Source organism: Catenulispora pinisilvae (assembly GCF_015356865.1).
Lineage (GTDB): Bacteria > Actinomycetota > Actinomycetes > Streptomycetales > Catenulisporaceae > Catenulispora > Catenulispora pinisilvae.
The window spans coordinates 1-40,608 of the sequence record NZ_JAAFZA010000079.1 but is presented as its reverse complement, the minus strand read 5'-3'; the positions used below and the strand labels follow the sequence as shown (position 1 = coordinate 40,608).

Below are 40,608 nucleotides of genomic sequence, written 5' to 3'. Positions count from 1 at the left end.
GGCATGCGCTGGTGGAGGGTGACTACCTGGACCAGATTTTTCCGGCGCCGGTTGGGGATCCGGATCGGAGTGGGATTACGGAGGCGAACCTGGCTGCGGTGTGGGGGAACTATGCCGTGTTGGGGTGTCGGCGGCTGATCTACACCAATACTGTGGCGATCCTTGATGCCGACCTCGTGGTGCGGGCGATGGGTGGTGCGCGCGTCATCTCGGTGCTGCTGACCGCCGATGACGACACCGCGAGGAAGCGCTTGGGTGGGCGTGAGGTGGGCAGCCAGTTGGAGGCGCACGTGGTGCGGGGCAAGAAGATGGCGCTGCACCTGGACGCGACGGCGCCCGCCGGGGTGCATCGCATACACACCGACGGGCGCGCGGCTGTCGACATTGCCCGAGACATCATCGACGTGACCGGGTGGGCGGAAAAGCAAGCAGTTGAAGAGCAAGCGCCTGAAATGCAATCGCCTTAGGACAGCGGCGTGCTAAGACCGGCGGCGTCCGAGGCAGGTGGCCGCCTCATCGGCAGGAAGCGCCTCCTGGGCAAGGAAACGTCTCCTAGACGGTAGGTGTCTTCTAGGTCGGCAGGCCCCAGGACGGGGCTGGGGCCGAGGGGGCGACAGGGGCGATGACCAGGGCATCCGTGCTCCCGGCGGGGCGGATGAGCACTTCGTCGCCGGCGCGTGCGTGGATGCGGATGGTCTCGTCGTCGACCTGGTCCCAGGCGATCGGGCGTCCGGTGTGCAGGGCGGTGACGTCGAGGGGCCCGGCGATTCCGGCGCGTAGGAGTAGGGGCTCGCCGGCGAGGCTGAGGAGGCGGATCCAGCGGGTGGTGCCGTCGGTGCGGACGGCGGAGAGGTGGAAGGCGCCTTCGGTCAGGAAGTCGTGGAGCGTTACATCAGGCCATGTGGTCGGTACTGCGGGGAAGACCCTGATGACGCCGCCCCAGCTCTGGCAGAGCATGTCCTGCAACCCACGCGCGGCGCCCAGCGGGCTCTCGATGACCGGGGCGAGGCTTTCGGCGTACATCGTGTTGGCGGTGACCGGCACCTTCGACGACCACTGCTCGTGCAGGAACTCCAGTGCCTGGTCGCCCATGCCCATCAGCGCGGCCTGGGAAGCGGCGCCGGCGTACGTGAAGCCGAGCCAGTTGGAGCGATCCTTCCAGAAGTACTCCAGTGAGGTGCGTATCAGCTCTCGATGTTCCGGCTGGTCCCAGGTGAGCGTGTACAGGGGCCAGATCGCCAGCAGGTAGTTGTAGCCGGCCTGGGAGCCGGGCAGCGGGAAGTCCGGGGCGATGTTCAGGCCGGTGGTCGAATCAGAGGTCTGTGGTGCTAGACGCGCCAGTGCCTCGCGGTACTCCCCCACCCGCGCGTCCGAGACGCCAAGGCGCGAGATCGCGTCCAGCAAGGCGCCGAGGCCCCAGCGCAGCAGCTCCAGGTCGTAGCTGCAATCCGCGATGAACATGTGCTCCGGGTAGTACGTGGCGGGCAGGTGGTAGTCGCCGTCGGAGCCGGGTGTCAGGAAGTGGAGATAGTAATTCACTGCTCTGCGAAGCACCGGGTAGACAGTGTCGGCCAGGCGGTGACGGTCCATGCTGTGCCGCCAAGACAGCCAGACGCAGAAGGTCGCCCACAGCAGGTCGCCGATCTCCTGCTCGGAGCCGGCCGGGGCGCTGGTGTCGCCGGGGATCGGAACCGGGGTGAGGCCGCCGTCCAGGAACCGGTCCGTGGTGCGGACCAGGCCGGCGCTGTCGGCCCGGTACGCCGAACCCACCTGGGCGATCAGGTTCGCCTGGTTGTCGCGGAACGTGCCGGTGAGCGCGTCCAGTTCCAGGTGGTTGGAACCGTGGATGAGCAGGTACTCGACCTGGGCGTTCATGTCCCACCACACGCACGGCCAGCGGGTCGCGATGTACCAGGGGCCGGTGGTGGCCATGATCGGGGCGTCGTACCGGGTCCCCGCGTTGATTTTGTAGAGCTGGATCCAGTAGAAGCTCTCCAGCCGGGCGTCCGGGATGGACAGGAAACTCTTGCGGTAGAAGGCATGCCAGGCTTGTTCGTGCTCGGCAGCGAGAGCCGATCGTGAGGCCGAAGCCGCCTGGCGAACCTGGCGCGTCGCAGTGTCCTGCGCCGTTGACTCAGGGTACGAATGCGCAGTCGCGCAGTACAACGTGCTGGTACCGGCACGAGACGTCTGACGCCAAGCGGTGACCGTCTGTCCGCCGGCCAGCATCTCCTGAACGCAGAGTTCGATGTCACCGTCGCTGGTGAGCACGGCCTCGGGGTTGGGGTGGTCGAGGTAGCCCGGGGGAAGCGGCTTCTTCCACGCGGGATTGGCACGGTCCGCCACAGCGCGAAGCGCATGGAACTCCCATGTCGCGGCCCGTTCGCCGGCACTGGGTGAGAGCTCTGCGATCATCACGCCCCGCTGGTCGTGGATCAGCAGCCGCAACCCGATGGTGCCCGCGGTGGTCGTGATCGTCCCGCTCAGCGTCGAGTCCCACAGCGAAAGCCGCCAGTCGACGTCGGTCACCGTGCCCGCGGTGATCAGATCGAAGTAGCCGACCGGGAGTCGCGCCAGACCGAACGTGGGCCAGTACTCGGGGCGGTGGTCCTGAACCTCGCTGTGGCAGACCTCCAGCCGCAACCGTCCAGGCGAGCCCGCAGTCGAACCCGCCGAATCATCGCGATAGAGAAGCGTTGCCTGACGCCCGTTGCCGAGGAACGGGCCCTCGTCCCAGGAGGTGGGAATGTTCTGCCACACCAGATCCTGTCGGCCGAGGAACGCGGCCCAGGCGCGGTCGTCGTCCATGGTGTTGGTGATGCAACGCGGCGCACCGGAGCCGGGGCGCGCGAACAGCGTGCGCGGTACGGAGGTCGTCGGATCAGCGGAAGTCGTCGGATCAGTCGAAGTCGTCGAGGCCATCGCGCTCTGTAGAGCCAAGACGGGAATGGCAGCGGTCATCAGGCCGACCGCGGCACCGCGCAGCAGATTGCGGCGGGCGAAGCCGGGCGGTTCTTGGTCGTTGGTCACGAGGTGGAGGGTAGTCATCGGATGACTTGCCGACAAGGGTTCGGTCAACATGGCCAAGCATGGCCACCTGGAACCCCACAAGGCCTATAGATCGGATGTATAGCTGGAAGCTGGCGCGGAAGCGGTCGGCAGGCACAGGAGAGCGGCGAGCAGGGCTGCTACCCTGGGAGGCACGCGAAGGGGAGTAGCTCCAACGCCGGGACGTCGACATACTGGCCCGCCTCGGGCCCGGCCCCCGGGATGCCCGCAAGGGTGTTGAGCAAGACCTTCGGCCCAGCAGCGAACGCTGCCGCGCCGAAGTCTCCCCGGAATCGGGACCTCGGACGCGGCCCGATCCGAAGGACCCGCCCATCGTGGATCTGCTCGTCATCCTGACTGTCTTCGGCGTCGTCTTCCTGGCCGAGTTGCCGGACAAGACGGCCCTGGCCTCCCTGGTCCTCGGCAGCCGCTACCGACCCCTGCACGTCTTCGTCGGCACGGCCGCGGCCTTCCTCGTGCACGTAGTGATCGCCATCGCCGCCGGAAGTCTGCTCACCCTGTTGCCCGGCCGCGTGCTGCACGCGGTGGTCGGCGCGCTGTTCCTGATGGGCGCGATCCTGCTCTTGCGCGGGCGCCACGGAGAAGAGGAAGAAGAGGACGAGCAGTTGGAGCTCAAGGGCGACAAGCCCGCGACGTTCCGGCGGGTCGCCGGGATGAGCTTCGGCGTGATCCTGGTCGCCGAGTTCGGGGACCTCACGCAGATCGTCACCGCCAACCTCGCGGCGAAGTACCACGACCCGATCTCGGTCGGCATCGGCGCCACGCTCGGCCTGTGGGCGGTGGCCGGGCTGGCGATCGTCGGCGGGCGCGGGCTGCTGAAGGTGGTGCCGCTGACGGTGGTCACCCGGGTCGCGGCGGCGATCATGGGAGTGCTGGCGGTGTTCAGCATCGTCGAGGCGATTCGGGGCTGACGCGGCACGTCACGGCTGACGGTGACGGCAGCCGCAGGTGGCTTATTCGCGACTCAAGTCGCTGATCGGCTGACGGGTGCTACGACAGAGGCAGCGGCGAGAGCAGCCGCGCCCGGAGGATCGTGAACGTGCGGGTGATGTCGAAGCCGGTTTTAAGGTACAGCCGCCCCGCGGCGGTTTCCTTGCCGGTCCACAGGAACCAGGCGCTGTGCGCGCCGGCGGCGACCATACGTTCCAGCGTCAGGTGGAGGAGGACTTCGCCGAGGCCGGTGCCGCGGGCCGCGGGCAGGACTCCGAAGGGGCCGAAGCGATCCAGCGCGCCTTCGTAGGTCGCGTGCATCGCCCAGCCGAGGCGCCGGCCGGCGGGATCGCGGGCGATGATGATGCGGTCCAGGGGTAGCCCGGCGACGACGGCTTCGCGGATCGCGCGGGCCCAGTCTGGGTTGAATTCGAGGCCTGCGATGGCGATCAGGGCGGTCAGTTCGTCGTCGGTCGGGGTGCCCAGGTGGTAGCCATCTGCGCTGAGGGTGTTGATCTGCTTACGGATTTCGGCCGGGATCAGGTAACCGACCAGGCTGCGGTCCATGGCGACGGCGTCGTAGTGGCGTTCGAAACCGAGGGCGGTCAACAGGTGGAGCGCATCGGGGTAACGGGCGGCGTCGAGGCCGGGGAGGAAGTAGTTCGGGGTGTAGGAGGAGAAGAAGACCTCTGATCGACCGTGGGAGCGGAGCCAGGTCAGGGCGGCGGTCATCAGATCGCGGCCGATGCCGCGGCCGCGGTGGTCTGGATGCACGAAGAAGAAGGGGATCCAGCCGGTCTCGGGCTCCAGGTTGTCGGCGTCTGCGGCTATGAGGCGGCGGACGGCGTAGGCCGCGCCGACGATCTGGTCGTCGAGGACGGCTACGTGCAGGCCCGCCGGGTCGAAGTTGCGGTCGAGGAGGAACAGATCGCGGAAGCGGTGGTAGGTGATCGGGTCGGCGGGGGCGGACGCGGTCCAGGCCGCGGCGAGCGCCGGGCCGTCGCCGACGTGGAATGTGCGGATCATCAGAGTGCTCCTCAGGACACCGGGGGCTTGGATTTCAGGCCACTGCCACAGAGCGGGGCGACTGCGGAGGGTGAATCGGGCAGGTCGCGGCTGGAAGCAGGTTCGGGCACGTCGATGAGGCCGGCGGACAGCGCGGCCCAACACGCCGCGCCCGTGGGCTCCACGTACAGACCGGCGCGGGCCAGGGCGGCGTGTGCGGCGTTGACCTGGTCGTCGGTGACGGTCGTGATGGCGCCGCCGGTGGTGAAGATCGCTTCGAGGATCTGCGCGCCGCGTGCCGGGCGGGCGATGGCGATGCCCTCCGCGACGGTGGGCTCGGGGACGATCGGCGCGGGCACCGGCTGTCCGGCCCGGAAGGCTTGGGCGAGCGGTGCGCAGGGGGCGGCCTGGACGGCGGCGATGCGGGGCAGGCGGTCGATCAGGCCGGCGGCGAGGAGTTCGCGCGCACCGATATAGGCGCCGAGGACGAGGGTGCCGTTGCCGACCGGGAGGACGAGGGTGTGGGGAAGGCGGCCGCCGAGTTGTTCCCAGAGTTCGAAGACGTAGGTCTTGGTGCCGTGGAAGAAGTAGGGGTTGTAGACGTGGCTGGCGTAGAGAGTGCCGGGGCGGTCGGCGGCTTCGGCCGCGGCGTCGGCGGTGTCCTCGCGGGAGCCGGGGATCTGGTGGACGGTGGCGCCGTACGCGCGGAGCTGCGCGACCTTGCCGGGCGAGGTGGCGGCCGGAACGTAGACGTCGCAGGCGATGGCGGCGCGGGCGGCGTAGGCGGCGATGGCCGTGCCGGCGTTGCCGCTGCTGTCGGCGACCAGGCGCGCGACGCCCAGCTTCTGCGCGAGGGCGACCAGCATGACGGCGCCGCGGTCTTTGAACGAGCCGGTCGGCATGAGGTAGTCGACTTTGAGGCGGACGTCCGGTCGGCCGGGCGCGGTGACCAGCGGGGTCATGCCCTCGCCGAGGGTGATGGCGGCGGGTTCGGCCAGGGGCAGGGCTTCGGCGTAGCGCCAGAGCGTGGGGGCGCGGCCGGACAGGGCGGTCGGGTCCGGGAAGGTCGGGGTGAAGCCGGCGAGGTCGAGGACGCCTTGACAGGTGGCGCAGCGCCAGGCCAGGTCGGGGAGGGGGTAGTCGCGGTCGCAGGCGGGGCAGTGGAGCACCACGACAGAGTTCTGATGGCCATGCGCTGTTCTGGTGGTCATGCGTTCACGATTTCACGCCAGTTCACGCCAGCTCACGCCAGCAATCGGGCCCGGGCGAGCTCGGTGGCGGCGTCGGTGGTGGTGACGCCGGAGTGGCGGGCGTAGGCGATCACTTCGGCGACGCGGGTGCCGACGGCTCGGACGCGGGTTCGTGCTTGGGCCTCGTCGTGGCCGAGGAGTTGTTCCTCAAGGTAGATCAGGCCGCCGGCGTTGATGCAGAAGTCGGGGGCGTAGAGGATTCCGCGGGCTTCGAGGGCGGCGGCGTGGTGGTGCGCGGCTAAGACGTTGTTCGCGCCGCCTGCTATTGCGCGGCAGCGGAGGGCGGGGAGGGTCGTGTCGGTCACGACCGGGCCGAGGGCACAGGGGGCGAGGATGTCGCAGTCGGCGGTGACGAGGTCGGCGGGTGGGACGACGCGGGCTCCGACGCGGGTGGCCACTGCTGTGGCGCGGGTCGGGTCGGTGTCGGATATCAGGAGGTCGGCGGATTCGGCGGCGAGGAGGTCGGCGAGGGCTGAGCCGACGTTGCCGGCGCCTTGGACGGCCACGCGGACGCCGGCCAGATTGCCGTCGCCGTCGCCGCCGGGGCCGGTGCTGGTGCTGGTGCTGGTGCCAGCAGCGGAGCCAGTGCCGGGGCCGATGCCAGTAGCGCCGCCGATGCCGTTGCCACCATCACCGCCCACCGCACGCAAACAGGCGCGGATGCCTTCCAGCACCCCGAGCGCCGTCATCGGCGAAGGGTCCCCCGAGTCGCACACCGGCGCGGTCTCTCCGCCGATCAGCTTCATGTCGGCCTGCGTGGTGCCGACGTCGTTGACCGGGATGAAGCGGCCGGGGCCGAGGGTGGCGATGAGGCGGCCGTGGGCGCGCATCAGGTCGTCGGTCTTGTCGCGGGCCGGGTCGCCGATCACCGCGCTCCAGCCGCCGCCGAGTTTCAGGCCGGCTGCCGCGGACTTCAGGGTCATGGCCTTGGCCAGGTGCAGGGCGTCGTCGAGGGCCGCGGCCTCGTCGGGGTAGGGGTGCATGCGCACGCCGCCGAGGGCCGGGCCGAGGGTCGTGTCGTGGATGACGATGACCGCGTGCAGGCCGGTTCTCTCGTCTTGTTGGACCAGCACCTGCTCGAAGCGGTCAAAGCTCATCCGGCGATCGTCGCATAGGTCACTGACTGTACGGCGACTCAGGACGGCTCAGGACACCTCAGGAAAACTCAGGATGAGTCAAGAAAGCTCAGAACAGCTCAGCAGCCGCGCAGCAGCGAGGACTCGTGCCGCCGCAGCAGGCGCAGTACCAGCACCAGGCAGGTCGCGCCGAGGACGACGAGCATCCCGATGTCCGCGCTCCACTGCATGATCGAGTGCTGCCAGAGCGGGTCGGTGGTGGTACGGCCCTGGGGCGGGCCCATGATGCCCGGCAGGTTGATGGTCGCGGCCTCGGCGGCGACCGCCCAGCGGGAGGGGGACAGCCAGGCCAGCTGTTCCAGGCCGACGCTGTGGAAGAGCGGGAAGAGCGAGCCGCAGAACACGACCTCGACGATGGTGATCAGCACCAGCAGCGGCATGGTCTTCTCGGTGGTGCGCACGATCGCCGAGACCACCAGGCCGAGCAGCATCGAGGTGACGCCGAGCAGGACGGCCGCGAGCATCAGCTCGGGGACCGCGGTGCCGGAGATGAGCAGACCGTGCGCCGGGAGCTTGCGGGGCAGCAGGCACACCGCCGACAGCACGATCGTCTGCGTCGCGGTGATCACGCCCAGGACGATCGCCTTGGACATCACGTACGCCGAGCGGGACAGGCCCGCGGCGCGTTCTCGGTCGTAGATGCCGCGTTCCTTGATCAGTTCACGGACCGCGTTGGCGGCGCCGGTCAGGCAGGCGCCTACGGCCAGGACCAGAAGGACGGTCGGGGCGTCGGTGTTCGTGTCGCCGTTGGAAGCCGCGGCCAGTCCGGAGGACGCCGGGATGGCCAGGCTCAGGACGCCCATGATCATCGGGAGCGTGGCCAGCAGCATCAGGTGGCCGCGGTCGGCGGCGATGACGGCGAGGTAGCGGCGGATGAGGGTGCGGAGCTGGGAGCCCCAGCTCTGCTCGGCGCGCGGCTGGCGCTGAGTCTGGGATTGGGCCCGGGGCTGAGACTGAGCCCGGGGCTGAGTCTGGGACCGAGGCTGAGCCTGGGGCTGGGACCGAGGCTGAGGCTGGGACTGAGCCTGGGTCTGCTTCGGGGCGATGGCTGGGGCCGCGGCGGCTGAGGCAGCCGTGGCGCCGTCAGCCGAGGTCGTCCCGGCTTCGCCGGGACCGGCCCCGGGACCAAGGTCCTCGGTCGAAGACCGCGGTTTGGGGATCGTCGCCTCGCCGAACGCCTCCGAGCAGTACTTCAGGTAGTACGCCGACGACCGATACGCCGCGGCCCAGTCGTAGTTGTCCCGCCGGCACGAGAACGCGTGGAACACGTCGGCCCAGGTCTCGCACTCGAAGAAGGCCAGCGCCTCCCGCGGCGGTCCGTAGTACGCCACTCCCCCGCCGGGCGCCATCACCAGCAGCAGGTCGCACGCCTGGAGCTCGGCGACCGAGTGCGTGACCACCAGCACGGTGCGGCCCTCGTCGGTCAGGCAGCGCAGCATGCGCATGACGTCGCGGTCCATGCCCGGGTCCAGGCCGGAGGTCGGCTCGTCCAGGAACAGCACCGAAGGCTTGGTCAGCAGCTCCAGGGCCACCGACACCCGCTTGCGCTGGCCGCCGGACAAGGTGGCGACCTTGTTGCCCTCGAACTCGGTCAGGCGCAGGTCGGTCAGGACCTCGTCGATGCGGCGCTCGCGCTGCTCCACGGTGGTGCCGGCCGGGAAGCGCAGGGCAGCGGAGTAGCGCAGGGCGGCCTTGACGGTGAGCTGGGCGTGCAGGACGTCGTCCTGCGGGACCAGGCCTATTCGGTGCCGGAGCTCGGAGTACTCGGCGCACAGTTCGCGGCCGGCGTAGCGGACCTCGCCGGAGTCGGCGGGACGCGAGCCGACCAGGGCCCGCAGCAGGGTCGACTTGCCGGAGCCGGAGGGGCCGACGACGGCGACCAGCGCCTGCGCGGGGACGTCGAAGCCGACGTCGTCCAGGAGGGTCTTGACCACGCCGCGGTGCTTGACGGTCACGGTCAGGCCGCGGGTCGACAGGGCGGCCGGGGACTCGGGGGTCACCGGGGCGATCGGGCGGAGATCCGGGCACGCGGCCGCGGCCTGAGCCGGAGCCGGAGCTGGAGCCTGAGCCGGAACCTGAGCCGGAGCCGGAGCCGTTTCGGCTGGCACCGAGGTCACGGTCGGATTCGAGGTCGAAGCACCAGTCGGGACCGAGACCCGAACAGGGATCACGGCAGTGCCGGTGATGTAGTCCGCCTCGCCGGTCAGACCGAGGCTGTCGCCACGGTCTTTGAGCTCAACTTGCATCTTCCCTGCCTTGCCGGAGCGGCTGCGGTCGCTGTCCGACATAGGTGGACTGCGCGTGGATCCCCAGTGTGTACCACGTGAAGGCTGATTACGGCATCGATCTTGCGATTCTTACGATTTAGTCATCTGACTCCTAAAATCATCCGCTCTGGGTAACGGCGCCCGCACCTTCCGCAGTCGGCGGCACGGGTTTAGTTCCCCGCGGTTCGCCCGAACAGACGAACCCCGCCAGAACCCGCGTAGCGCCGACGACAGAGCTCTGACCAGGGACGACACCGGCACCGGCGGGGGTCGCACCGGCCCGCCGGGCACGCGCGGAGCGCCGTTCGCGACCACCCTGGTGCGGTGGGAGTCACACAAGTTGCTTCCCGCGCCGCGATGGTAGGCGAGTGTTAGGAGTCCCTATGCGGACGACCGCCAAGTCTTCGTCTTCGTCTTCGTCTCCGGCACCGCGGCGGCCCAGCGCCGCCCCCGTGCTGGACCGGGTCAGAAGCCCGGAGGACTTGGCGGGGCTCGGCACCGCCGAGCTGGCCGAGCTGGCCGCGCAGATCCGCGGCTTCCTGATCGAGAAGGTCTGCGCGACCGGCGGTCACCTGGGGGTGAACCTCGGGGTGGTGGAGCTGACCATCGCGCTGCACCGGGCGTTCCGCTCCCCGCGGGACGCCCTGCTGTTCGACACCGGGCACCAGTCGTACGTCCACAAGATCCTCACCGGCCGCGCCCCCGGCTTCGACACCCTGCGCACCAGCGGCGGCCTGTCCGGCTACCCCTGTCGCGCCGAGTCCGAGCACGACTGGATCGAGAACTCGCACGCCTCGACCGCCCTGAGCTACGCCGACGGCCTGGCCAAGGCCTTCCAGCTGCGCGGCGAGCTGGCCGACGGCTCCGCGGACCCGGCCGGCCGGCACGTCGTGCCGGTGATCGGCGACGGCGCGATGACCGGCGGGCTGGCCTGGGAGGGCCTGAACAACCTGGCCGGGGCGACGGACCGGCCGGTGGTGATCGTGCTGAACGACAACGGCCGCGCCTACGCCCCGACGATCGGCGGCATCGCGACCCACCTCGGCGGCCTGCGCTCCGAGCCCCGGGCCCAGCACCTGTTCGGCGAGCTCGGCCTGGCCTACCTCGGCCCGGTCGACGGCCACGACATCGCCGCCACCGAGCAGGCGCTGCGCGCCGCCGCCGCGCTCGGCCGGCCGGCGCTGGTGCACGTCATCACCACCAAGGGCCGCGGCTTCTCCCCCGCGGAGTGCGACGAGGCCGACCGGATGCACGCCGTCGGCGTCGTGGACCCGCACACCGGCATCCCGGCCAAGCCGCCGAAGAAGAGCTGGACCGAGGTGTTCGGCGAGCAGATGGCGGCGATCGGCGAGCAGCGGCCGGACGTGGTCGGGGTCAGCGCGGCGATGGTGCTGCCGGTCGGGCTGGGCGAGTTCGCCCGCCGGTTCCCGGAGCGGGTGTTCGACGTCGGGATCGCCGAGCAGCACGCGGTGTGCTCCTCGGCCGGGCTGGCGGCCGGCGGACTGCATCCGGTGGTGTGCGTGTACTCGACGTTCCTGAACCGGGCGTTCGACCAGGTCGTCATGGACGTGGCGCTGCACAAGGCGGGCGTCACCTTCGTCCTGGACCGCGCCGGGGTCACCGGCCCGGACGGCGCCTCGCACCACGGGATGTGGGACAGCGCGATCCTCAGCGTGGTCCCGGGCCTGCGGCTGGCCGCGCCCCGGGACCCGGCGCGGCTGGCGGAGCTGCTGCGGGAGGCGGTGGCGGTGGACGACGCGCCGACCGTGATCCGCTTCCCGAAGGCCGACGCCGGGCCGGACATCGAGGCGCACGCGCGGATGAACGGCGTCGACATCCTGTACCGGGCGGCGGGACGGCCGCTGGACGTGCTGATCGTCGCCGCCGGCGTGACCGCGAAGGCGTGCCTGGCCGCCGCCGAGGAGCTGGACCGGCTGGGGATCGGGGCGACCGTGGTCGACCCGCGCTGGATCCTGCCGGTCAACCCGCACCTGACTCACCTGGCCGACCGGCACCGGCTGGTGGTGACCGTCGAGGACGGGGTGCGCAGCGCCGGGATGGGCGCGGCGCTGGCGCAGGCGTGCGCCGACGCGATGTCGACGACGCCGGTGCGGGTGATGGGGCTCCCGCGGGAGTTCCTGGCGGCGGGTACTCGGCAGGAGATTCTGGAGAGCTCGGGGCTGGGCGTTCGGGACATCGTCACGACGGCCGTCGACGGTTTGCGGGCCGGGCCCCACATCCCCATCCCGGACCTACCTGGCCTACCTGGTCTCTCCGAGATCTCCGAGATCCCTGAGTTCCCCGAAATCCCTGAGATCCCTGAGATCACTGCGATCCCCGAAATCCCGCAGGTCGTCAGTAAGGCGAACGGCTCGGCGAAGCGAGCGGACCGGAGGGCACTGTGAACGCCGTCGACCTCGGACTGCCGGCCTTCCCGACCGCCGAAGCCCGCGAGCGACGAAGGATCAGCCGACAGCTCGACGTCGGCGGCGTGCCGGTGGGCGGCGGGGCGCCGGTGTCCGTGCAGTCGATGACCACGACGTTGACCGCGGACGTGAACGCCACGTTGCAGCAGATCGCGCAGTTGACCGCGGCCGGCTGTCAGATCGTCCGGGTGGCGGTGCCCTCGCAGGACGACGCCGACGCGCTGCCGGCGATCGCGAAGAAGTCGCAGATCCCGGTCATCGCCGACATCCACTTCCAGCCCAAGTACGTCTTCGCCGCCATCGACGCCGGCTGTGCGGCGGTGCGGGTCAACCCCGGCAACATCAAGGCCTTCGACGACAAGGTCGGCGAGATCGCGCGGGCCGCGGAGGACGCGGGGGTGCCGATCCGGATCGGGGTCAACGCCGGGTCGCTGGACAAGCGGCTGTACGAGAAGTACGGCAAGGCCACCGCCGAGGCGCTGGTCGAGTCGGCGCTGTGGGAGTGCTCGCTGTTCGAGGAGCACGGGTTCCGGGACATCAAGATCTCGGTGAAGCACCACGATCCGCTGGTGATGGTGGCCGCGTACCGGTTGCTGTCCGAGCAGTGCGACTACCCGCTGCACCTCGGCGTCACCGAGGCCGGGCCGCTGATGCAGGGCACGGTGAAGTCGGCGGTGGCGTTCGGGATCCTGCTGTCGGAGGGCATCGGGGACACGATCCGGGTCTCGCTGTCGGCGCCGCCGGTGGAGGAGGTCAAGGTCGGGATCAGCATCCTGGAATCGCTGGGGTTGCGGCGGCGGCACCTGGAGATCGTGTCGTGCCCGTCGTGCGGGCGGGCACAGGTGGACGTGTACAAGCTGGCCGAGCGGGTGCAGGCGGCGTTCGACGGCTTTCCGAACCCGCTGCGCGTGGCGGTGATGGGCTGCGTGGTGAACGGGCCCGGTGAGGCGCGCGAGGCGGACATCGGGGTGTCGTCGGGGAACGGAAAGGGACAGATCTTCGTGCACGGCGAGGTGGTCCGCACGGTGCCGGAGGCGCAGATCGTCGAGGCGCTGGTGGAGGAGGCGCTGGCGCTGACCGAGGGGTCATGACCGCGGCCGAGGCAAGCGCGGCGACCATGACCTCGGCGCACACGGCCGCGCCACCCCGGGGCGTCGCGCTGGTGACCGGCGCGTCGTCGGGCATCGGGGCGGCGACCGCGACCGCGCTGGCCCGGCGCGGGTACCGGGTGATCGTGCACGGCCGGGACGAAAAGGCGACGGCCGCGGTGGCCGTGGCCGTGGACGGCGTGCCGGTGTGCGCGGACCTGGCCCTCGAAGGCGAGACCGAACGGCTGGCCGACCGGGCGTTGGAGGTCGGCCGCGGGCGGGTCGAGGTGCTGGTGAACAACGCGGGGTTCGGGTGGTACGGGGACTTCGACAGGATCCCGGCCGGGACCGCGGAACGGCTGTTGGCGGTGAACCTGGCGGCGCCGATCGCCTTGACGCGCGCCCTGCTGCCGGGCATGCGCGAGCGCGGCGCCGGGCGATTGGTGTTCCTCAGCTCGATCGCGGGGCAGGTCGGGGTCGCCGGCGAGGCCGCGTACGCCGCGACGAAGGCCGGGCTGCACTGCTTCGCGGACAGCTTGCGCAGCGAGCTGCGCGGGACGGGAGTCGGGGTCGGCGTCGTGGTGGCCGGGGTGATCGCGACGCCGTTCTTCGAGCGGCGTGGGACGCCTTACGCGCGCCGCTGGCCGAAGCCGATCCCGACGGAGGTGGCGGCCGACGCGGTGGTGCGGTGCGTGGAGCGGGGTGCGGCGGAGGTGTATGTGCCGCGGTGGTTGCGGGTGCCGGTGGCGGTGCAGGGGGTGGCGCCGGGGGTTTATCGGTGGTTGGACGGGCGGTTCGGGCGGGAGTGAGGGGTCTCGGCCTGCCGACCCATAAATGCAAACCGTGCCCTGGCCCGCCCAAGTTCCGTCAAGCGTGCCAGGGCATCCGTACGAGTAGAGCAGGCTCTAGGTCTCCCGCAGCGCCCGCACCGACTCCCGCAACGAACCCAGCGTCGCGAACACCGCCGTCGGCTCGTACCCGCAGTGCGCCATGCAGTTCGCACAGCGCGGATCGTTCCCGCGACCGTAGCTGTCCCAGTCCGTCTCCTCAAGGAGTTCCTTGTACGTCGAGGCGTATCCGTCCGACATCAGGTAGCAGGGCTTCTGCCACCCGTACAGCGAGTAGCTGGGGATGGCCCACGCCGTGCACGGGAAGTCGGTCTTGCCCTCCAGGAAGTCCAGGAACAGCGGGCTGTGGTTCAGGCGCCAGCGCTGGCGGTTGCCGTCCGCGAACGCCTTGCGGAACAGCTCGCGGGTCTGCTTCACCGGCAGGAAGTGCTCCTGGTCCGGGGCCTTCTCGTAGGCGTAGCCGGGGCTGATCATCATCTGGTCGACGCGGAGGTCGTCGTTCAGGTAGTCCAGGATGTCGATGACGTCCTGCGGGGAGTCCGTGTCGAAGATGGTCGTGTTCGTCGTCACCCGGAACCCGCGGCGGCGCAGCTCGCGCACGGCCGCCACAGCCTCGTCGAAGACGCCTTCCTTGCAGACCGACTCGTCGTGGCGCTCGCGCAGGCCGTCCAGGTGGACCACCCACGTGAAGTAGCGCGAGGGCTTGAAGCGGTCCAGCTTCTTGGGAATGAGCAGCGCGTTCGTGCACAGGAACACGTAGCGCTTCATCTTCACCAGCTCGTCGACGAGTTCGCCGATCTGCGGGTGCATCAGCGGCTCGCCGCCGGCGATCGAGACCATCGGCGCCCCGCACTCGCGCATGGCGGCGAGCGCCTGCTCGACCGGCATGCGCTTCTTCAGCTCGGCGGCGGGGTGCTGGATCTTGCCGCAGCCGGCGCAGGCCAGGTTGCAGGCGAACAGCGGCTCCAGCTCCACGATCAGCGGGAACTTCTCACGGCGGCGCAGTTTGTTGCCCAGGACGTAGCTTCCGATGCGGATGCTCTGGCGGACCGGCATTCCCATGGTTCCGCGCCTCCTTGCTGGTTGTGCGTGGGTCCTCGTGGCCGAGGGTCGGTTCAGACGTGTTCGAGTGCTGTGGCCCAGTGCCGCAGCACGGTGCCGATGGCTTGGAGCCGTTTTCGGGCGGTCAGTCCCGCGCGCAGGGTCGAGGGGCGGACCAGGGGGTGGTCCGGGGTGTCCACGACCACCCGCACCACCGTGAACGGCCGGCCGCGGGCGGTCGCGACCAGGGGGAACGACTCCATGTCCACCGTGGTCACGCCCTGGCCCGCCAGCCGGGTCAGGGTCTCGGCGGAGGCGATGCGGTCGACGGTCGCGATCGGGCCGGTGACCACCTTGGGCGTGCCCCGGCCGGCCGTGTTCAGGCCGTGCGCGGTGTGCGGTTCGGGCGCCTCGTCCACCTCGGGCTCCAGGATCAGGTGCCGTTCCAGGGCGAAGGCGATCGAGTCGGCCCAGGGGCACTCGATCACCGCCTCGCCCTGCCGCACCTCGTCCGCGACCACCACGTCCCCGGGCTGGAGACAGCTGTCGGTGGCGCCGCCGAAGCCCGCGACCGCCAGCACGTCGAAGGCCGGGTCCCGCTGCGCGAACTCCTCGGCGCGCCGGATGCCCATGCCGACACGCTCGACCCGCAGGCCGTCGGTCCTCAGGGCCCGGGCCTCGATGCCGAGTGCGGCGCAGACGAGGAGGTCCGTCGTGCCGGTCATGACAGGGCCCTCACATATCGGCCCAGGGCGCTGATCGGGAACACCAGCCGGTAGAGGTGGTAGTTGAGGTAGAAGTCGCCGGGGAATCCGGTGCCGGTGTAGTGGTCTTCGTCCCAGGTCCCGTCCGAGCGCTGGGTGCGGACCAGGAACCGGACGCCGTGCTCCGCCGCCGCGCTGCGTTGTTCCCCGGCCGCCAGCAGCGCCAGCAGCGCCCAGGCGGTCTGCGACGCGGTCGACTCCCCGCGCCCGATCCACCGCCGGTCCTTGTAGGAGCGCATGTCCTCGCCCCAGCCGCCGTCGTCGTTCTGGTGCTCCTCCAGCCAGCGGACGGCGCGCCGGATCGTCTCGTCTTCCGGATCCATGCCGGCGGCCACGAGCGCCGGGACCGCGGCGCCGGTGCCGTAGACGTAGTTCGCGCCCCAGCGGCCGAACCACGAGCCGTCGCTCTCCTGTGCCTTGACCAGCCACTCCAGCGCGCGCCGCGACGGCTGCGACTGGCCGCGGCCCAGCGCCGCGTAGGCCTCCAGCGTGTGCGCGGTGACGTCGGCGGTCGGCGGGTCGATGACCGCGCCGAAGTCGCAGAACGGCAGCTTGAGCGCCAGGGTGCGGGTGTTGTCGGCGTCGAAGGCCCCGTAGCCGCCGTCCTTGCTGGCCATGCCCTCCAGCCAGTCGGCGCCGCGCCGGATCGCGGCCGCCGCGCCCGGGTGTGCGACCCGGTTCAGGGCGAGCAGCACCTCGGCGGTGTCGTCGGTGTCGGGGTAGCCGTCGTTGTCGAACTCGAAGGCCCAGCCGCCGGGCGCCACCTTCGGCCGGCGCACCGACCAGTCGCCGGGGTTGGTGATCTCCTCGCCGAGTACCCAGTCAGCGGCCTTCACCAGCGCCGGGTGGTCTTCGGGCAGGTCGGCGTCGCGCAGTGCGGTCATCGCCAGGACGGTGTCCCAGACCGGCGACTGGCAGGCCTCCAACCGGCGTCCGCGCTCGTCGCGGATGATGAACCCTTCGAGCCCTTCGATGCCCTTGCGCATCACCGGGTGGTCCGCGCCGTAGCCGAGCAAGTTCAAGGCAATGAGCGAGTACACCCAGGGCGGCTGGATCCCGCCCCAGGACCCGTCGGCCTCCTGCCGGGCGATGATCCACTCGGCCGAGCGGCGCAGGGCGGCGTCGCGGACGGAGCGCAGCGGACGCCGTTCGTAGACGTGCAGGGCGCGGTCCAGCGTGGAGAAGAACCCGCGCCGCGCCTTGGTCTTCCGGCCGGTCTTGAGCTCCCGCAAGTCGAACCCGAGCGGCCGCACCGGACGCAGGGCGTTGACGATCGTCAGCGGCACCACGGTCTGCCGGGCCCAGCAGGCCCAGTCGTAGACGTTGAGCGGGAACCACTTCGGCAGGTAGATCAGCTCCGGCGGCATCACCGGCAGATCAGACCACTGCCATTCGCCGAACAGGGCGAGCCAGACGCGGGTGAACACCCGGCTCTCCTCGATGCCGCCGGACTCCATGATGAACGCGCGGGCGGCGACCATGTGCGAGGCGTCCTTGGCGTCGCCGGCCATGCGCAGCGCGGCGTAGGCCTCGATGGTCGTCGACAGGTCCGCGGGACCGTCGTGGAAGTTCGCCCACGTGCCGTCGGCCCGCTGTTGGGAGCGGATCCAGTCACCGGCCGCGGCGGTCTCCTCGGCGGTGCGGATGCCGAGGAACTGGCGCAGCAGCAGGTCCTCGGCGTCCATCGTGACATTGGTTTCGAGCTCGCCCTTCCACCAGCCCGCGCCGTCCTGCAGACCGAGCAGGTGGTCGGCGGCGGCCTTGAGCGTCGCGGCGGCCGCCGAGGGGTCGGCGGCTCCGGTCGCGGTGGCGCTGGTAGCGCTGGTGGCGATGACGTCGGTCACGGTTTCCCCTAGTTATCCCGATGGGTGACGAAGCGGGCGACGGCCAGGAACTCGGCCCGCACGTCGCCCGGGATGTCGGCCTCGGCCAGCCGGGCCTCGGCGGCGGCGATGCGGGCGTCGGCGGCGGACTCGGCCCAGCTGCGGCCGCCGGCCTCCTCGATCAGCGCCGCGGCCTGGACCAGCTGCTGTTCGTCCAGCGGCGCGGTCTGTGTGTAGAGCGTCAAGAGCTTCGCCGCGGCCGGGGTGCCGGAGCTCAGGGCCGCGGTCACCGGGAGCGACTTCTTGCGCGAGCGCAGGTCGTTGAGCACCGGCTTGCCGGTGACCTCCGGGCGGCCCCAGATGCCGAGCAGGTCGTCGATGAGCTGGAAGGCCATGCCCAGTTCCTCACCGAACCCGGACAGCGCCAGCGCCAGCCGGTTCGGGGCCTCGGCCAGGACCGCGCCGATCGAGCAGGAGCAGGCGAACAGCGCCGCGGTCTTGTCCATCGACATCACCGTGCACTCGTCCAGGCTGACGTCGGTGCGGGACTCGAAGCCCAGGTCCAGGGCCTGCCCGGCGATGAGTTTGCGGGTGGTCGCGGCTATGTGCCGGGCCGCGCGGTGCGCCCCGGCCGTGGCCCGGTCCAGCAGCACCTCCTCGGCCAGCGCCAGGAGCGCGTCGCCGGCCAGGATCGCGGCCGGGACGCCGAAGACGGTCCAGGCGGCCGGGCGGTGCCGGCGCATCCGGTCGTTGTCCATGACGTCGTCGTGCAGCAGCGAGAAGGCGTGCACGAACTCGACCGCCACCGCGGCCGGCACCACGCGCGCCATGTCGGCACCGGCGGCCCGGCCGGACAGCAGCGCCATCGCGGGCCGCAGGGCCTTGCCGCCGGCCGGGCCGCGCGGGACCGAGCCGTCGGCCTCGACCCAGCCGAAGTGGTACGCGGCGACCCGGCGCATGCGCGGGTCCAGCCGCTCGACCGCGGCGCGCATGGCGGCCTCGACCTGTTCACGGCCGGCGGTGACGGCGTGCGGGACGACTGTCATCGGTCGTTGCCTTTCTGCCAGGGCGCCTGGTTCCGATTGCCGGTGTCCGGAGCCGCGGGATGGGGACGGGAATCGCGAAACAGCTCGGGGGCGGGCCCGGCGAGACGGGAAGGGTGGGTCATACCGATCGGCCGTCCCTGCTGCTCCGGCCCGGCCAGGCGCCAGCCGTCGAGCGTTCCCGGCCGGGAATCGGAACCGGACGCCTTCTCCAGGTTCTCCAGGTTCTCCCGGTTCTCCCGGTTCTCCCGGTCCTCCAGGTGGCGACGGCACAACGCGGCGGCCGTCAGTCCGCTGCGGACCGCGCCCTCCATCGTGTCCGGCCAGCCCGTGGCGGTCCACGCGCCGGCCAGGAAGAGCCCTGGTACGCCGGTCCCAGCCGACGGACGCAGGGCCGCCGAGCCGGGAGCCTGGCGGAACGTGGCGTGCCGTTCCCGGGTGACGAAGAACTCGGCGACCTCCGCGCGCCGGGTGCGCGGCATGACCTCGGCCAGCGCCGGGAGGAAGACCTCGCGGATGTCGGCGACCGGCGCGTCGATCCACTGCCCGGCCGCCGACACGACGCTGCTGATGTACTGGCCGTGGGTCTGGCCCAGGCCCGCGGCCCTGGTGCGGTCGAAGACCCACTGCACCGGCGAGTCGACGACCGCCGCGAACGGCCGGTCGAAAACGGGGCGGTCGTAGAGCACGTGCACGTCGACGATCGGCGAGGACGCCAGTCCGGCCCAGCGTTCCCGGTCCGGGCAGGCCTGCGGCGGCACCAGCGCGGCGGCGGCCGGGTGCGGCACCGCGACGATCACCGCCTCGGCGTCCACCGGGAAGCCGTCGACGACCAGCCGGGTCCCGGAGACGACCTGCTCGACCTTGGTCTTCAGGTGCACGCCGCGCAGCGCCTTCTCGGCCGCGCGGCCGTGCAGCTCGCCGAGCGGGATGGCCGGGACGCCGATGTCGGCGGCGTCGGCCCGGCCGAGCAGCGCCTTCTGGATCACCATCGCCGACAGCCCGAGCGAGGCCTCGTCCACCCCGCAGTTCAGCGCGGCGGTGACGAACAGCTCCCACAGGTAGCGGCGGGCCCGGTCGTTCTGGCCGTGCCGGTCGAGCCACTCGCCGAGGCTGACCGCGTCCAGCTCCGGGTCGGCCGGGTCCAGCTTGCCCAGCGCGAGCGAGGCCGAGGCAGCGCGCAGCCGCTCGGCCGGGTCCAGCAGGGAGTAGGTGGCCAGGGCCGGGAGCAGATGCAGCGGTCCGGGCAGCCGGGTTCGGCGCAGCTTGGAGTCGGGGCGGGCGTCGGGGGTCAGGATGCGCAGGTCGAAGCGGTCCTGGATGGTGATGCCGTCCCCGGTGCCGAGCCGGTCCAGCAGGCCGCGGTAGGCGGTGAACGCGCGCAGCATCACGTGCTGGCCGTTGTCCACGGTCAGGTCCGGGCAGCCGCCGGAGGACGCGCGCTGGAAGGAGTGCGTGGCGCCGCCCAGGCGCGGGCGCGCCTCGTACAACTCCACGTCGATGCCCGACTCCTGGAGCGCGACCGCCGCCGCGATTCCGGCCAGGCCACCGCCGACGACCGCGACGCTCACGGCGTCACCCCCGCCAGCGCGCGGGCCGCGACCACTCCCTTTTCCCAGGCCGGCAGCGACATCCGGGCGTTCAGGGCGCTGATCGGCTGCTCGGCGATGCGCAGCAGCAGCCGCCGGTAGATGCCGGCCATCGCCGCCGTGCAGGCCGCGCTGCGCCGGTCCAGCAGCGGCAGCAGCTTCAGGCCGGTGTCGTACCAGCCCCGGGCGCGCGCCGCCTGGTCCCGGACCAGGGCCGCGAGGTCGGCCTCGGAGTCGACGAAGCGGCCGTGTTCGTCGATCTTCAGGGTGCAGCCGTGCCGGACCAATTCGTCGGCCGGCAGGTAGACCCGGCCCATCAGGCCGTCCTCGCGCACGTCGCGCAGGATGTTGGTGAGCTGGAGCGCGACGCCGAGGGAGTCGGCGTACTCGGAGGCTTCCTGCTGGCGCGCCGGGTCGACGCCGTAGACGCCCAGGGAGAGCCGGCCGATGGAGCCGGCGACGCAGCGGCAGTAGAAGGTCAGCTCGTCGGCGGTGGCGTAGTCGGTGCCGCGGACGTCGGCCTCGCAGCCGTCGATGAGCTCGTCGAAGGCGGCCAGCGGGATCGGGTGCCGGCGGGCGGCGTCGGCCAGCGCGACCAGGACCGGGTCCTCGGGGTGGTCGTCGATGTGGTGCAGTTCCTCGCGGGCGGTGGTCAGCTGGGCCAGGCGCTCGCCGCGGGTCTGCGAGCCGTCGCCGATGTCGTCGACGCGCCGGGCGAAGGCGTAGACCGCCGACAGGGCCTGGCGCTTGGTGGTGGGCAGCAGCCGGATCCCGTAGGCGAAGTTGCGGGCCCGGGCGCGGACCACCCGTTCGCAGTACTCGTAGGCGGCTTCCGGATCCATGCTCTGACTGCTCACTTGGCAACGTCCCTTCCGAGGATCAGCAGTGCTTCGCCGAGCGTCCGGGCGCGGCTCGGGCGCAGGCGGGCGGCGTGCACGTCGTAGGCGCCGCCGCGCAGCGCCGCCAGGGTGGCGCGGCCGCCGGCCAGGTAGCCGGCCACCGCGATCCGGGCCCAGCCGTCGAGCTTGCCGATCAGCGGGGCGCCGGCGTCCAGCAGCTCGGCGGCGCGGTCGGCGTTGCGCGCCACGACGCCGCGCAGCCGGGTCGGGGTGGTGGCGGCGCCCAGGTCGGCGTCGGTGCAGCCGAACAGCCGCAGGTCGTCGGCGGGCAGGTAGACCCGGCCGTCGTCGAAGTCCTCGGCGACGTCCTGGCAGTGCTCGATGACCTGGAGCGCGGTGCAGATGTGGTCGGACAGCGCCAGCCGCTCGGGGCTCGCGGCGTCGAAGACGTGCAGCACCAGGTGGCCCACCGGGTCGGCGGACAGGGCGCAGTACTCGACGAGCTGGTCCCAGCTGGCGTAGCGGTGGATCTCCTGGTCCTGCCGGTTGGCCTGGACCAGCTTGCGCAGCGGTGCCTGCGGGATGCCGTGTTCGCGGGCCACGGCGCCGATGGCGCGCAGCGCGGGCAGCTCCGGCGCGGTGCCGGCGTAGATCCGGTCGATGTCCCGGTCGACCTGGTCGAACAGCCGGCCGCGGTCGTCCGGCGGCGCCTCGTCCCCGATGTCGTCGATCAGGCGGGCGAACCGGTAGACGGCGCCGAGCGCCGCCCGGTGCCGGGCCGGGAGGATGCGCAGCGCGACCGGGAAGTTCTCCCGGATCGTCCGCTCGGGCGGCATGGCCGGGTCGCCCGAGCCCGCGCCCGCGCCGAGAGCGCCCGCCGCCCGCGGGCCGGGCCCGCTAGGGGTGTCGAGCCGGCTGGCCTTCAGCATCAGTGGAATCCCTTCGCCTCTCCAGCAACGCAATCAGCACTCGGCCCTTCCGTCCCCTTTTCCTGATCCATTCGAGGGTCCCCAGCGGCTCGGCACGCGGAAAGTTGTTGATTCGGCCGTTTCCGCCGGGGTGTGAGCGGCGCCGCGGCGGGAAGGTGCCGGGCATGCGTTCGGTGACTGTCGCGACGGGCGCGGCGGTCGGCCTGGCCACCCTCGGCCTGGCCCATATCGGCCCCGCCGCGAGCTGGCTGCCGCCCCTGCGCGACCGGCTGATGCCGGGCCTGGCGGCGCGCGGCCGGGCTGGCCACGTGGCACTGACCTTCGACGACGGCCCCGACCCGGTCAGCACTCCGTACTTCCTGGACCTGCTGGACGAGCTCGGAGTGCGCGCGACCTTCTTCGTGCTGGGCGCGCGGGTGGCCCGGCATCCGGAGGTGGTGGCCGAGACGGCGGCGCGCGGGCACGAGATCGCGGTGCACGGCTGGACGCACGAGCCGCAGTGGCTGCCGCATCCGCAGCGGGACGTGACCGAGCTGCGGTTGGCGCGCGATGTGGTGGAGCAGGCCTCGGGGGCCCAGCCGACGTGGTTCCGGCCCCCGTTCGGGGTGCTGACCACAGGGTTGTGGCGGGCTGCGCGACGGGCTGAGCTGCGGCCGGTGCTGTGGGGCGCGTGGGGGAAGGACTGGGAGGAGCAGCGCTCGGTCGCGGAGGTTCGGGAGACGGTGCTCGGGTCGGTGCGCGGCGGGACGACAGTGTTGTTGCACGACACGGCGCCGGACGGCCGGGGCGATGCTTGGCGGACGACGTTGGCGGCGGTGCCGGGGATCGTGGAGAGCTGCCGGGGCGCCGGGTGGGATGTGGGATCGCTGGCGGAACACTTCTGAGGCGGCTCTTGAGGTGACTCCCGCAGTTCTTGAGGTGACTCCCGGAGCTCTTGAGGCGGGTCCGGGAGCTCTTGAGGTGACTCCGTTGGAGTAGGCACCAGCGGAGCAAGCATCAGCTCAGCTGGAGCAAGCGTCAGTGGAGTAAGCATCAGCTCAGCCCCAACCCGCTCAGCGCCGCCCCGAAAGCCGCCTCCCACGGCGCCCGCACCGATCCGACCGAGGGCGGCGGCGTCGGCCGCTCCAGCGCCGCCAACGCGGCCCGCACCACGTCCCGGGGCGCGGCGCCGGTCACGTCCGCGTGCCCTAGCTCCAGCTCGTGTTGCAGGTTGTCGCGGCCGTGCCCCGGCACCACGTCCAGCAGCAACAGCCGCCGGCCGATCGCGCGCGCCTCGCTGCACGTGTCCCCCGAGCTGGTGACGATGAGGTCCGCCGCCGCCATCAGGGCCGGGATCCGGTCGGAGTAGCCCAGCGCGTGGACCCTCGGCTCCCGGCGCTCGGCGGCGCGGAGCCGCGCCTCCAACTCGCGGTTGCGTCCGGCGACCGCCAGCACGTGCACCCCGGCTCGCCCCAACGCTTCCGCCGCCGCGGCAACCGGCCCGAGCCCCCAGGCGCCGCTCATCAACAGCACGCAGCCGGCGTCCTGCGGGATCCCGAACTCCTCGCGCGCCGCCTCCTTGCTCGGCGGGCTGTAGAACGCGGGCCGCAGCGGCGCCGGGACCACAGCGACCCCCGCGTCCGGCCGATACCGGCGCACCCCGGCCGCCGCGGTGTCGGACGTGACCAGGAACAGGTCCGTGCTCGGATGCACCCACAGCCGGTGCGGCGTGACATCCGTGCAGAACACCATGTGCGGCGGGACATGCACGCCCTCGCGGTGCACCGCGTCGACCGCGCCGGCGGCCGTGGCGAACACCGACACCACCAGGTCCGCCGATTCCCGGTCCAGCAGCTCGCGCACCCGCGGTGCCAGTCGCGAGACCGCCGCCTTCTCGGTGTAGCGGGCCAGGCGGTTCCCCGGGCGCAGCGCCGAGAAGTGGAAGGCGTCGTACACGCCGGGGACGGCCAGCAGGCGCCGGAACACGGCCTCGCCCGCGGCGCCGGAACGCCGTCCGAGCAAGGCCATCGCGTCCACCGTCGAGGTGGTCCACCCCCGGTCGTGTAGCGAGTCCGCGCAGGCTGCCGCCATCACGTCGTGCCCCTGCCCCAGGGACCCGGACAGCAGCAGCGCGTGCGGCATCGGCCCGGCCCCGCCTCAGCCGGCCTCGGCGCGATACCACTCGACGTAGCGCCGCACGCCCTCGGTGAACCCGGTCGTCGGCGACCAGCCCAGCAGCCGCTTGGCCTTGGCGTTGGAGATGCGGGTGCCGGCGTAGTCGCCGGCGCGCGCCGGGACCTGCTCCAGGGTGATCGGGCCGAGCAGGCCGTCCACGGTGTCGGCGATCTGCCGGACCGAGATCGGCGTGGTGCCCTCCAGCGCGATCGTCTCGTCCTCGGCGGTCGGCGACAGCGCGAGCACGTGCGCGGCGGCCAGGTCCTGGACGTAGACGTAGTTGCGGGTCTGTTCGCCCTTGCCGGCGATGGTGATCGGCTGCCCGTTCAGCGCCGCCTGCACGAACTTCGCCACGACCAGCGCGTCCCGCATGCGCGGGCCGTAGGGGATGCCGTAGCGCAGGATCGTGAAGTGCTGCCCGTACAGCTCGCGGTAACTCTGGACCGCCATCTCGGCGGCGAGCTTGGTCGCGACGTAGAGGTGGCCGCTGCGGCGCAGGTCGAAGGAGACGTCCTCGGTCAGTTCGGCGTCCGCGCCCTCGCCCTCGGAGGCCGCGGCCCCGTACACCCATACCGTGCTGGCCAGCACGAAGCGGTTCATCCCGGTACGCCGCGCGGCCTCCAGCGCGTTGCCGGTGCCCTCCACGTTCAGCCGCAGCGCCCGCACCGGATCGGCGGTGACCTCGTTGACGTCGGCCGCGGCGGCCAGGTGGAACACCGCCTCGCCGCCGTCCAGCGCCTTGGTGAGCTGCGCCAGGTCCAGGATGTCGGCCTGCCGGTACTCGGCGGCCGGGTTGAGCTTGCGGATCGTACTGTCCACGACCACGACCTCGTGGCCGGCGTCGACGAGCTTGTCCACGACGTGCGAGCCGATGAACCCGCAGCCTCCGGTGACGACGGTGCGCATGGGCGTGTCTCCTTCCCGGCCCGGTCAGCCGAACATCTCGCGGGACACCGTGGTGACCGCGGTGAGCACCTGGTCGACTTCTTCGTCGCGCATGTCGGAGTGCACCGGCAGGCAGACGTGCCGCGCGCAGACGTCCTCGGCGACCGGCAGCGAGCCGTTGGCGTACTTCGTCAGCACCGGCTGCTTGTGCAGCGGCAGGTCGTAGACCTCGCCGGAGAGCCGCACGGCGAAGCGGTCGGCGACCTCGGCCTTGAAGCGCGCGCGGTCGGCGCCTTCGGGCAGCAGCACGATGTACTTGTAGTAGTTGCTGACGGCGCCGGGCGGCTCGGCCAGCGTGCTGAGCGCGTCGAGGCCGGCCAGCGCCCGGGTGTAGCGCGCGGCGACGGTGCGGCGGTGCTTCACGAACTCGGCGAGGCGCTGGACGTGCACCGCGCCGGCCGCGGCGTTCAGTTCCGACAGCCGCCACGACGCGCCGTCGCGGACGTGGTGGTTGGCGGTGAACGCGCCCTTGCCCTGGTCCCGGTAGATGCGGGCCTCGTCGCGCACCTGGGTGTCGGCGGTGAGGATCATGCCGCCCTCGGCGCTGGTGGTGACCTTGGTCGGGTAGAAGGAGAAGGCCCCGGCCAGCCCGAAGGTGCCGGCCATCCGGCCGTCCAGGCTGCACCCGTGGGCGTGCGCCGCGTCCTCGACCAGCGCCACGCCGCGCCGGTCGCACAGCGCGCGGATGGCGTCCACCTCCGGTGTGATCAGCCCGCCGATGTGCACCAGCACCACGGCCTTGGTCGAGGGGGTGAGCACCGCCTCGATAGTCTGCGCGGAGAGCGCGAACGTGTCGGCCGCGACGTCGGCGAACACCGGCCGGCCGCCGGCGTGCACCACGGCGGCGGCGGTGGCGTAGAAGGTGTTCGACGGCAGCACCACGTCATGGTTGGCCACCCCGACCACCCTCAGCGCGATCTCCAGCGCCGCGGTCCCGGTCGCCACCGCGATCGCGTGCTGCGCGCGGTGCGCCGCCGCGAAGGCGGTCTCGAACCGCTCGGTCTGCGGGCCGAGCGTCAGAGCGCCGGTGGCCAGGCTCTCGGCCACCGCCGCGACGACCGCCGCCCGGTCGTCGGCGTCGAACACGATGCGAGCCGCGGGTACTGTCACTGCACACCTCCGAAGTACGGATGAAAGCCGCTTTCCCATGAAAGCTCTCGGAAGAGGCGTCAGCGACCTGAGCGGTCAAATGGGGTAGGCCGGGCGCGATCCGATGCGTGGGTCTGTGGGCGCCCCTGACTGCTGCTGAGTCGCCGAACCGGGCCCGGCGCCGCGAACGCGCCTACTATGACGGGCATGTTCATGCGCAAAAGCCGCCGGAACGAGGCGTGGCAGGGCGTCGTCATCGGCAAGAAGCGCGGGATGGTCGACGGGGCGAACATGTACTTCTTCCTCAAGGTGCAGCTGTCCGACGGCACGACCAAGCGGGTGCGGGTGCGGCGGGAGCTGTGGAAGTCGCTGCGGGAGGGCGACGGGGTCGTGAAGCAGGCCGGGGAAGAGCCGGTGAAGTTGTAGTCGGGCAGCGCTAGTCTCTGCTGTTCATGGGGACGATCGTCTGGACAGCTCCGTCCATCGAGGAGCAGGAGTTATGGAACGCGCAGCAGCGCGACGATAAGAACGCGTATCTAGCAGCCCTGGCACGCACCGACGTCTTCGTGGCGCGCCCGATCGATGCGAGCGCCAAAACCGGGTTCCGCAAGGACCCGTACTACACGCTGGTCCGGCACGGGCGGAAGCAGATGGTGCCGGTCTACACCCGTGGCGTCCTGCCGGAGCAGCCGCCCGAGGACTCGTACTGGGACAAGTTGATGTTCCCGCAGTGGGTGCAGAAGGTGGCCGCCCGGCGGGACTCGATCCAGCTGCTGATCGACGGCGGGACGCCGCTGGAGCGGGTCGTGAACGCCGGGGAGGCGGCGGCCTGGATGAAGCAGAACCCGCGGCGCGTGCTGTATCTGCATGATCTGGAGGGTTCGATCAGGGTCCTGACCAACGAGCCGCAGGACGGCGAGTTGGCCTGCGGGCTGGCGTGCAACGCGCACCTGTCGGTGACGAACGGGCGGCCGTGGAACACCATGGAGCGTCCCTACGTCGACTACCCGGACACCGTCCGGCGCAACAAGCAGTTGTGGTTCATCTCCGGGCCGGTCGAGTGGCAGAACAAGATCGACAAGCTGCTCGACCGCGAGCGGTTTCCCTGGCCGGCGGACAGCGTGTTCAGCATCCGCATGGAGAGCGGGGCGGCCGTCCGCCCCAGCGGAGATCTGGACGCTGATATCGCAGCGCTGACCGAGGCGGTCGGCGCGTGGTGCGACCGATACGCCGCCATGCCGGACACGCGCCGGGACATGGTCGACATCGCGGAGTGGATCCTGCGCCTGGAATCGTGGATGCGCCGGGACGAGGTGCTGGCGCCGGACGGGATCGTGCAGACCCAGGCCGTGTTCCACTGGGCCCGCTGCGTCAACATGGCGCGCGAGGGCTACGCGTGCGGGTACTGGGACCGCACCGCCGGCGAGCAGATCGTGCAGCACGCGGGGCGGCTGTGTGCGCGGACCTATGAGGACTGGCGGCAGTTGTCCGCCGCCTACATCATCGGGCGGGTCATCCAGATGGGGCGGACCGGACAGGCCGAGACGCTGTACGCGCAGTCGTTGACGCGACACAGGGTGCTGATGCGGGATCCCGCGAGTCCTTGGGTGCGGTTTTCGCTGCGGTAGGCGCCGGGCGGTGCCGGCAGTGCCGAGCGGCGCCGGGCGGTGCCGGGCGCCGACCGCTCACTCCCGCACACAAAACCGCTGCATCCCGCCAAGTACCCCCAGACCCTCCAAACCCATCATCACCACTAAATGCCACCCTGTTGATCTCTTTCGCCCACCTCACCCCAAGAATCATGAATTCATCCCTTGTCATCTCAAGCTGCCGGTGCATCAATGGACAACGGTTCCGATCGCTGACTATCCGTCAGATCCGTTAGATTCCGTGCCCTGGGCGCCGGACTGGAGTCGAGCCCACACGCGCGTCGGCGGCTCCCCGATGCGCGATGAGTCCAGCGCGCGGCGGTCAGCGACGTGCCTGAACCACCCATTCCACGCCACCCGGAAGGGAACAACCATGCACAAAGGCAAACTCGGCCTAGGCACCGCCCTCGTCGCCGGCATGGCCGTCACCGGGGCCCTCGTCCTGGCCCCGGCTGCCAGCGCGGTCTCCCCCGACAGCGCCACCCTCTCGTTCGACTGCGGGTCCTTCGGTTCCGGCTCGGCCACCCTGGCCGCGACCCAGGACGGCACCTCGGCCACCATCACCGTGTCCACCGCGGCGATCACCAGCCCGATCAACGTCGGGGCGAACTCGGTCAACTCCACGCTCGTGATGAGCAACGCCAGCGGCGGGACCACGTCCTTCACCGGCAGCTCCAACCCCGCCATCACCGCCGGCCAACCCATCTCCACCGGTCCGCTCACCGGCACGGTCGCCTCCGGCGACAGCCTGAGCGGGCAGTCGATGACCGTCGTGGTCTTCGGCATCACGGCGACCTGCACGGCCACCTCGGCACAGAGCCCGGGTCCGTTCCAGTTCTGATCGAGCTCTGATTCACTTCGGATCCGGTTCCTAGATGAGGTCGGGCCTCGTGGCACCTTCGCGGGGCCCGATACCTTCATGCCATGGACAACCAGTGGCGCGAGGACCGCATCGGCAGCGCATTGCGCGGCGAGAACCCCACAGTGCTGCGGCGGCTGGCGGCGAGTTTCGCAGTGATGGGCACTCAGCTCGACCATCTCCGTTAGACCCCCGTCACCGCGAACTCTTCATGCGGCGCAACCTCCGCGTCCCCCTTACGCGGGGCCCGGATCGCGGCGAAGACCGCGCCGGCGAGCAGTACGACGATCGCCGTGAGGAAGGCAGTGTGCGCCGCGTCGACGAACGATCGCTGCGCCGCGTCCAGGAGGTGTTGGCCCTTGGGGCCGTACTGCGCGAGGTGGCCTGAGGCGTTCTTCACGAAGGCGATCGACGACTGCGCGCCCGTCGCCGCGCGCTCCGGCAGGCCGGTGGTGGCGCCCGTGACGTGCGACCGGTAGGCGGAACTCAGGGTGCTGCCGAGCACCGCGATGCCCAGCGCGCTGCCGAGCTCGCGCGACAGGTCGTTCATCGCCGAGCCGACGCCCTGCTTGACGGCCGGGAGGCAGGAGACGATCGCGGTCGTGGACGGCGTGCCGGCCAGGCCCATGCCCGCGCCGAACAGGGCCAGGCCGACGGCGAGGTGCCAGTAGACGAAGTGCGCGCCCAGGGTGGTCATCACGGCCAGGCCCGAGGCGCTCAGGATCAGGCCGAGGGGCAGGACGCGGTTGGTGCCGAGGCGGGCAGCGACCTTCGGGGCGTTGCGGGCGGTCGGGACCACGAACATCGGCAGCGGGATCAGGCAGATCGCGGCGCGGAACGGGGACAGGTCCGCGACGTATTGCAGGTACTGCAGGATGATGAAGAACAGGCCGAAGCTGCCGAAGAACTGGACCATGATCACGCCGGAGCCGGCGCTGAAGCCCTTGAGGCGGAACAGGCGGACGTCCAGCAGCGGATCGGTCCGGCGCAGTTCCCAGCCGATGAAGGCGGCCAGTGCGAGCCCGCCGATGACGAACCCTGCGATGGTCAGCGTGTCGCCCCAGCCGCGGTCCGGGCCCTCGATGATGCCGAACACGATGCCCACCGCCGCCAGCAGCGACAGCAGCGCGCCGAGCGGGTCCAGGCGTGGGGCGCAGGCGTCCCGCGAGGTGGGGATGAACAGCAGCGTGCCGATCAGGGCGACGGCGGCCAGGACCACGTTGAGGCCGAAGAAGGAGTTCCAGGCGAAGAACTCCAGCAGCGCGCCGGAGGCCAGCAGTCCCAGCACCGCGCCGCCGCCGGCCACGCCGACCCACACCCCGACCGCGCGGCCGCGCTCGGCGGGCGGGAAGGAGGTGGTGATGATCGACAGCGTGGTCGGCATGACCGCCGCGGCGCCCAGGCCCATCGCGCCGCGCAGGGCGATCAGCGTGCCGGGCGAGGAGACGAACAGCGCGGCCGCGGCGGCGGCGCCGAACACGGACAGGCCTACCAGCAGCGTGCCCTTGCGGCCGTAGCGGTCGCCGAGCGCGCCGGCCGGGAGCAGGAAGCCCACGAAGACCAGGGTGTAGGCGTCGACGATCCAGATCACCTGGGTCTGCGAGGCGCCGGTGGCGGCGGACAGGTCGGGCAGGGCGACGTTCAGTCCGCTGACCGCGGACACGACCATCATCAGGGCGAGCGCGACGACGGCCAGCACCAGGCGGCGGCGTCCCTTGCTGAGCTCGGGGGTCATGGCGTCCTCACAAGGTGGAGCGGGTGGAGTGGAGCCCGGACGGGTATTCTGTACGTATAGAATTCTGCACCCATAGAATTCTGCACGTCAAGAATTTCGGAGGACGCCATGGTGGACACGGGTGCGGCCGGCACCAAGCGCGGCCGGCGGACCGACGGCGGCCAGGCGAAGGAGGCCATCGAGCAGGCGGCCCGCGAACTGTTCGCCGAGCACGGCTTCGACCGCACCTCGGTCCGCCAGGTGGCGCTGGCCGCCGGAGTCGACCCGATGCTGGTGACGCACTACTTCAAGTCGAAGGCGGGCCTGTTCGCGGCGGTCGTCCAGCCGCCGGTGGACCCCCAGGTCGCGATCGACTTCGTCCTGGCGGAAGGCCCCGACCACGTCGGCGAACGCCTGGCCCGCTTCGTCCTGCGCACGCTGGAGGACCCGGACAGCCAGCGCTGGATCGTGGCCATGGTCCGCGCGGCGACGGCCGAACCGGAGGTCGCGGCGGTGGTCCGCGAGCGCATGGCGGTGCCGATGGTGATCCCGCTGGCCGAGGCCGCCGGCGGCGACAACCCCGAATACCGCGCGATACTGGTGATCACCCAGCTGCTGGGACTGGCGATGGGCCGGTACATTCTGAGGATCGAGCCGCTGGCCTCTCAGCCTGCTGACAAGGTGGCCGCCGATCTGGCCGGGACGTTTCAGCGGTACCTGACGGGGCCGCTCAGCAGTTGAGACAACAGACCGGCCGAGTCCGACGCGCATCGCGTCGGACCCGGCCGGTCTAGAGACTCAGCACACAGATATCTCAGCGCTCACAGCACCGGGTAGGCGTTGGTCACCTCCTGCTGGAACTCGGCGGCGAACCACTGACCGGCCGGCACGTCGCCCCCGGCCAACGATCCGGTCGAGTACGTCCCGCCGTTGCCGTCGGTGTTCGTCCCGTTCGGGTCGCAGTGCGGATCGCCGTGGGAATGCGTCGCGGTCACGTAGTCACCGTCCGATTCCCCCGGCGGCTTGATCCACACGAAGGCGATGATGTGGTTCGAGGCACCATAGGGCTGGACCGTGGGCCGCGCCCCGATTCCGGCGCCGCTCTGGTTGCACCAGTCCCCGCGGAACGGCCGCTGGTCCACCTTGTTGGCGGCGACGTAGGTGTCGACGGTCGTCGGCGCGGAGTTCAGCGAGGTCGGCCTGTTCGGGCCGCCCCAGCCATTGCGCGAGGTGTCGATGAGCATCCCGATGTTCGACGAGAAGCCCTGTCCGACGAGTTGGGTGTACATCGCCTGGTCGTAGTCGTACTCGTCGAAGTACGGGTTGTACTGGTAGAACTTCGCCGAATCCAGCGGGTTGCCGCCGACCTGCAGCGTGGAGTTCGGCAGGAACGGCTCAGTGGTCGGTGTGTAGTTCGCGGTGTTCGAGATGAAGCCGTCGACGCTGCTGAAGCCGGCGGTCGTCGCCCGGGCCACCTTGGCGTACTCCTGGGCCGCCGGGCCCATGTTGGAGGACCAGCCGAGCCACGCCGAATGCGCGATGTCCACGTAGTTGTAGACGTTCGGGATCGCGTGCAGCTTGTTCAGCGCGTATTCGACCCCGGACTCGTAGAACGGCGTCGCCGTCGCGCACGCGGGCTTGCTCTGGTTGGTGACCGCGTTCGGCAGCGAGTCCGGTTCGACGATCGCGACGATCCGGATGCTGGAGTACTTCGGGTTCGCCAAGATCGTGGAGATCGGATCGATGTACTGCGACTCGTACTCGGTCAGTCCGGCCGCGGTCGCGGGGATCTCGCCGTTGGAGGCGATCGCGGCGCAGTCCCGGCCCGGCAGGTCGTAGATGACGACTTCGAGCGTGATCGGCGTCCCGGCCTGCTGCTGGGTCAACGCCTGGTCCAGGTGCCATTGCAGACCGTGGTGCACGCTGTCGCCGGCGCCGGTGATCGCCCCGATGTGGTCCATCCAGACCGCGGTCGGGAAGGCGGCCATCTTCGCCTCGGAGGCGGCCAGCGTCGGGTTCGACGACTGGTCGGCGGCCACCTGCGCGTTGACTTCGCCGGTGTAGTCAGGGCTCAGATACGACGTGGCGCCGAGGAACGGATTGGCCACGTGGCCGGTTCCGCCGCCCGGGGACGACGGCGAAGTGCTCGGCGTCGTCGACGGCGTCGTCGGGGGCGTGGTCGGGGGCGTGGTCGGAGTGGTCGAGGGGGTCGTGGAAGGAGTCGTCGAAGGAGTCGTCGGCGGCACCGTCCCGCTGCACGCGATCCCGTTGACCGCGAACGACGTCGGCGCCGCGTTCGTCCCGGAGTACGTGAAGTTCCCCGCGGGCGTCACGGTTCCGCCGCTGGCCACCGCGCCGTTGTAGGCGGCGCTGGTGACGGTGACCGTGTGCCCGGACTGCGCCCAGGTCCCGTTCCAGCCGTTCTGCAACGTCTGGTTCCCGGCGTAGGAGTAGCTGAGCGTCCAGTTCGACCACGCCGGCCCGTCATCGGTGATGACCACCTGCGACCCGAACCCGCTCCCGGAGTCCCACGTCGTGGAGTACACCGCGGTGCACCCGGCGGCGGTGGCGGCGTTCGAGCTGGTCGTGGTCAGCGCGGCCAACCCCCCGGCCACCCCGAGCGTCACCCCGGCGGCCACGAACGCACTCGTGATTCGTCGAGCCTTGCGATCCTTGCCTTGTTCCATGTGCCTCTCCCTTGTGGGCATGGCGATATAGCCGTCCCGCGGCACGGGACAGACGATCGTTGGTCGGCCGGCCGATCAGCCGGAGTCGCGCACCACCAGTTCGGTGTGGAACACGGTGGCCGGCGGCATCTCGGCCTCTCCGATGAGCCGCCTGGTGAGGTGCCGGGCCATCGCCTCTCCCATGTCCTCCACGGGCTGCCGGACGGTGGTCAGGCGCGGGTCGGTGTGCAGGGCCAGCGGAGCGTCGTCGAACCCGACGACGGCGACGTCGTCCGGGATCCGGCGTCCGGCCCGCCGCAGGGCGCGCAAGGCGCCCAGGGCCATCAGGTCCGACGCGGCGAACACCGCGTCGAGATCGGGGTGGTGGTCCAGGAGCCGCCGCATCGCGTGCTCGCCGGAGGTCGGGGTGAAGTCGCCGTAGACGACGTGGGCCTCGGCGCCGGACTCGGCGATCGCGTCGCGGTAGCCGGCGCGCCGGTCGGCGCCGACTGCCATGTCCGGCGGCCCGGCGATGGACACGACCTTCTGGCGTCCGGAGTTCAGCAGATGCCTGACAGCCTCGCGCGCGCCGCCGCGGTTGTCGGCGTCCACATACGGCAGCAACTGCGGCGTCATGGGCCGGCCGGCGGCGACCGTGGGCACCCGCATGGCCCGCAGCATGGGGACCAACGGGTCCCGATCGTGTGCGCTGATAAGGAGAACCCCGTCGGCGAGACCTTTGGACAGGTAGCGCTCGACCGAGCCGTGGTCGGCCGGGCCGCGCACGACCAGCAGCACCAGCTGGATGTCGCCGGTGCGCAGGGCCTGTCCGGCGCCGAGCAGGATCCGGGAGAAGAACGTGTCCGCGAACAGCCGTACGCCGTCCTCGCAGACCACCGCGGCGATCGAGCTGACGCGCGCCCGGCGCGTGGCCCGCGCGCGCTGCCGGACGTAGGACAGCCGCGAGACCGCTTCGTGCACGTCGGCGCGGGCGCTGCCGCTGACCCCGGCGGTGCCGTTCAGGACGCGCGAGGCGGTGGCCGGGGAGACGCCGGCCAGCGCGGCGACGTCGGCCAGGGTGGGGCGTGGACCCTGGGTGGCAGAAAGGGTCATCTCAAGGTTCTCCGACTCGTGGGGGGCGGGATGAACTCCGGGTGTCGGACAGCTCACGAAAGGTTCATGAGAGCGCTCTCATGCAAAGTCGTCTCAGTGGTCGAACTTGTCAAGAGGCCGCCGGTCCGGCGGCGTACGCGACCCTCGCGACCGGGGCGTCAGGCGGCGGTGGCATGAAAGTTTCATCGCCGGGCGGGTGCCGTCCTGGGGTTTCGGGGTCGGGTCCTTGCGCGCCGGCCGAAAGGCTTCCTACGTTCCGCGCGATGTGTCGGTGCGATGAAGGAGGCTCATGTCCGCAAGACCGAGACTGAGAGCGGCGCTCGGAGCGGTGGCCGGGGTGGCGCTGGCGGCGGGTTCGGCGACCGCCGCGGTGCTCGTACCGGGGACCGCGAGCGCCGCGACCGCGGTGGCGTGTCAGGTCACATATACGGTCGGCAGCGACTGGGGCACCGGGTTCACGGCGAACGTCACGATCGCGAACGTCGGGACCAGCGCGTGGAGCGGCTGGACGCTGGGCTATTCGTACGGCGGGAACCAGACGTTGCAGAGCGGCTGGAGCGGGACGTGGTCGCAGTCCGGCCAGGCGGTCACCGTCGCGAACGCCTCCTACAACGGTGCCGTCGCAGCCGGATCGAGTACGGCCATCGGCGCCAACTTCACCTACAGCGGGGCCAATACCGCGCCGACCGTGTTCAGCGTCAACGGCACCGTCTGCAACGGGGCGATCTCGCCGTCTTCGACCCCGAGCACCACGCCCAGCACCACGCCCAGCACGACCCCGAGCACCACCCCGAGTACGACGCCGAGCTCGACTCCCCCGCCGACCGGCGCCCCGCAGCTGCACGTCGCGGGTAACCAGCTCGTGGACAGCACCGGCAAGGTGTTCGTCCCGCACGGCGTGAACCGGTCCGGCGCGGAGTTCTCGTGCGTGCAGGGCAAGGGGATCTTCGACGGCCCGGTCGACGACGCGTCGGTCGCGGCGATCGCGGCGTGGAAGGCGAACATCGTCCGGGTGCCGCTGAACGAGGACTGCTGGCTCGGGGAGTCGGACGTGCTGCCGCAGTACTCCGGCGCGGCGTATCAGAGTGCGATCGAGAGCTTCGTCAGCCTGCTGCATCAGCACGGCCTGGCCGTCATCCTCGACCTGCACTGGACCGACGGCGTCTACACCGGCCAGTCCTCGGCCTGCTCGGTCGCCACGGCGACCTGCCAGAAACCGATGCCGGACGCGGCGAACGCCCCGGCCTTCTGGTCCTCGGTGGCCGGCGCGTTCAAGGGCGACGACTCGACCATCTTCGACCTCTTCAACGAGCCCTACCCGGACTTCGCGGCCGGCTTCGACTCCGCCGCGGGTTGGTCGTGCTGGCAGAACGGCGGCACCTGCACGGGGATCGGCTATCAGGTCGCCGGGATGCAGTCGCTGGTCGACGCGGTACGCGGGGCCGGGGCGAGGAACGTGCTGATGCTCGGCGGGGTGGCGTATTCGAACGACCTGAGCCAGTGGCTGGCGCACGAGCCCACGGACCCGCTGCACGACCTGGCGGCGTCGTGGCACTCGTACAACTTCAACTCGTGCTCGTCCTCGTCGTGCTGGGACTCGCAGGTCGCGCCGGTGCTGGCGCAGGTCCCGGTGATCGCCGGGGAGATCGGCGAGAACGACTGCGGGCACTCGTACATCGACACCCTGATGACGTGGCTGGACAGTCACCAGACCGGGTACTCGGCGTGGACCTGGAACACCTGGGACTGTTCGCAGGGTCCTTCGTTGATCAGCGCCTACGACGGGACCCCGACGGCGTACGGCGCCGGGTACAAGGCGCACCTGGCCACGTTCTGAGTTGGAGTTCAGAGTTCAGAGTTCGGAGTTTAGAGCGCCCGGTACCGCCGACCCTCACACCGGCGGCACCGGGCGTTAGTTCGCGTCCGCGCCGGTCAGGCGACGCGATCGCGAAACTCGTGGTAGCGCTCGCGCAGTTCCGGGAGCGGTTTGGCGTCGTATGTCTCAGTGCCCTGGGTCACGTGGCGCGGCGGCTCGTCCGTACCGGACAGGGCCCAGCCGGCCTGGACCGCGGCGCCGTCGGCGACGTATTCACCCGGCGGGGGAACGGTCACCGAGTGCCCGAGGATCGCCGGGGCGATGGTGCGGACCGCCTCGGAACGCGCGCCGCCGCCGATCAGCACGATGCGCTGGACCGGGACGCCGCGTCCGGTCAGCGCGTCGAGGCCGTCGGCCAGACCGCACAGCATGCCCTCGACGGCCGCGCGCGCCAGGTGGGCGGCGGTCGCGTTGGCCAGGCGCAGGCCGTGGATCGAGCCCGCGGCGTCGGGCAGGTTGGGCGTGCGCTCCCCTTCGAGGTACGGGATCAGGGTGAGGCCGTCGGCGCCGGGCGGAGCGGACAGCGCGAGTTCGGACAGGCCGTCGAGGTCGGTGCGGGCCATCGCCGCGCCGGCGTCCAGGACGCGGGCGGCGTTGAGCGTGCAGACCAGCGGCAGGAACCGGCCGGTGGCGTCGGCGAAGCCGGCGACGGTGCCGGTGGCCTCGGCGGTCGGGGTGTCGCAGACCGCGAAGACGGTGCCCGAGGTGCCGATCGACACCACGACGTCGCCGACGCGGGCGCCCAGCCCCAACGCCGCCGCGGCGTTGTCGCCGGCGCCGGGGGCCAGGGCGAGCCGGCCGAACCGGCCGACCACTTCCCGCACGTCGGCCACGCGCGGGACCGCGAGGTCGCGCCCGAACGCCAGCCGCAGCAGGTCGCGACGGTACTGCCCGGTACCCGGCGACCAGTAGCCGGTGCCCGACGCGTCGCTGCGGTCGGTGGTCAGCTCACTGATATCGGTGCTGCCGCGCAGCCGCCAGGTCAGCCAGTCGTGGGGGAGGCACACGGCCGCCACCCGTGCCGCGTTCTCGGGTTCGTGCTCGGCGAGCCAGCGGAGCTTGGTCGCGGTGAACGCGGCGACCGGGACCGAGCCGACCGCCTGGGCCCAGGCTTCGGCGCCGAGTTCGCGTACCAGATCGCCGGCCGCGTGCGCGGACCGCGTGTCGTTCCACAACAACGCGGGCCGCACCACCTGGCCGCTCTCGTCCAGGCAGACCATGCCGTGCTGCTGGCCGCCGATCGCCAGCGCCTCGACGTCGTCCAGGCCGCCGGCTTCGGCGAAGGCCGCGTGCAGCGCCCGCCACCACGCCTCGGGATCCACCTCGGTGCCCGGGGGGTGGGAGGCAGAACCCTGTCTCACCAGGGTCCCGCTCTCCGCCTCCCGGATCACGACCTTGCACGACTGCGTCGAGGAATCGACGCCGGCGACCAGCCTCACCGGGCGCCCATCAGGTGTTCCACGGCGAGCTGGGTGAGGCGGACCGCGCCCAGACCGCGGTCGGCGGCCTCCTCCGGGTCGAACTCCTCATAGGCGGAGCGGTCGGCCAGCAGGTCGGCGTAGGTCTCGCCGGCGGCCAGCGTCGGCGTCGCCACCTGCTCGACCCGGGCCGCCGCGCGCGCCTCGGCGACTTCGGGGTCGGCGTTGAAGGCCGCGACGCGCTCCTTGAGCAGCAGGTAGGTGCGCATGTTGGCGGCGGCGGACTGCCAGACCCCTGCGATGTCCTCGGTCCGGGCCGGCTTGTAGTCGAAGTGCCGCGGGCCCTCGTAGCCGCCGTTCTCCAGCAGGTCCACCAGGAAGAAGGCGTTGAGCAGGTCGCCGTGCCCGAAGACCAGGTCCTGGTCGAACTTGGGGCCGCGCTGGCCGTTGAGGTCGAGGTGGAAGAGCTTGCCCTGCCACAGCGCCTGCGCGATGCCGTGGGCGAAGTTCAGGCCCGCCATCTGCTCGTGCCCGACCTCCGGGTTCACCCCGACCATCTCGTGGTGTTCCAGGGTGCTGATGAAGGCCAGGGCGTGGCCGATGGTCGGCAGCAGGATGTCGCCGCGCGGCTCGTTCGGCTTGGGCTCCAGGGCGAAGCGGATGTCGTAGCCGCGGTCGGTGACGTAGGCGGCCAGCATGTCCAGGCCCTCGCGGTAGCGGTCCAGCGCGGAGCGGACGTCCTTGGCGGCCTCGGACTCCGAGCCCTCGCGGCCGCCCCAGAACACGTAGGTGTTGGCGCCGAGCTCGGCGGCCAGGTCCAGGTTGCGCATCACCTTGCGCAGCGCGTAGCGGCGGATGTCGCGGTCGTTGCTGGTGAAGGCGCCGTCCTTGAACACCGGGTGGGTGAACAGGTTCGTGGTGGCCATCGGCACCTTCAGGCCGGTGGCGTCCAGCGCCTCACGGAACCGGGCGATGTGCTTGGCCCGCTCGTCCTCGCCCGAGCCGAAGGGGATCAGGTCGTCGTCGTGGAAGGTGACGCCGTAGGCGCCGAGCTCAGCCAGCCGGTGCACGGTCTCCACCGGGTCCAGCGCGGGCCGGGTGGCGTCCCCGAAGGGATCGCGGGCCTGCCAGCCCACGGTCCACAGACCGAAGGTGAACTTGTCGGCGGGCGACGGTGTTGCGGTCATCGCGGACTCCTGGGCATGCTGAGGGGAATTGTTTAATGGATGAACTTATGGACCGGCTGTGGCATTGTCAAGGCATGCCCGCGCCCACCAGCCGCACCAGCCACGACACCGACGCCACCGGAGACGGCCCGGGAGCCGGTGCTGCCGCCGCTCCGGTCGGGAGTGCTGCCGAGCCAGCCGGTTCCGCCGGTCCCGTCAGCCGGCCCGGCCCGATCGGCAGCTCTGGCCACTTTGGCCTCACCGGCCCTGGCCCCACCGGCCGCGCCGTCCCCAACCCGGCGCGCCAGGCCAGCATCCGCAACGCGAATCTGGCGCTGCTGTACCGGCTGATCCTGGACGCCCCGGCCCCGATCTCCCGTGCGTCCCTGGCCGCCGCCACCGGTGTGACCCGCGCGACCGCCTCGACACTGGCCGACACGTTGCTGGAAGCGGGCCTGATCACCGAGGTGTCGCCGCCGCCGGCCACCGGCGCGGGCCGACCCGCGGCGGGACTGGTGCCGGCGGCCGGCGGTCCGGCGGGACTGGGCCTGGAGATCAATGTGGACTACCTCGCGGCGTGTGTCGTGGACCTGACCGGCGCGGTTCGCAGCACCGTCATACGGCACGGCGACCAGCGCGACCGCGCGGTGTCCGACGTGCTGGCCGATCTGGCCGTGCTCGGTGCCGACGCCACGGCCGAGGCCGGGCTGGGCATCGCGGGCGCGGCGGTCGCGGTCCCCGGCCTGGTCGAGAATCCGCACGGCCGGATCCGCCGGGCCCCGAACCTGGCGTGGCAGGACTTTGAGATCGGCGCCGAACTGCGCCGGGTGCTGCCGGACACCCCGTTCGAGCCGGTGATCGGCAACGAGGCGGACTTCGCGGCGCTCGCCGAGGCGCATGCGGGCCCTGATACATACGTCGATTCCGAGGCGCGCGCCGTACTCGGGACGCAAACCGCTGATGGCGCTCCCGGCACGGCTTCTGTCGAGCAGCCGATCCCCCTCACCGACTTCCTCTACGTCTCCGGCGAGATCGGCGTCGGCGCGGGCGTCATCCTCGGCCGCGAGCTCTTCCGCGGCGCCCGGGGCTGGGCCGGCGAGATCGGCCACATCACCGTCGAGCCCGACGGCGCCCTGTGCCGCTGCGGCGCCCGCGGCTGCCTGGAGACCGTCGCAGGCCTCGAAGCCCTGCACCGCGACGGCCCCGAAGCCGCCGCCCCGGGCCTGGGCCGCGCGGCCGCGGCCGCGGTCAACCTCCTGGACCTGCCGGCGGTCGTCCTCGGCGGCGTCTACGCCCGACCGGAGTTCGCCGCCCTGGTCCCCGGCGTGCGGAAAGCCTTGGCCGAGCACGTGATCTCGGCCCGCTGGGCCCCGGTCACCGTCCACGTCTCCCGGCGCGGTACGGCGGCCGCGGTGACCGGCGCGGCGACCGCCGTCGTGCGGCGCGTGCACGCCGATCCGGCCGCGTGGATGTCAGCGGCGCTGACCGCCTGATCCGTTCAGCGGCTTGGGTCATTGCCGGCGCTTGGTCATTGCCAGCGCTTGTCATTGCCAGCGCTTCGGCATGGGCTGCGCGCGCGGGCGTGGTCGGCGGTCCGGGTGGGCCGTCGGTTCCGGGCCCCGGTTCAGCGCCACGATCATCATGTCGTCGCGGGGTCGGCCGGCGGTGTGGCGTTTGATGTCTCGGCGCAGGCGTCGGACCAGGGAGTTCGTGGTGGTCGTGGTAGTCGTGGCGGTCGTGGGGACGGAGCCGGTCAGGCGGGCGATCGGGTCGTAGAACGTCCCGTCGCGGTCGCGGGCCTCGGTGACGCCGTCGGTCATCAGCAGCAGGGTGGTGTCGGGGGCGAGTTCAGTCTCCCAGACTTCGTCGCGGCCGTCGGCGAGGTCGGCCAGGCCCAGCGGCGGGCGGGGCT

The 40,608-nt window shown here is 71.3% G+C and carries 33 protein-coding genes and 1 pseudogene; 13 read left to right on the top strand and 21 right to left on the bottom strand.

What is annotated here, in order from left to right; genetic code table 11:
• Nucleotides 1-467: hypothetical protein (locus IZR01_RS22030; RefSeq protein WP_194924955.1), on the top strand; the 467-nt coding region annotated here is incomplete at its 5' end.
• Nucleotides 468-570: 103 nt separating this feature from the next.
• Here IZR01_RS22030 and IZR01_RS22025 read toward each other — a convergent pair.
• Entirely contained in the window at nucleotides 571-3,030 is a 2,460-nt protein-coding gene (locus IZR01_RS22025) for a glycosyl hydrolase family 95 catalytic domain-containing protein (RefSeq protein WP_194924954.1), read from the bottom strand.
• Nucleotides 3,031-3,380: 350 nt separating this feature from the next.
• Here IZR01_RS22025 and IZR01_RS22020 point away from each other — a divergent pair, with 350 nt between their 5' ends.
• The gene (locus IZR01_RS22020) at nucleotides 3,381-3,980 is read left to right on the top strand and encodes a TMEM165/GDT1 family protein (RefSeq protein WP_438939645.1); all 600 of its coding nucleotides are present in this window, start codon (nucleotides 3,381-3,383) and stop codon (nucleotides 3,978-3,980) included.
• Between the two features lie 79 nt (nucleotides 3,981-4,059).
• Here IZR01_RS22020 and IZR01_RS22015 read toward each other — a convergent pair whose 3' ends face one another.
• The 4 genes from IZR01_RS22015 to IZR01_RS22000 form a co-directional block, all read right to left on the bottom strand.
• Entirely contained in the window at nucleotides 4,060-5,025 is a 966-nt protein-coding gene (locus tag IZR01_RS22015; RefSeq protein ID WP_194924953.1) for a GNAT family N-acetyltransferase, read from the bottom strand.
• 11 nt (nucleotides 5,026-5,036) lie between these two features.
• A complete protein-coding gene (locus IZR01_RS22010) occupies nucleotides 5,037-6,215 on the bottom strand; it encodes a pyridoxal-phosphate dependent enzyme (protein WP_194924952.1) in 1,179 nt (392 codons plus the stop codon).
• A gap of 32 nt (nucleotides 6,216-6,247) precedes the next feature.
• Nucleotides 6,248-7,351, bottom strand: coding sequence for a Glu/Leu/Phe/Val family dehydrogenase (locus IZR01_RS22005; RefSeq protein WP_194924951.1), 1,104 nt, complete (start codon nucleotides 7,349-7,351; stop codon nucleotides 6,248-6,250).
• A gap of 98 nt (nucleotides 7,352-7,449) precedes the next feature.
• Nucleotides 7,450-9,636: an ABC transporter ATP-binding protein/permease gene (locus IZR01_RS22000; RefSeq protein WP_194924950.1), complete on the bottom strand. Its 2,187-nt coding sequence runs from the start codon at nucleotides 9,634-9,636 to the stop codon at nucleotides 7,450-7,452.
• A 404-nt stretch (nucleotides 9,637-10,040) separates the two neighbouring features.
• Here IZR01_RS22000 and IZR01_RS21995 point away from each other — a divergent pair, with 404 nt between their 5' ends.
• Genes IZR01_RS21995 through IZR01_RS21985 form a run of 3 tightly spaced genes read left to right on the top strand, consistent with a single transcriptional unit; the run spans nucleotide 10,041 to nucleotide 13,980 of the window.
• Nucleotides 10,041-12,062: a 1-deoxy-D-xylulose-5-phosphate synthase gene (locus IZR01_RS21995; protein WP_194924949.1), complete on the top strand. Its 2,022-nt coding sequence runs from the start codon at nucleotides 10,041-10,043 to the stop codon at nucleotides 12,060-12,062.
• Nucleotides 12,059-13,174: a flavodoxin-dependent (E)-4-hydroxy-3-methylbut-2-enyl-diphosphate synthase gene (ispG, locus tag IZR01_RS21990; protein ID WP_323746453.1), complete on the top strand. Its 1,116-nt coding sequence runs from the start codon at nucleotides 12,059-12,061 to the stop codon at nucleotides 13,172-13,174. Before IZR01_RS21995 ends, ispG begins: the two co-directional genes overlap by 4 nt.
• The gene (locus IZR01_RS21985; protein ID WP_228559982.1) at nucleotides 13,171-13,980 is read left to right on the top strand and encodes an SDR family NAD(P)-dependent oxidoreductase; all 810 of its coding nucleotides are present in this window, start codon (nucleotides 13,171-13,173) and stop codon (nucleotides 13,978-13,980) included. Before ispG ends, IZR01_RS21985 begins: the two co-directional genes overlap by 4 nt.
• A gap of 96 nt (nucleotides 13,981-14,076) precedes the next feature.
• Here IZR01_RS21985 and hpnH read toward each other — a convergent pair whose 3' ends face one another.
• The 7 genes from hpnH to hpnC are packed head-to-tail and all read right to left on the bottom strand — an operon-like array spanning nucleotide 14,077 to nucleotide 22,047.
• Entirely contained in the window at nucleotides 14,077-15,081 is a 1,005-nt protein-coding gene (gene hpnH / locus IZR01_RS21980) for an adenosyl-hopene transferase HpnH (RefSeq protein WP_194924948.1), read from the bottom strand.
• 53 nt (nucleotides 15,082-15,134) lie between these two features.
• Nucleotides 15,135-15,785 (bottom strand): phosphorylase family protein, encoded by a 651-nt coding sequence (locus tag IZR01_RS21975; protein WP_194924947.1) that lies wholly within the window; start codon nucleotides 15,783-15,785, stop codon nucleotides 15,135-15,137.
• Complete coding sequence (gene shc, locus IZR01_RS21970) at nucleotides 15,782-17,668, bottom strand: squalene--hopene cyclase (RefSeq protein ID WP_323746454.1); 1,887 nt, start codon at nucleotides 17,666-17,668, stop codon at nucleotides 15,782-15,784. The genes IZR01_RS21975 and shc overlap by 4 nt, the downstream gene beginning before the upstream one ends.
• Nucleotides 17,669-17,676: 8 nt before the next feature.
• Nucleotides 17,677-18,693, bottom strand: a complete 1,017-nt coding sequence (locus IZR01_RS21965; RefSeq protein WP_194896099.1) for a polyprenyl synthetase family protein — start codon at nucleotides 18,691-18,693, stop codon at nucleotides 17,677-17,679.
• The gene (gene hpnE, locus IZR01_RS21960; protein ID WP_323747066.1) at nucleotides 18,690-20,261 is read right to left on the bottom strand and encodes a hydroxysqualene dehydroxylase HpnE; all 1,572 of its coding nucleotides are present in this window, start codon (nucleotides 20,259-20,261) and stop codon (nucleotides 18,690-18,692) included. The genes IZR01_RS21965 and hpnE overlap by 4 nt, the downstream gene beginning before the upstream one ends.
• Nucleotides 20,258-21,121 carry a presqualene diphosphate synthase HpnD gene (hpnD, locus tag IZR01_RS21955; RefSeq protein ID WP_194896105.1) on the bottom strand — a complete coding sequence of 288 codons (864 nt, stop codon included), beginning with the start codon at nucleotides 21,119-21,121 and terminating at the stop codon, nucleotides 20,258-20,260. Before hpnD ends, hpnE begins: the two co-directional genes overlap by 4 nt.
• Nucleotides 21,122-21,132: 11 nt before the next feature.
• Nucleotides 21,133-22,047 carry a squalene synthase HpnC gene (gene hpnC / locus IZR01_RS21950; protein WP_194896100.1) on the bottom strand — a complete coding sequence of 305 codons (915 nt, stop codon included), beginning with the start codon at nucleotides 22,045-22,047 and terminating at the stop codon, nucleotides 21,133-21,135.
• Nucleotides 22,048-22,211: 164 nt separating this feature from the next.
• Here hpnC and IZR01_RS21945 point away from each other — a divergent pair, with 164 nt between their 5' ends.
• A complete protein-coding gene (locus IZR01_RS21945; protein ID WP_194924946.1) occupies nucleotides 22,212-22,931 on the top strand; it encodes a polysaccharide deacetylase family protein in 720 nt (239 codons plus the stop codon).
• A gap of 148 nt (nucleotides 22,932-23,079) precedes the next feature.
• On the opposite strand, the gene IZR01_RS21940 is transcribed toward IZR01_RS21945, so the two are convergent.
• From IZR01_RS21940 to IZR01_RS21930, 3 genes are read right to left on the bottom strand one after another with little or no spacing between them, the layout of a single operon-like run.
• Entirely contained in the window at nucleotides 23,080-24,168 is a 1,089-nt protein-coding gene (locus IZR01_RS21940) for an MGDG synthase family glycosyltransferase (protein WP_194924945.1), read from the bottom strand.
• A 15-nt stretch (nucleotides 24,169-24,183) separates the two neighbouring features.
• Entirely contained in the window at nucleotides 24,184-25,107 is a 924-nt protein-coding gene (locus tag IZR01_RS21935) for an NAD-dependent epimerase/dehydratase family protein (RefSeq protein ID WP_194924944.1), read from the bottom strand.
• 24 nt (nucleotides 25,108-25,131) lie between these two features.
• Nucleotides 25,132-26,256 (bottom strand): DegT/DnrJ/EryC1/StrS family aminotransferase, encoded by a 1,125-nt coding sequence (locus IZR01_RS21930; RefSeq protein ID WP_194924943.1) that lies wholly within the window; start codon nucleotides 26,254-26,256, stop codon nucleotides 25,132-25,134.
• Between the two features lie 186 nt (nucleotides 26,257-26,442).
• Between IZR01_RS21930 and IZR01_RS21925 the strand changes: the two genes are divergently transcribed.
• The 4 genes and pseudogenes from IZR01_RS21925 to IZR01_RS52475 form a co-directional block, all read left to right on the top strand.
• Nucleotides 26,443-26,661, top strand: a complete 219-nt coding sequence (locus IZR01_RS21925; protein WP_194924942.1) for a DUF7489 domain-containing protein — start codon at nucleotides 26,443-26,445, stop codon at nucleotides 26,659-26,661.
• A gap of 26 nt (nucleotides 26,662-26,687) precedes the next feature.
• Nucleotides 26,688-27,863, top strand: a complete 1,176-nt coding sequence (locus IZR01_RS21920) for a DUF1266 domain-containing protein (RefSeq protein WP_194898594.1) — start codon at nucleotides 26,688-26,690, stop codon at nucleotides 27,861-27,863.
• A 394-nt stretch (nucleotides 27,864-28,257) separates the two neighbouring features.
• Entirely contained in the window at nucleotides 28,258-28,725 is a 468-nt protein-coding gene (locus tag IZR01_RS21915; RefSeq protein ID WP_194898595.1) for a hypothetical protein, read from the top strand.
• 83 nt (nucleotides 28,726-28,808) lie between these two features.
• Nucleotides 28,809-28,907, top strand: a pseudogene (locus tag IZR01_RS52475) (diadenosine tetraphosphate hydrolase); the annotation flags it as partial.
• Between the two features lie 20 nt (nucleotides 28,908-28,927).
• Here IZR01_RS52475 and IZR01_RS21905 read toward each other — a convergent pair.
• Nucleotides 28,928-30,478 (bottom strand): MFS transporter, encoded by a 1,551-nt coding sequence (locus tag IZR01_RS21905; protein ID WP_194924941.1) that lies wholly within the window; start codon nucleotides 30,476-30,478, stop codon nucleotides 28,928-28,930.
• A 108-nt stretch (nucleotides 30,479-30,586) separates the two neighbouring features.
• Here IZR01_RS21905 and IZR01_RS52470 point away from each other — a divergent pair, with 108 nt between their 5' ends.
• On the top strand, nucleotides 30,587-31,198 hold the full coding sequence (locus tag IZR01_RS52470; protein ID WP_194898597.1) for a TetR/AcrR family transcriptional regulator: 612 nt from the start codon (nucleotides 30,587-30,589) through the stop codon (nucleotides 31,196-31,198).
• Nucleotides 31,199-31,278: 80 nt separating this feature from the next.
• Here IZR01_RS52470 and IZR01_RS21895 read toward each other — a convergent pair whose 3' ends face one another.
• Both IZR01_RS21895 and IZR01_RS21890 read right to left on the bottom strand, forming a co-directional pair.
• Nucleotides 31,279-33,144: a glycoside hydrolase family 6 protein gene (locus IZR01_RS21895; RefSeq protein ID WP_194924940.1), complete on the bottom strand. Its 1,866-nt coding sequence runs from the start codon at nucleotides 33,142-33,144 to the stop codon at nucleotides 31,279-31,281.
• A 75-nt stretch (nucleotides 33,145-33,219) separates the two neighbouring features.
• Nucleotides 33,220-34,236, bottom strand: a complete 1,017-nt coding sequence (locus IZR01_RS21890) for a LacI family DNA-binding transcriptional regulator (RefSeq protein ID WP_194898599.1) — start codon at nucleotides 34,234-34,236, stop codon at nucleotides 33,220-33,222.
• A 289-nt stretch (nucleotides 34,237-34,525) separates the two neighbouring features.
• On the opposite strand from IZR01_RS21890, the gene IZR01_RS21885 reads away from it, so the two are divergent.
• Nucleotides 34,526-36,073, top strand: coding sequence for a cellulose binding domain-containing protein (locus tag IZR01_RS21885; RefSeq protein ID WP_194899438.1), 1,548 nt, complete (start codon nucleotides 34,526-34,528; stop codon nucleotides 36,071-36,073).
• A 95-nt stretch (nucleotides 36,074-36,168) separates the two neighbouring features.
• Here the strand turns inward: IZR01_RS21885 and xylB are convergent, their stop codons facing one another.
• Both xylB and xylA read right to left on the bottom strand, forming a co-directional pair.
• Nucleotides 36,169-37,551, bottom strand: a complete 1,383-nt coding sequence (gene xylB / locus IZR01_RS21880) for a xylulokinase (protein ID WP_194899439.1) — start codon at nucleotides 37,549-37,551, stop codon at nucleotides 36,169-36,171.
• The gene (gene xylA / locus IZR01_RS21875; protein ID WP_194899440.1) at nucleotides 37,548-38,717 is read right to left on the bottom strand and encodes a xylose isomerase; all 1,170 of its coding nucleotides are present in this window, start codon (nucleotides 38,715-38,717) and stop codon (nucleotides 37,548-37,550) included. The genes xylB and xylA overlap by 4 nt, the downstream gene beginning before the upstream one ends.
• A gap of 74 nt (nucleotides 38,718-38,791) precedes the next feature.
• Here xylA and IZR01_RS53410 point away from each other — a divergent pair, with 74 nt between their 5' ends.
• Nucleotides 38,792-40,189: an ROK family protein gene (locus IZR01_RS53410; protein WP_194924939.1), complete on the top strand. Its 1,398-nt coding sequence runs from the start codon at nucleotides 38,792-38,794 to the stop codon at nucleotides 40,187-40,189.
• A 51-nt stretch (nucleotides 40,190-40,240) separates the two neighbouring features.
• Here IZR01_RS53410 and IZR01_RS21865 read toward each other — a convergent pair.
• Nucleotides 40,241-40,608, bottom strand: a 368-nt coding sequence (locus IZR01_RS21865; RefSeq protein WP_194924938.1) for a SpoIIE family protein phosphatase, incomplete at its 5' end; no start/stop codon positions are given.

What these genes read in the sequence shown, in the direction of transcription:
- IZR01_RS22015 (WP_194924953.1), bottom strand. Translation starts at nt 5,025, where the DNA reads ATGATCCGCACATTCCACGTCGGCGACGGCCCGGCGCTCGCCGCGGCC.
- IZR01_RS22010 (WP_194924952.1), bottom strand. Translation starts at nt 6,215, where the DNA reads ATGACCACCAGAACAGCGCATGGCCATCAGAACTCTGTCGTGGTGCTC.
- IZR01_RS22005 (WP_194924951.1), bottom strand. Translation starts at nt 7,351, where the DNA reads ATGAGCTTTGACCGCTTCGAGCAGGTGCTGGTCCAACAAGACGAGAGA.
- IZR01_RS22000 (WP_194924950.1), bottom strand. Translation starts at nt 9,636, where the DNA reads ATGCAAGTTGAGCTCAAAGACCGTGGCGACAGCCTCGGTCTGACCGGC.
- IZR01_RS21995 (WP_194924949.1), top strand. Translation starts at nt 10,041, where the DNA reads ATGCGGACGACCGCCAAGTCTTCGTCTTCGTCTTCGTCTCCGGCACCG.
- IZR01_RS21985 (WP_228559982.1), top strand. Translation starts at nt 13,171, where the DNA reads ATGACCGCGGCCGAGGCAAGCGCGGCGACCATGACCTCGGCGCACACG.
- hpnH (WP_194924948.1), bottom strand. Translation starts at nt 15,081, where the DNA reads ATGGGAATGCCGGTCCGCCAGAGCATCCGCATCGGAAGCTACGTCCTG.
- IZR01_RS21975 (WP_194924947.1), bottom strand. Translation starts at nt 15,785, where the DNA reads ATGACCGGCACGACGGACCTCCTCGTCTGCGCCGCACTCGGCATCGAG.
- IZR01_RS21965 (WP_194896099.1), bottom strand. Translation starts at nt 18,693, where the DNA reads ATGACAGTCGTCCCGCACGCCGTCACCGCCGGCCGTGAACAGGTCGAG.
- hpnD (WP_194896105.1), bottom strand. Translation starts at nt 21,121, where the DNA reads ATGGATCCGGAAGCCGCCTACGAGTACTGCGAACGGGTGGTCCGCGCC.
- hpnC (WP_194896100.1), bottom strand. Translation starts at nt 22,047, where the DNA reads ATGCTGAAGGCCAGCCGGCTCGACACCCCTAGCGGGCCCGGCCCGCGG.
- IZR01_RS21945 (WP_194924946.1), top strand. Translation starts at nt 22,212, where the DNA reads ATGCGTTCGGTGACTGTCGCGACGGGCGCGGCGGTCGGCCTGGCCACC.
- IZR01_RS21940 (WP_194924945.1), bottom strand. Translation starts at nt 24,168, where the DNA reads ATGCCGCACGCGCTGCTGCTGTCCGGGTCCCTGGGGCAGGGGCACGAC.
- IZR01_RS21935 (WP_194924944.1), bottom strand. Translation starts at nt 25,107, where the DNA reads ATGCGCACCGTCGTCACCGGAGGCTGCGGGTTCATCGGCTCGCACGTC.
- IZR01_RS21925 (WP_194924942.1), top strand. Translation starts at nt 26,443, where the DNA reads ATGTTCATGCGCAAAAGCCGCCGGAACGAGGCGTGGCAGGGCGTCGTC.
- IZR01_RS21920 (WP_194898594.1), top strand. Translation starts at nt 26,688, where the DNA reads ATGGGGACGATCGTCTGGACAGCTCCGTCCATCGAGGAGCAGGAGTTA.
- IZR01_RS21915 (WP_194898595.1), top strand. Translation starts at nt 28,258, where the DNA reads ATGCACAAAGGCAAACTCGGCCTAGGCACCGCCCTCGTCGCCGGCATG.
- IZR01_RS21905 (WP_194924941.1), bottom strand. Translation starts at nt 30,478, where the DNA reads ATGACCCCCGAGCTCAGCAAGGGACGCCGCCGCCTGGTGCTGGCCGTC.
- IZR01_RS52470 (WP_194898597.1), top strand. Translation starts at nt 30,587, where the DNA reads ATGGTGGACACGGGTGCGGCCGGCACCAAGCGCGGCCGGCGGACCGAC.
- IZR01_RS21895 (WP_194924940.1), bottom strand. Translation starts at nt 33,144, where the DNA reads ATGGAACAAGGCAAGGATCGCAAGGCTCGACGAATCACGAGTGCGTTC.
- IZR01_RS21890 (WP_194898599.1), bottom strand. Translation starts at nt 34,236, where the DNA reads ATGACCCTTTCTGCCACCCAGGGTCCACGCCCCACCCTGGCCGACGTC.
- IZR01_RS21885 (WP_194899438.1), top strand. Translation starts at nt 34,526, where the DNA reads ATGTCCGCAAGACCGAGACTGAGAGCGGCGCTCGGAGCGGTGGCCGGG.
- xylA (WP_194899440.1), bottom strand. Translation starts at nt 38,717, where the DNA reads ATGACCGCAACACCGTCGCCCGCCGACAAGTTCACCTTCGGTCTGTGG.
- IZR01_RS53410 (WP_194924939.1), top strand. Translation starts at nt 38,792, where the DNA reads ATGCCCGCGCCCACCAGCCGCACCAGCCACGACACCGACGCCACCGGA.